53 protein-coding genes and 5 tRNA genes (1 of these 58 running past the window's edge) are annotated in these 57671 nt (G+C 54.8%); 42 read left to right on the forward strand and 16 right to left on the reverse strand.

Annotated elements, in window-relative coordinates; translation table 11 throughout:
* Window positions 1-171: 171 nt before the first annotated feature.
* The 5 genes from LVD11_RS02750 to LVD11_RS02770 form a co-directional block, all read right to left on the reverse strand.
* The gene (locus tag LVD11_RS02750; RefSeq protein WP_237055814.1) at window positions 172-1014 is read right to left on the reverse strand and encodes a DMP19 family protein; all 843 of its coding nucleotides are present in this window, start codon (window positions 1012-1014) and stop codon (window positions 172-174) included.
* An 87-nt stretch (window positions 1015-1101) separates the two neighbouring features.
* Window positions 1102-1416: a DUF6966 domain-containing protein gene (locus tag LVD11_RS02755; RefSeq protein ID WP_237055816.1), complete on the reverse strand. Its 315-nt coding sequence runs from the start codon at window positions 1414-1416 to the stop codon at window positions 1102-1104.
* Between the two features lie 82 nt (window positions 1417-1498).
* Window positions 1499-1774: a hypothetical protein gene (locus tag LVD11_RS02760; protein WP_237055818.1), complete on the reverse strand. Its 276-nt coding sequence runs from the start codon at window positions 1772-1774 to the stop codon at window positions 1499-1501.
* Between the two features lie 113 nt (window positions 1775-1887).
* Complete coding sequence (locus LVD11_RS02765) at window positions 1888-2367, reverse strand: GNAT family N-acetyltransferase (protein WP_237055820.1); 480 nt, start codon at window positions 2365-2367, stop codon at window positions 1888-1890.
* Between the two features lie 148 nt (window positions 2368-2515).
* Window positions 2516-2959, reverse strand: coding sequence for a hypothetical protein (locus tag LVD11_RS02770; RefSeq protein WP_237055822.1), 444 nt, complete (start codon window positions 2957-2959; stop codon window positions 2516-2518).
* Window positions 2960-3297: 338 nt separating this feature from the next.
* Here LVD11_RS02770 and LVD11_RS02775 point away from each other — a divergent pair, with 338 nt between their 5' ends.
* Entirely contained in the window at window positions 3298-4278 is a 981-nt protein-coding gene (locus LVD11_RS02775) for an integron integrase (RefSeq protein WP_237055824.1), read from the forward strand.
* Window positions 4279-4364: 86 nt separating this feature from the next.
* On the opposite strand, the gene acnB is transcribed toward LVD11_RS02775, so the two are convergent.
* Complete coding sequence (gene acnB / locus LVD11_RS02780) at window positions 4365-6980, reverse strand: bifunctional aconitate hydratase 2/2-methylisocitrate dehydratase (RefSeq protein ID WP_237055841.1); 2616 nt, start codon at window positions 6978-6980, stop codon at window positions 4365-4367.
* Window positions 6981-7289: 309 nt separating this feature from the next.
* Between acnB and LVD11_RS02785 the strand changes: the two genes are divergently transcribed.
* The 3 genes from LVD11_RS02785 to LVD11_RS02795 all read left to right on the forward strand — a co-directional run bounded on the left by LVD11_RS02785 (window position 7290) and on the right by LVD11_RS02795 (window position 9271).
* Window positions 7290-7745 (forward strand): DUF1289 domain-containing protein, encoded by a 456-nt coding sequence (locus LVD11_RS02785; protein WP_237055842.1) that lies wholly within the window; start codon window positions 7290-7292, stop codon window positions 7743-7745.
* An 83-nt stretch (window positions 7746-7828) separates the two neighbouring features.
* On the forward strand, window positions 7829-8779 hold the full coding sequence (locus LVD11_RS02790; RefSeq protein WP_237055844.1) for a lipid kinase: 951 nt from the start codon (window positions 7829-7831) through the stop codon (window positions 8777-8779).
* A gap of 57 nt (window positions 8780-8836) precedes the next feature.
* On the forward strand, window positions 8837-9271 hold the full coding sequence (locus LVD11_RS02795) for a hypothetical protein (RefSeq protein WP_237055846.1): 435 nt from the start codon (window positions 8837-8839) through the stop codon (window positions 9269-9271).
* A gap of 16 nt (window positions 9272-9287) precedes the next feature.
* On the opposite strand, the gene LVD11_RS02800 is transcribed toward LVD11_RS02795, so the two are convergent.
* Entirely contained in the window at window positions 9288-10271 is a 984-nt protein-coding gene (locus LVD11_RS02800) for a hypothetical protein (RefSeq protein WP_237055848.1), read from the reverse strand.
* Between the two features lie 172 nt (window positions 10272-10443).
* Between LVD11_RS02800 and LVD11_RS02805 the strand changes: the two genes are divergently transcribed.
* Window positions 10444-11187, forward strand: coding sequence for an iron-containing redox enzyme family protein (locus tag LVD11_RS02805; RefSeq protein ID WP_237055849.1), 744 nt, complete (start codon window positions 10444-10446; stop codon window positions 11185-11187).
* Between the two features lie 129 nt (window positions 11188-11316).
* Window positions 11317-11946, forward strand: a complete 630-nt coding sequence (locus tag LVD11_RS02810) for a MiaE family protein (protein WP_237055851.1) — start codon at window positions 11317-11319, stop codon at window positions 11944-11946.
* Here LVD11_RS02810 and LVD11_RS02815 read toward each other — a convergent pair.
* The gene (locus tag LVD11_RS02815; RefSeq protein WP_237055857.1) at window positions 11943-12203 is read right to left on the reverse strand and encodes a DUF3081 family protein; all 261 of its coding nucleotides are present in this window, start codon (window positions 12201-12203) and stop codon (window positions 11943-11945) included. The two genes, LVD11_RS02810 and LVD11_RS02815, sit on opposite strands and share 4 nt — an antisense overlap.
* Window positions 12204-12295: 92 nt before the next feature.
* Between LVD11_RS02815 and LVD11_RS02820 the strand changes: the two genes are divergently transcribed.
* A complete protein-coding gene (locus LVD11_RS02820) occupies window positions 12296-12781 on the forward strand; it encodes a DUF3429 domain-containing protein (protein WP_237055859.1) in 486 nt (161 codons plus the stop codon).
* 77 nt (window positions 12782-12858) lie between these two features.
* Window positions 12859-13491 carry a malonic semialdehyde reductase gene (locus LVD11_RS02825; protein ID WP_237055861.1) on the forward strand — a complete coding sequence of 211 codons (633 nt, stop codon included), beginning with the start codon at window positions 12859-12861 and terminating at the stop codon, window positions 13489-13491.
* A 21-nt stretch (window positions 13492-13512) separates the two neighbouring features.
* Here the strand turns inward: LVD11_RS02825 and LVD11_RS02830 are convergent, their stop codons facing one another.
* The 4 genes from LVD11_RS02830 to LVD11_RS02845 all read right to left on the reverse strand — a co-directional run bounded on the left by LVD11_RS02830 (window position 13513) and on the right by LVD11_RS02845 (window position 16478).
* The gene (locus LVD11_RS02830; protein ID WP_237055863.1) at window positions 13513-13986 is read right to left on the reverse strand and encodes a DUF2269 family protein; all 474 of its coding nucleotides are present in this window, start codon (window positions 13984-13986) and stop codon (window positions 13513-13515) included.
* On the reverse strand, window positions 13983-15143 hold the full coding sequence (locus LVD11_RS02835) for a saccharopine dehydrogenase family protein (RefSeq protein ID WP_237055865.1): 1161 nt from the start codon (window positions 15141-15143) through the stop codon (window positions 13983-13985). The genes LVD11_RS02830 and LVD11_RS02835 overlap by 4 nt, the downstream gene beginning before the upstream one ends.
* Window positions 15144-15221: 78 nt before the next feature.
* Window positions 15222-15947, reverse strand: coding sequence for a UDP-2,3-diacylglucosamine diphosphatase (locus tag LVD11_RS02840; RefSeq protein WP_237055867.1), 726 nt, complete (start codon window positions 15945-15947; stop codon window positions 15222-15224).
* 21 nt (window positions 15948-15968) lie between these two features.
* Complete coding sequence (locus tag LVD11_RS02845) at window positions 15969-16478, reverse strand: peptidylprolyl isomerase (RefSeq protein ID WP_237055870.1); 510 nt, start codon at window positions 16476-16478, stop codon at window positions 15969-15971.
* Between the two features lie 232 nt (window positions 16479-16710).
* Between LVD11_RS02845 and LVD11_RS02850 the strand changes: the two genes are divergently transcribed.
* The 10 genes from LVD11_RS02850 (at window position 16711) to LVD11_RS02895 (ending at window position 28677) form a co-directional block, all read left to right on the forward strand.
* Window positions 16711-18387: a glutamine--tRNA ligase/YqeY domain fusion protein gene (locus tag LVD11_RS02850; RefSeq protein WP_237055871.1), complete on the forward strand. Its 1677-nt coding sequence runs from the start codon at window positions 16711-16713 to the stop codon at window positions 18385-18387.
* A 124-nt stretch (window positions 18388-18511) separates the two neighbouring features.
* Complete coding sequence (gene cysS / locus LVD11_RS02855) at window positions 18512-19885, forward strand: cysteine--tRNA ligase (RefSeq protein WP_237057076.1); 1374 nt, start codon at window positions 18512-18514, stop codon at window positions 19883-19885.
* 122 nt (window positions 19886-20007) lie between these two features.
* On the forward strand, window positions 20008-20208 hold the full coding sequence (locus tag LVD11_RS02860; protein ID WP_237055873.1) for a DUF3012 domain-containing protein: 201 nt from the start codon (window positions 20008-20010) through the stop codon (window positions 20206-20208).
* A 15-nt stretch (window positions 20209-20223) separates the two neighbouring features.
* Window positions 20224-21684 (forward strand): Wadjet anti-phage system protein JetA family protein, encoded by a 1461-nt coding sequence (locus tag LVD11_RS02865; RefSeq protein WP_237055875.1) that lies wholly within the window; start codon window positions 20224-20226, stop codon window positions 21682-21684.
* Window positions 21677-22429, forward strand: a complete 753-nt coding sequence (locus LVD11_RS02870) for a DUF4194 domain-containing protein (protein ID WP_237055877.1) — start codon at window positions 21677-21679, stop codon at window positions 22427-22429. Before LVD11_RS02865 ends, LVD11_RS02870 begins: the two co-directional genes overlap by 8 nt.
* 72 nt (window positions 22430-22501) lie before the next feature.
* Window positions 22502-26128: an ATP-binding protein gene (locus tag LVD11_RS02875; RefSeq protein WP_237055878.1), complete on the forward strand. Its 3627-nt coding sequence runs from the start codon at window positions 22502-22504 to the stop codon at window positions 26126-26128.
* Between the two features lie 162 nt (window positions 26129-26290).
* Window positions 26291-26740: a hypothetical protein gene (locus LVD11_RS02880; RefSeq protein WP_237055880.1), complete on the forward strand. Its 450-nt coding sequence runs from the start codon at window positions 26291-26293 to the stop codon at window positions 26738-26740.
* A 158-nt stretch (window positions 26741-26898) separates the two neighbouring features.
* Window positions 26899-27369, forward strand: a complete 471-nt coding sequence (locus LVD11_RS02885) for a free L-methionine (R)-S-oxide reductase MsrC (protein ID WP_237055881.1) — start codon at window positions 26899-26901, stop codon at window positions 27367-27369.
* Window positions 27369-28106, forward strand: a complete 738-nt coding sequence (locus tag LVD11_RS02890) for a spermidine synthase (protein WP_237055883.1) — start codon at window positions 27369-27371, stop codon at window positions 28104-28106. Before LVD11_RS02885 ends, LVD11_RS02890 begins: the two co-directional genes overlap by 1 nt.
* A gap of 115 nt (window positions 28107-28221) precedes the next feature.
* A complete protein-coding gene (locus LVD11_RS02895) occupies window positions 28222-28677 on the forward strand; it encodes a hypothetical protein (RefSeq protein ID WP_237055885.1) in 456 nt (151 codons plus the stop codon).
* 47 nt (window positions 28678-28724) lie between these two features.
* Here LVD11_RS02895 and LVD11_RS02900 read toward each other — a convergent pair whose 3' ends face one another.
* The 3 genes from LVD11_RS02900 to folD form a co-directional block, all read right to left on the reverse strand.
* The gene (locus tag LVD11_RS02900; protein ID WP_237055887.1) at window positions 28725-29735 is read right to left on the reverse strand and encodes a class I SAM-dependent methyltransferase; all 1011 of its coding nucleotides are present in this window, start codon (window positions 29733-29735) and stop codon (window positions 28725-28727) included.
* 31 nt (window positions 29736-29766) lie between these two features.
* Entirely contained in the window at window positions 29767-30459 is a 693-nt protein-coding gene (gene rsuA, locus LVD11_RS02905) for a 16S rRNA pseudouridine(516) synthase RsuA (protein WP_237055889.1), read from the reverse strand.
* A gap of 106 nt (window positions 30460-30565) precedes the next feature.
* Window positions 30566-31414: a bifunctional methylenetetrahydrofolate dehydrogenase/methenyltetrahydrofolate cyclohydrolase FolD gene (folD, locus tag LVD11_RS02910; RefSeq protein WP_237055891.1), complete on the reverse strand. Its 849-nt coding sequence runs from the start codon at window positions 31412-31414 to the stop codon at window positions 30566-30568.
* A gap of 388 nt (window positions 31415-31802) precedes the next feature.
* Between folD and LVD11_RS02915 the strand changes: the two genes are divergently transcribed.
* The 7 genes from LVD11_RS02915 (at window position 31803) to LVD11_RS02945 (ending at window position 36124) form a co-directional block, all read left to right on the forward strand.
* Window positions 31803-31879 (forward strand) — tRNA-Pro (locus LVD11_RS02915).
* 20 nt (window positions 31880-31899) lie between these two features.
* Window positions 31900-31976: transfer RNA gene (locus tag LVD11_RS02920), tRNA-Arg, on the forward strand.
* A gap of 212 nt (window positions 31977-32188) precedes the next feature.
* Window positions 32189-32264 (forward strand) — tRNA-His (locus LVD11_RS02925).
* Between the two features lie 71 nt (window positions 32265-32335).
* Window positions 32336-33103 (forward strand): adenylyl-sulfate kinase, encoded by a 768-nt coding sequence (gene cysC, locus LVD11_RS02930; protein ID WP_237055900.1) that lies wholly within the window; start codon window positions 32336-32338, stop codon window positions 33101-33103.
* A 315-nt stretch (window positions 33104-33418) separates the two neighbouring features.
* A complete protein-coding gene (locus LVD11_RS02935) occupies window positions 33419-35791 on the forward strand; it encodes a DUF6351 family protein (protein WP_237055902.1) in 2373 nt (790 codons plus the stop codon).
* Between the two features lie 135 nt (window positions 35792-35926).
* Window positions 35927-36002 (forward strand) — tRNA-Val (locus LVD11_RS02940).
* Window positions 36003-36047: 45 nt separating this feature from the next.
* A tRNA-Asp gene (locus tag LVD11_RS02945) sits at window positions 36048-36124 on the forward strand.
* A 381-nt stretch (window positions 36125-36505) separates the two neighbouring features.
* Here the strand turns inward: LVD11_RS02945 and LVD11_RS02950 are convergent.
* Window positions 36506-37486: a zinc-dependent alcohol dehydrogenase family protein gene (locus LVD11_RS02950; protein WP_237055904.1), complete on the reverse strand. Its 981-nt coding sequence runs from the start codon at window positions 37484-37486 to the stop codon at window positions 36506-36508.
* Window positions 37487-37710: 224 nt separating this feature from the next.
* Here LVD11_RS02950 and LVD11_RS02955 point away from each other — a divergent pair, with 224 nt between their 5' ends.
* From LVD11_RS02955 to LVD11_RS03035, 17 genes are all read left to right on the forward strand, one after another.
* Window positions 37711-38076: an MbcA/ParS/Xre antitoxin family protein gene (locus LVD11_RS02955; protein ID WP_237055906.1), complete on the forward strand. Its 366-nt coding sequence runs from the start codon at window positions 37711-37713 to the stop codon at window positions 38074-38076.
* Window positions 38073-38858, forward strand: a complete 786-nt coding sequence (locus LVD11_RS02960) for an RES family NAD+ phosphorylase (RefSeq protein ID WP_237055908.1) — start codon at window positions 38073-38075, stop codon at window positions 38856-38858. The genes LVD11_RS02955 and LVD11_RS02960 overlap by 4 nt, the downstream gene beginning before the upstream one ends.
* 66 nt (window positions 38859-38924) lie before the next feature.
* Complete coding sequence (locus LVD11_RS02965; RefSeq protein ID WP_237055909.1) at window positions 38925-39866, forward strand: 1-aminocyclopropane-1-carboxylate deaminase/D-cysteine desulfhydrase; 942 nt, start codon at window positions 38925-38927, stop codon at window positions 39864-39866.
* Between the two features lie 195 nt (window positions 39867-40061).
* Window positions 40062-40937, forward strand: coding sequence for an NAD(+) kinase (locus LVD11_RS02970; protein WP_237055911.1), 876 nt, complete (start codon window positions 40062-40064; stop codon window positions 40935-40937).
* An 89-nt stretch (window positions 40938-41026) separates the two neighbouring features.
* Window positions 41027-41353: a hypothetical protein gene (locus LVD11_RS02975; RefSeq protein WP_237055913.1), complete on the forward strand. Its 327-nt coding sequence runs from the start codon at window positions 41027-41029 to the stop codon at window positions 41351-41353.
* 493 nt (window positions 41354-41846) lie between these two features.
* Complete coding sequence (locus LVD11_RS02980; RefSeq protein WP_237057077.1) at window positions 41847-43031, forward strand: UDP-N-acetylglucosamine 4,6-dehydratase; 1185 nt, start codon at window positions 41847-41849, stop codon at window positions 43029-43031.
* Window positions 43032-43039: 8 nt separating this feature from the next.
* A complete protein-coding gene (locus LVD11_RS02985) occupies window positions 43040-44191 on the forward strand; it encodes a LegC family aminotransferase (RefSeq protein WP_237055921.1) in 1152 nt (383 codons plus the stop codon).
* A complete protein-coding gene (locus tag LVD11_RS02990; RefSeq protein ID WP_237055923.1) occupies window positions 44192-44836 on the forward strand; it encodes a PglD-related sugar-binding protein in 645 nt (214 codons plus the stop codon).
* A gap of 4 nt (window positions 44837-44840) precedes the next feature.
* Complete coding sequence (locus LVD11_RS02995; RefSeq protein WP_237055925.1) at window positions 44841-45698, forward strand: glycosyltransferase; 858 nt, start codon at window positions 44841-44843, stop codon at window positions 45696-45698.
* Entirely contained in the window at window positions 45695-46750 is a 1056-nt protein-coding gene (locus LVD11_RS03000; protein ID WP_237055927.1) for an N-acetylneuraminate synthase family protein, read from the forward strand. The genes LVD11_RS02995 and LVD11_RS03000 overlap by 4 nt, the downstream gene beginning before the upstream one ends.
* Window positions 46751-47434: an acylneuraminate cytidylyltransferase family protein gene (locus tag LVD11_RS03005; RefSeq protein WP_237055929.1), complete on the forward strand. Its 684-nt coding sequence runs from the start codon at window positions 46751-46753 to the stop codon at window positions 47432-47434.
* The gene (locus LVD11_RS03010; protein WP_237055931.1) at window positions 47427-48470 is read left to right on the forward strand and encodes a nucleotidyltransferase family protein; all 1044 of its coding nucleotides are present in this window, start codon (window positions 47427-47429) and stop codon (window positions 48468-48470) included. The genes LVD11_RS03005 and LVD11_RS03010 overlap by 8 nt, the downstream gene beginning before the upstream one ends.
* Before the next feature lie 245 nt (window positions 48471-48715).
* The gene (locus tag LVD11_RS03015) at window positions 48716-51550 is read left to right on the forward strand and encodes a hypothetical protein (RefSeq protein ID WP_237055933.1); all 2835 of its coding nucleotides are present in this window, start codon (window positions 48716-48718) and stop codon (window positions 51548-51550) included.
* A 721-nt stretch (window positions 51551-52271) separates the two neighbouring features.
* Window positions 52272-52613, forward strand: a complete 342-nt coding sequence (locus LVD11_RS03020) for a MarR family EPS-associated transcriptional regulator (RefSeq protein WP_237055935.1) — start codon at window positions 52272-52274, stop codon at window positions 52611-52613.
* Between the two features lie 197 nt (window positions 52614-52810).
* Window positions 52811-56017: a glycosyltransferase gene (locus tag LVD11_RS03025; protein WP_237055937.1), complete on the forward strand. Its 3207-nt coding sequence runs from the start codon at window positions 52811-52813 to the stop codon at window positions 56015-56017.
* 30 nt (window positions 56018-56047) lie between these two features.
* A complete protein-coding gene (locus tag LVD11_RS03030) occupies window positions 56048-56887 on the forward strand; it encodes a hypothetical protein (protein WP_237055939.1) in 840 nt (279 codons plus the stop codon).
* A gap of 33 nt (window positions 56888-56920) precedes the next feature.
* Window positions 56921-57671 carry the 5' portion of a glycosyltransferase family 2 protein gene (locus LVD11_RS03035; protein ID WP_237057078.1) on the forward strand. The gene runs 113 nt beyond the window's last position, so the window shows 751 of its 864 coding nt (coding positions 1-751); the start codon lies at window positions 56921-56923; the stop codon falls past the right edge of the window.

Here is a 57671-nt window from a genome sequence, read left to right on the forward strand (position 1 = left end):
TTCTTACCCATGGTACACCTCCGTGTTAGGCCGAAACCTAACTATACAGGGTGTCTACTAAACGTGGGTAAGTCTTGCACATAACGCCCAGCACAGCCGCCGGAGGTGATTGGCGACTTTTTTGCGAAGCAAAAAAGGTGACAATTGTCGGAGGTCGGTTGCTGCTGCTTGTTAGGCGCTTTGCACATCAATCTCTAACACCAATTGCTCATCGATCCCGCTGAATAATCGTAACTTACCGTTGATAGCCATCATATAATGATGACCTTTGTTAGTCATAAAATGACGTGCCGTATTAATTTTACCCTCTAGCAATAGGCTGACGTTAGCTTCAATCTTCTTGCCATCCAGCCCTCTCATATCATCCTCAGTAACAAACTCAAGTGTTTGATTTGCAGCAATACAAAGAGCGCGAATATCGTTTATATACGCAGGTTCATCTTGCTTGGAATCCAAAACTCTTTCTTCAATGTCCGGAATTTCATCAATGAGTCGCTTTAGATATGTATTTCTTTCGTTCGATTCTATCAATATCAGGGATGGCAATGACTTTAACCAATCTGAATTCAGTTTGATTAGGCATTCGGTTTTCTGAAGATCGAAAAATCTATCATCAAATTTATTTAAGTGGCCTATTTGAAGGTAGCTACCAAAATACTCACCATCTAGGAATCTCTCAAAGTTCACGCCGGACATGCTCGAAACTATTTGTGCGGACTTTTTGAAAAGCTTAAGGTTCTTAAATGCTCCCATGTCGCTTAAGCCTTCGAGTATTAGATCAATCATGAGATTATCCCAGTTGGAGTTGTATACAAACTGAGAAAAGCCTCCATTATTGACCTGAGCTAAATAATAGTCAACATAGTAACTTTTTAATGACTCAAGACAGATTTCATCAAGGCGAACATGATTTCGAAGTAATGCATTAACAAAATCTATATTTGCGCCTATGACCGAATATGGATCCTGGTCTTCTAAACTCGATTTTGTAATTATTGGTCTCTCTAGGATCATTTCCCTAACCTATACGCCTAACGCTTTTGTTTAGCGGCGCCCCGACAGGGGCGTCCGGGGGAGGCCGCAGGCCGGAACAAACTACAACTACTTGTTAGCTGATCGGCGTATGCCGTGGGCAAAGGCATAGAGTGACGACAGCAAATCTTGGTAAGAGTTGTTCAATTCTTCATATCCGGGCTTCCACTGGAAGTTCCCATTCCGATCCGTGGTTTGGCCCAACACCAAATCATTGAGGCTGCCCATACCTCCGCTCCCCGACATAATGATCTCGCTGCACCGCTGGTATTCACTTTGATCAAAGGCTGCCAACGCTTTTTGGAAAAACTGTGACCATCTACTGCCATCGCTTTCTAGCAGCTCGATCATTGCCAGCAAGTCTTTGCGGGTTTTCTCGTACATGCTGGGTTCCTTCGACAGCTAACGCCCTGGGTAAGCTGCCGGTGCGGAGCGCAGCGTAGTACCGGTCAGCTTCACCCACTTGTTAAGCATCATTTTCGGCGTACCGAATAAGCCGCTCACACCACTGCTCTAGAGTAAATGAGGGCTCAATTTCCGCTAGATCTGGAACAACTTCTTTGGCCACAAAAACCTCAAGGAAATACTCAAAGCCCTCTTTTTCAAGAGGCCTGGGCACCAAAGACTCTTCTGGTTCAAATTGAACCTGAACTTCAGACTCACAGGTCCAAGGCTTTTTGGCGTATATGGTGAGATCTTCATCAAGCGAGTAAAGATCCCTAGTAACTTCCATTAATTTCATGAACTTAACGCCTTGCTCAGCGGCGGCTTATTTTATGCACATTTTGTGCGAAATTGGGAGCGCAGCGACCGCACAAAATGTGCATAAAGTAAGACGTCGGCTGCAGCAAATTGTTAGGGCTCGGAGCCGGAGTGCCAAACCATTTTCTTTAGCTCTGACCCAGAAGTACCGCTCGCTTCGGCTAAAGCTCTGAACCCAAGCTTTGTATACAACTCATACGCTTCTTTATTTTCTGAAGACACATTCAATATTACAGTGGTAAAACCTTGCGATTTAGCGTGTCCAAGTAACTCTTTGATGAGTTTTCCACCAATACCATTATTTCTTTTCTCAGGTCTTACCCACATGGAAACCAGCTCGTACTCTCCTGTGATGCGGACACCGCCGACCAATCCGACATTCTCTTTATCACTACGAGCAATGAAAAAGCTCAACCCACTTTTTCCCGAAGCGATTGACTTCCACTTATCTTTAGAAATTTCCTTTGCTTCCTGATACGTGATACCAAATGCACCGGGAGAATCAAGAAGCGACTCTAACCGAATATTCTTTAACGACTCCCAATCGGTTTCAGTAACTGGGACGATATTCATAGCTGTGGAGCCCTAACGCCCGCAGCAGGGGCGACCAATGCTATGCACATTTTGTGCGAAAGTGGGAGCGCAGCGACCCGCACAAAATGTGCATAGCGTTGGGCGTCCCGCGGAGGCCCGAAGGGCCGTAGCAAACTGCCTGCGATTGTTATGAGCAATTACGCTCGTAAGTGAAAACGTAGCCATCATAAAGCTCAAATATTTTCCCTGAGTTTACGACTTCAATGTATGTATATGGGTATTCTTCGCTTTCATTCTCATAAACTTCAATTTTCTTTATGATTTTACGATCTGGATAAACGCCATAAAATACAGAATCCTTTTGTCTTATATTTCCTTCTTCCTTCTCGTTAAAGCTTTCTATAACGAACTTATAGACTGGATTTTCAATTTCGTTTGACAAAGAGCCGAACTTGGATTCTGAAATTAATACAGCACTTTTCAGCCATTTTCTTGCCTCTTCCTCCGGAGTGATTCCGCCACGAAAGGTCTCTACTTCTACTACGCACCATTCGCCATAGAAATCTTCGATTGATTCTTCGGCTGATACAGTGAAAGAAACCAGTGATAATACAAGTAGCAGTAGCTTCATTCTTTACGACTCATAACATTTGTATCGTAGTCGTCGGGACGCATATCCCTCCGCCCGATATCTCGAAATAGAATACCCGCCAGAATGGCCCCAAACCCTGGTATCGTCAAGCTTCCGACGCTGTTGGTATATGCGTACCAGATGAGCAAAACGATCGTCACGACTGATATCCGAAGTCTGGTTGCTCTAAGTAACGTGTTGATTTCCTGACGTTTTCCACCTTCTGTGCAACCTGTGCAGAAATCACGCTCGTGACGATTGAAATGCAGAAGCTGGGCTGGTCACTTTATGGTTTGTGCTGTATAAACATCCAGATCTCGATGGGCAAGGGACTGCTTATGGATGACATTCCTGTACCTATTCCGGCACAGCCAGTTCGCTTTATGGATCGCCTGCGCGCATTCATGAGGGGGCGGCAATTGGCCTATCGCACCGAGAAAACCTATTGCGGGTGGATTCGGGACTACATTCGCTTCCACAAGATGCGCAGGCCTGAGGAGATGGGCAAGCCCGAGGTGGATGAATGGCTCGGCTACCTCGCCACACAGCGCAATGTCGCTGTAAATACACAGAAAACGGCCCTGAATGCCATCGTTTTCCTGTATCGACAGTTTCTTGGTATTGAGCTGGGGAAGCTTGATTTTGACAGGACCAGCAAGGGCCAGCGCCTGCCGGTGGTGTTAACCCATGAGGAGGCGATCGCGGTGATCGGGAAGCTAAGCGGCCATCACCGGTTGCTGGTTTCCCTCATGTATGGATCGGGCCTCAGGGTGATGGAGGCGGTACGGCTCAGGGTCCAGGATGTGGACTTCGGCCATCATTGTATTTTCGTGCGGGAAGCGAAAGGGGAGAAGTGGCGGCGCACGTTGCTGCCGAAAGCCCTTGTCGAGCCGTTGCGATCACAAATAGAAGTCGCTCTGGCGCTGCACAGGCGTGACCTGGAAGAGGGCTTTGGGGAAGTGTACTTGCCCCATGCGCTGGCTAAAAAGTACCCCGGGGCCGCGACCGCGCCGGGCTGGCAATATATATTTCCCGCGCCGGACCGATCCCTGGACCCTCGCAGCCAGGTGATGCGCAGGCATCATCTTGGTGAGCAACAAGTGCGCCGCGCGGTGGCAAAGGCGTTGGCGGAGGAGGGCATTCGCAAGAAGGCCAGTTGCCATACCTTCCGGCATTCATTCGCCACAAGGCTGCTCGCTTCCGGGGTGGATGTTCGCAATATCCAGGAGCTGCTGGGCCACAACGATATCAATACCACCATGATTTACACGCATGTCATCGGTATTCACGAGCGCGGGGTCGTGAGTCCCCTGGACTGAGCTCCGAATCTCGGGTGGCGGGCCAGGGCCAAAAAAAAGCCCCGCCGGTTAGGGCAGGGCTTTTTCGTTTCAGGCTACGCTAGCGCTTAAACACTCACTTCCTGAATCTCGGTCGCGGCGATCCGCTTGCCTTCCTCGGCAGACTTCTGGAACTCCTCGATCTGGTCGAAATTCATGTAGCTGTAGATTTCTGCCGCCATGGAATTGATGTTGTTGGCGTACTTCATGTACTCATCGGGCGTGGGCAGTTTGCCCAGGATGGCGCCCACTGAGGCCAGCTCCGCGCTTGTCAGGTACACATTGGCACCGTCGCCCAGGCGGTTGGGGAAGTTACGGGTGGAGGTGGACAGCACGGTGCTGTTGGCCGCCACACGTGCCTGGTTACCCATGCACAGGGAGCAGCCGGGCATCTCGGTGCGGGCACCGGAGGCGCCGTAGATGTTGTAGTAGCCTTCCTCCATCAGCTGGTGCTCGTCCATCTTGGTGGGCGGGGCGATCCACATGCGAGTGGGGATACTGCCCTTGTGCTGGGACAGCAGCTTGCCCGCGGCACGGAAGTGGCCGATGTTGGTCATGCAGGAACCCAGGAATACCTCGTCCACCTTGTCGCCGGCCACTTCGGACAGCAGGCGCGCGTCGTCCGGGTCGTTCGGGGCACAGACGATCGGCTCCTTGATCTCGGCCAGGTCGATCTCGATCACCTCGGCGTACTCGGCGTCCTTGTCGGCTTCCATCAGCTCCGGGTTTTCCAGCCACTCTTCCATGGCGCGCGCGCGGCGCTCCAGGGTGCGCTTGGAACCGTAGCCTTCCGCGATCATCCAGCGTAGCAGGGTGATGTTGGAGCGCAGGTACTCGGCGATGGTCTCTTCGGACAGCTTGATGGTACAGCCGGCGGCAGAACGCTCGGCGGAGGCGTCGGACAGCTCGAACGCCTGTTCCACAGTCAGGTTCTCCAGGCCCTCGATCTCCAGGATGCGGCCGGAGAAGGCGTTCTTCTTGCCTTTCTTCTCCACGGTCAGCAGGCCCTGCTGGATGCCGTAGTAGGGGATGGCGTGGACCAGGTCACGCAGGGTGATGCCCGGCTGCAGCTCGCCCTTGAAGCGCACCAGCACGGATTCCGGCATATCCAGCGGCATAACGCCGGTAGCCGCGGCAAAGGCCACCAGGCCGGAACCGGCCGGGAAGGAGATGCCCATCGGGAAGCGGGTGTGGGAGTCGCCACCGGTGCCCACGGTGTCGGGCAGCAGCATGCGGTTCAGCCAGCTGTGGATGATGCCGTCCGCCGGGCGCAGGGAGACCCCGCCGCGGTTCATGATGAAGTCCGGCAGCTTGTGCTGGGTGTCGATGTCCACCGGCTTCGGGTAGGCGGCGGTGTGGCAGAAGGACTGCATCACCAGGTCGGCCTGGAAGCCCAGGCAGGCCAGGTCTTTCAGTTCGTCGCGGGTCATGGGGCCAGTGGTGTCCTGGGAGCCCACGGTGGTCATCTTCGGCTCGCAGTAGGTGCCCGGGCGCACGCCCTCCATGCCACAGGCCTTGCCCACCATCTTCTGGGCCAGGGTGTAGCCCTTGCCGGTGTCGTTGGGTTGCTCGGGCTTGCGGAACAGGTCGGACGGCTCCATGCCCAGGGATTCGCGGGCCTTGGTGGTCAGGCCGCGCCCGACGATCAGGTTGATCCGTCCGCCGGCCTGGACTTCGTCCAGCAGCACTTCGGAGCGCAGTTCAAACTCGGACAGGACCTTGCCGTCCTCGGACAGGATCTTGCCGTCGTAGGGGCGGATCTCGATGATATCGCCCATGTTCAGGTCGTCTACCGGGGCCTCGAAAACCAGCGCGCCGGCATCTTCCATGGTGTTGTAGAAAATCGGGGCAACCTTGCCGCCGATGCAGATACCGCCGGACTTCTTGTTCGGCACGCCGGGCATCTCCTCACCGAAGTACCACAGCACGGAGTTGGTGGCGGACTTGCGCGAAGAGCCGGTACCGACCACGTCGCCCACGAAGGCAACCGGCAGGCCCTTGGCCTTCACTTCCTCGATCTGCTTCAGCGGGCCGGTGACGCCGGGCTCTTCCGGTTCCAGGCCGTCGCGCTTCATCTTGTACATGGCCAGCGCGTGCAGCGGGATGTCCGGGCGGGACCAGGCGTCCGGGGCAGGGGACAGGTCGTCGGTGTTGGTTTCACCGGTTACCTTGAACACGGCAACCTTGATGCTTTCCGGCACTTTGGCACGCTTGGTGAACCACTCGCCCTCGGCCCAGGACTGGATCACGGCCTTGGCGTGCTCGTTGCCGGCCTTGGCTTTCTCTTCCACATCGTGGAAGGCGTCAAACATCAGCAGGGTGCCCTTGAGCTGCTCGGCGGCCAGGTCGGCCAGCTCGCCGTCATCCAGCAGGTCCACCAGGGTGGCGATGTTGTAGCCGCCCAGCATCTGGCCCAGCAGCTTGGTGGCGTGTTCGCGATCGATCAGCGGTGATTCCGCCTCGCCCTTGACGATGGCAGACAGGAAGCCGGCTTTTACGTAAGCCGCCTCATCCACACCCGGCGGTACGCGGTGGGTGATCAGGTCTACCAGTTCCTGTTCTTCGCCGGCAGGCGGGTTTTTCAACAACTCAACCAGCCCGGCCACTTGTTCGGCGTCCAGGGGCTTGGGCGGAATACCCTGTTCGGCGCGTTCGGCGACGTGTTTGCGATAGGCTTCAAGCACGGATAAGTCCCTCTTTGTATGTGGGGTGGACCAACAGCTGGTGGAATTCACCGCGGTTATTTCAGTGCGGGTTTTCCCGGTTTCTTGGCCGCTGGGGATGGGCGCGGATTCTACAGGAAAGCCCCACAGCTGTTAAGTTTATTGAAAAATCAATAACTTAAGTAAATTGCCATTATTTGCCCGGTGAATTTTGGTCGTAATGTGTGCAGTAATCTGCGGGGATCTTCCCATCGGGATGCAAACAAAATAGTCTACGTGCTCAATTTTACCGCCGCCCTGCGCCCGGTTGGAGAAACTCCTGGTTAATTGATGTACAAGAAAGTCCGCACCCCCTGCATTGGTGTCTGTTCCACTGGTATCGGTGATGACGTGTGTCGTGGCTGCAAGCGTTTTGCCCACGAGGTGATCGACTGGAACGCCTACAGCGAGGAACAGCGCCGTATCATCGCCGAGCGCCGTGAGGGCTACCTGGCGAATGCGGTGCGCAGCCAGCTGGAGATTGTGGACCAGGGGCTGCTCGAGGCCCAGTTGCGCCACCAGCAGATCCGCTTTGACGAGCAGCAGAACCCCTACTGCTGGGTATTTGAGTTGCTCCGTGCCGGCGCCAGCCAGATCGGTAACCCGGCAGACTACGGCCTGCGTCCCACGGTCCAGGGCCGTAATGCTTCGCTGGTGGAGCTGCGCCGCCGTATCGATGAGGACTTTTACGCGCTGTCGGTGGCCTATTACCGGCGTTTCGTTGCCCCCGGCCTGCGAAGCGCGTGACCCGCATAGCGGGCGTCTACCCTAAAATCGGAAGAGGCGGGCGGCTGCCCGTGCAGTGAACAGGAGTTCTGTCCATCAGCCAGATGCCCTCGGCGCCGACCCATGCGCTGCTTGTTCTCAATCCCAAAAGCCGCAGTGGCTCCAGTGCCGACCTGGATGCGGGCCTGGAGCTCCTGCGCGATGCGGGTATGAAGGTCGAAGAGGTTGCATCAAGCAGCCCCGATGAAACCCGCGAGATAATCCGCTCGCGCTGTGGTGAATTTGACCTGGTCATCATTGGCGGTGGCGATGGCACCATCAGTTCCGCAGCCGGCGTCCTGCTGGAGTGCCGGCTGCCCCTGGCCATCCTCCCGCTGGGAACCGCGAATGACCTGGCGCGCTCCCTGGGCATTAATGAGCTGCAGCAGGCGTTCTCCACGATTGCGGCCAATAACCGGCGGGCAATCGACCTGGGTGAGGTAAACGGGCACTACTTTTTCAATGTCGCCAACGTCGGGCTCGGCGTGATGGTGACCAGGCAGCTGACCGATGAGGTCAAGAAGCGCTGGGGGGTATTCAGCTACCTGCGGGCGCTGGGCGTGGCCCTGGTTCGCAGCGGGCAGTTCCGGGCCCGCCTGCTGATTGACGGCAATAAGACCCACCTGCGCTCAATCCAGCTGGCAGTGGGCAATGGGCGTTTTTACGGGGGCGGCAATGTGGTGGATGATGACGCGACCATCGATGACGGCCTGCTGAATCTGTACAGTCTGCGCCCGCAGCGGTTCTGGGAGCTCTTGACCCTGGCGCCGCTGTTGCGGGGTGGCCGCCACGACCTGGCGCGCCGGGTATTTAACGCCACGGGGCGTCAGATCGAGCTGGAAACCGTGCCTGCGGGTATGGAGGTGCATGCCGACGGCGAACCCGTGGCGCAAACCCCGGCGACTTTCCGGGTATTGCCCGGTGCCCTTGAGGTGGTAGCTTCCACGGCGGCGCCCGGCCTCACGGTGCCCGCCGAAGCCGCGGCGGCGAAGGGCGGTGTCGGCTCAGGCGGATAGGCTGATTCACCCGGGCGGGTGGAAAATAAACGGCATACAGGAAAGGAGAAGGTGCACATGGCTCTGATTCGCGACGATGTACAGGTGGCCCTGAACGACCTCCATGTGGCCCTGAAACACAGCGCCGACCATTACCGCTACGCCGCCGAGTTCCTGTCTGATGAAAGCGCGGCGAGCCATTGCCAGGCCATTGCCGGCGAGCGGGACCAGCTCGCGGGCCTGGTTGCCGATGCGATCCGGGCGGCAGGGGACCTGCCCGCAGTCCCGGACAGCGAGCGCGAGGTTGGGGAGCAGCTCCTGCAGCGGCTCGAGTCGATGTTTTCGGCTGACCAGGCTCGCGAGGTAATGGCCCAGCGTCGCGATGCGGACCGGGACTTGCTTGCATGGCTGGAGGGGGATGCCCTGGCGGCGCTGGAGGCTGGCCATGGCGACCTCCTGCGGCGTTGCCGTGCAAGTGTGGCAGATACCCTGGCGGCCCTTCAGTCCGGGTGAGCGCCGGTGGCGGCGTTCAGTGCCCGCCGCGCAGGAACACCCGCAAAGCCGGCAGGTAGGGCTCACGGGGCAGTGCGAGGTCGCGCCGCTGTCGCCGCCGCCCGGCGCCGGGCTCGTGGTCCACGCGGCTGAAATCCGGCAGGCGCCCTGAGTCGTCCGAACGCACCAGTACCGGCATCGCCGCATAGCCCACCTGGCGATAGCTTTCCGCCGCAGCGTTTCCGTCACCCCTTTCACTGCCTGCGGCATCCTCATCGCGGAAAATCTCTGCCACCTGCAGGTTGGGACGGCTCTGCACCTGTACCTGGCGCAGGTCCTCGTGCCGGTTCCTGGCCAGGCCGGCCAGTAGCTGGCGCTGGTACTGGATGCCGGGGTCGGCACCCTGTGGGTCCATGGCCACCAGCTTTCGCTCGCACCAGTCCACCGTGACCTTGCGAATCGACTTGCGTGCCTTGATCCAGCTGAGGGCAATGGCATCGGGGTGGACGGGGCACAACAGCACCTGTCGGTAGCACTGGCGCAGGTGTGAGCGCGGGTGGCCGGCCTCGGCAAACAGGTCGCGCAGGCGCCGGTCGCGTTCGGGGGCAGGGCGATGGGCGATGGCGTGCCGGAAGGCGCTGACGGCTTCGGCAAATGCTTCCTTGGCCGCGTTCAGTTTGATGGCGGCGTCGATTGCACGGCCCGGTACGGCGAGCAGGCCGGGAATCTGCAGGGTGGCGCGGGCGTCCTCACCCGGGCTGTCGATATGATCCAGGCTGGCGTACAACGCGCCGGCGAGGGAGAAAGGCCGGTCAAAGCTGCCGCCCAGTTGCTGTGCCGCATCCCGTGCAAAGGGCGGCTGCAGCAGGTAGTGATCCCAGTGCCCGGGGGCGGCCTGCAGTTGCTCCAGTTCACCCTGCAGGCTGGCGGCACATCGGTGCAGTCCTTCCAGCTGCGGGCCTATCGCCCGGGCCAGCTCGGCAATTTCACGCTGCCTTTTCAGGCTGGTTTCGTCTGCCATGCGCACAATTCCTGTTCATCCCCATGTTACCTTTGGAATATTATCCACGTGTTAAGTCGTTATCAATGAATCAGTTACTGTTTTGCCAGATTTACCCCCGGTGCCAGCCGATCGGTGGTTACCAGTGGGGGCGATTACCTACCGGTGGCAGCGCGTCCTACTATTCGTGGCTATGAACCGTTACGAATTCAAGGATTCCCTGTTGCGCGTCATGGAGCGCAAGGTGCACTGGTCCCAGTCCGCCCTGGAAGGGGGGCAGGTCCCGGCGGGGCGCCTGCATATCCTGCTCGAGCAGGAGTATGGGGTCTGGGTGCGCGATTACCCGATCTTCCTGGGCCGGGCTTATGTCCAGTGTCCGCTGTGCAAGGTCCGGCGTGAGCTGGCGGAGAACCTGTACGAGGAGGAGACCGGTAAGATCAGCGGTTCGGCCCCCCATGCGGAACTGTTTCTCGAGTATCCGCGCGGCCTGGGAATGAGCCTGGAGCGTTTCCGTCACCCGCAGCTGCTGCCACAGGCGGCGGCGTTCCGGGCGCTGCTGGATGAGGCTACGTCCGGACATGGCTGGGCAGTGGCCACTGCGGTCACGACACTGTTCCTGGAGGGTACGCAGCATGAGCGCTGTGTGATCGAGCCCGGTCACCACAAGCCGCCCGTGCCGCGGGCACATCACCACCCGCTGGTGAAATACTACGGTCTTCCAGTGAGCTGCCTGGCACTCGAGCGCGCGCAGCGCGCGGTAGAGAGTGCCCATCGCAAGGGGGCCTGGCACCTGATGCTGGACTTTGTCGACGAGCGTGAGCGTCCCGCAGTGCTGCAATGGATGGGACACGTTCTCCACGGCTGGTTGCACTACCGGGATGAGCTCGCCGAGGCTTGCGGTCTGGTGTCGGCAGGGAGTGCACGGAGAGCCGGCTAGCAGTTGGCATACTGTGGGGGCACCGCCAGGGACCGTGGTTTCCAGGCCGGCAACAGCGGCATTCCCGAGGCGGAGTACCACCGTTATAATCACGCCCCTGATTCCGCGTTACCCGAATGAAGTTTGCCGATGACTGCCAAGACTGCCCAGGTGCCCGACCTGTCCGCCATTCACGAGTTCCTGCTCTGTCCCACACCTGATGCCTGGGTTGAGGCGGCACTGGCCGAACCCGAACTGATGCTGGTGGACCATGCAAACTGCGAGAAAAAAGCGGCGGGCACAGCGCTGAACCTGATGTTCCGCTACCTGGATAACTTCGACTTATTGCACAAGATGTCGCGGCTGGCGCGGGAGGAACTGCGGCATTTCGAGCAGGTGCTGTCCATCATGGAGAAGCGCGGCATCCCGTATCCCCACCTCAGTGCCTCGCGCTATGCCGCGGGGCTGAGGGAGCAGGTGCGTAGCGCGGAGCCCGGGCGCCTGGTGGATACATTGATCTGCGGCGCGATTATCGAGGCCCGTTCCTGCGAGCGCTTTGCCCGCATTGCCCCGCGCCTGGACGATGAGCTGCAGAAATTCTACCTGTCACTGCTGAAGTCCGAAGCCCGCCATTTCCGCGACTACCTGACGCTGGCCAGGGGGGCGGCGGGTGAGGACATTTCCGCACGTGTGCGCGAACTGCTGGAAATTGAAAGAGGCCTGGTGGAGGGCACCGATGGTGAGTTCCGCTTCCACAGCGGGGTGCCGGCAGGCGGCTAGCGCTGGTCCAGTTTCTTCAGCAGGTCAACAAACTCCCCCAGTTCGTGGGCATTGCGGTAATCCACCGTGTATTTGTTGTGGAAGAAAACGGTAAGCCTGACTTTGGGTGAGCTGATAAACACCGTGTAACCATCGAAGTCGGTTTCAGCGGTCAGGCCCCGGTAGTGCCAGCCATCGTCGCGTTTTTCGCCCTCACGGGTAATCCGGTCGAATACCCGCAGCGCCTGTTTTACGTCAATCTTGTGTTCCTGCTCCACTGGGACTCCCGGCCTCGTTTGGGCTAAGCTTGGGTTTCATCGCGCCACTCGCAGCGGGCGCCTACCTGCTACAGGTTGTCAGCTTAGACCACATGACTCAAGCCAGGGAAACAATAACAACACCCGCGCGTAGCAGCGGCATTTTCAATGTGCTGGCCTATGCCGGCATTGCCCCGTTTGTCATCGGCATCCTGCTGGAGCTGTCCAATATTCAATTCATGGGGGTTGCGGGGCGCTTCCTGTTTGCCGCCTACAGCGCCTGCATCCTGAGCTTTCTCTGTGGTATCTGGTGGGGTGGGGCCCTGAACCGCGGCGAGCACCCGCACCGGATATTACTGGCGATATTGAGCAACCTTGTGTGCCTGGGTGCCTGGCTGGGGCTGCTGATGTTCCGCACGCCCTGGGGGCTATTACTGCTGACGCTCGGGTTTGCATTTACCCGTTGGGCTGAGTCACGGCTCAATCCCAATGTCCCGGGGCTGTATACCTACTTCCGCACCCGCAGCCGTGTCAGCTATATCGTGATCGGTTGCCACCTGGTGATGCTGGTCGTGGTGTGGGTGCGCCAGGTGCCATAAAGAGGGGCCGGCTTAATGGAAGTGATCAGCCACCAGGCTGACAGCAAAGAATCGCTTATGACTGAAAGGAGACAGTGATGGGTCACTCGCTTTCCCGGCATGCGCTGGAACAGTTATTTACCGAGGCACGCACGCACAGCCACTGGCTCGACCGGCCGGTGACGGATGAGACGCTTACCAGGCTCTATGACCTGATGAAAATGGGGCCTACCAGTGCCAACTGTTGCCCGGCGCGGATCCTCTTCCTGCGCAGTAAAGAGGCGAAGGAACGGCTGAAGCCGGCCCTTAACGAGGGTAACGTGGAAAAAACCATGGCGGCTCCGGTCACCGCGATCATTGCGCACGACATGCGTTTTTACGATTACCTGCCAAAGCTGTTTCCGCATGCGCCGGCCCGGGAGTGGTTCGTGGACAACGCAGAGCTGGCCGCCGCCACCGCGTTTCGCAACGGCTCCCTGCAGGGGGGGTACTTTATTCTCGCGGCGCGCTCACTGGGGCTGGACTGTGGCCCCATGTCCGGCTTCGACAACGGCAAGGTGGACAGTGAGTTTTTCAGTGATGAGAGCGACGGTATTACTTTCCAGCAGGAACACGGGCCCGAGAGCCATATCAAGTCTAACTTCCTGTGCAACCTGGGATACGGTAAGCCGGAAATGTTGCACCCCCGCAGCCCGCGGTTTGACTTTGATGAGGTCTGCAAGATCCTCTGACCGCGGTGGCCTGCATAGAGATTAGAGCGCTGGCTTGGTCACCATCAGGAAAACGATGGCGATCATCAGTGGCAGGGCCAGCGCGCCCAACAGGTACCAGTAGTGCACCAGGCGGCGGATGCCCGGGTCTCCTTCCTGGCCAGCGTGGCCGGACCGGTTGCGCAGGCGCCTGCGGATCCCGTACTGGATGTAAACGACCGGCACCCAGAGGCAGAAGACCAGCAAGGTCAGGATTGCCGAGAGGCGCAACCAGGTGAACCCAAGCAGGGCGGGATTGCTGTACAGCATGCCACTGGCGCTGCCCAGCAAAAGGAGAATCGCTGCGGTGGTGAAGATCCAGTCTGCCGCCACCGTTTCGGCGCTGATCCATCGCATGATATGGGTATCACCGGTGCGCCAGCCGCGCATTGCATACCAGGCGATTCCGATTCCCGTGCCAAATACGATGATTGCACTCAGGACATGCAGCGCTTTGAACATAAGGTACGCGTTCACGTCTGGAATTCCGGCAGCACCGGTCGCCCGCAGGTCTCATCCAGCCGTTCACAGGCGCTGATGACGGAGAAGGGGTTCAGTTCCAGCAGGATGTCCCGCAGTTCCAGCAGCTGCCAGCAGGCCCTGGCACCGCTCTCGCAGTAGGTGCCGTCGAGAATCTTGCGGGCCATGGCCGCCGCCGGTGCTGCCGGGATCCATGTGCCGTCACCACCGAGGCCCAGCACCTGCCAGCGGTAGCCCAGTGGTGCCTGTCCCTGATCAATCCCGCCGATATGCACCACCATGCCGCCATGGGGAGATCCACCCGGCCAGCGGGCAGCGAGCCGGTGACCCTGGCGGGCGAGCCACGGTGTTGATACCGGCAGGTTCATCCTGGCCAGTCGGGCACACAGCGTCAGCCCCAGCTGCAGCGTGCGCGGCTGGACCCCGGTACCGAACCGGGCATCCCGCAGGTCGGGCAGGGCGCGGGGCCACAGCTCCAGGTCGGGGACATCGAAATTGCACAGCCAGCGCTGCCCCACCGGGTGGGCCAGCTGGATCTTACGGAGCTGGGCGCCGGTATATGTTTCATGCCATTCACCGCCCTGGAGAGCCGGGAAGCCGCGGCCGAGGGATTCAAAGCCTGCCCTTACCGTGGCTAGCCCGCGCTCGATCCGGTGGGCCGGGGCGATCGCGATATCGACAGAGTCGATACGGCTGAACTCACTGCGTAGCTCCGCCAGCACGGCGGAACTCAGGGCGGGGAGGGAGCTGGCTCCGGATATCAGGGGGATACCGGCACGCTCGGCCGCGGGCGAAAGGCGGTGGAAATCGCAGACAAAGCGGCGGGCATCGGCAATATCCAGGTAGGGGGTACGGGATTCGATGCATGCCCGGGCCACCCGGTAGTCCTGTTCCTGGAAGGGGCCGGCGCAATGAATCAGCAGGTCCAGGTGGAGTGTTTGCAGTTGCGCGGCGAGATTTACCGAATCACGCTCGAGGCGCAGGCCCTCGGCCAGGCCGGGCAGCTCCGACGCCAGCTGCTCCGCCCTTGAGCGGTTGTGCCCGGCGATAATGAGTTGAAGGTCGTCGCGGTCTGACAGCAGCCGGGCAATGCGGGAACCAAAGGTTCCGTACCCGCCAAGAATCAGCACGCGTTTTTTGAGGTTCCTGACCAAACTGCCACTCCATCTGGCCCCGGTAGGAGCCGGGGCCGGCCGTTCCGGTGAATCTGTTCCAGATTCGCTTTCAGGAAATCATGCTATGGGCCAGTGCAGCAAATCAAGGGAATTCTTGTCCGCGCGGATACACCAGCCATTTTCACCCCAGTCGCCCAGCACGATGCGCCGGGCAGGCTCGCCATCGATTTCCAGGGTGTGAGTAGCGGGGCGGTGTGTGTGGCCGTGGATCAGGGTGCGGACACCATGCTCGCGCATGACGGACTCAACTTCGGACGGCGTGACGTCCATGATGTCCTCGGCCTTGCGGCTGTTCATGCTCTTGGATACCGCGCGAATCTGTGCGGCGATCTGCCGGCGTTCAGCCAGCGGCTTGGCCAGCAGCGCTTCCTGCCAGTTGGGGTCGCGGGCCTGCTGGCGAAAAGCCATGTACTCCTCGTCCATGGTGCAGAGGCTATCCCCGTGCATTAGCAAGACTTTTTGCCCGGCCAGGGTGACCAGGGTCGGGTCCGGCAGCAGAATGCCGCCGGCCCGGTGGGCGAAGTCCTCGCCAAGGAGGAAGTCGCGGTTGCCGTGCATCAGGTACAGCTCGGCGCCGGTCCCGCTGTAGCGGCTGAGTTCGTCGACCACCTCGCGGGCCAGTGGGGCGTCGTCGTCGTCACCGATCCAGACCTCGAAAAAGTCCCCGAGGATGTACAGGGCCTCGGCGCCGGCTGCTCGTCCGCGCAGGAAGTCGAAAAAGGCCCGGGTGATCTCCGGGCGGTTTTCGTCGAGATGCAGGTCTGAAATCAGGTAGCTGGACAAGGAGTCGCCCTTCCTTCTGCTTTACTTATCGGCGTAGGCGTCGGAAATGGTCACGCCAGTGATCTCGATGGTCTCCAGCGGTACGTCCTGGTGGAAACCCTTGCTGCCGGTCTTGACGGTCTTGATCTTGTTAACGACGTCCATGCCCTCGACAACCTTGCCGAATACGCAGTAGCCCCAGCCCTGGGCGTCCTTGCTGCGGTGGTTGAGGAAGTCATTGTCATTGACGTTGATGAAGAACTGGGAGCTGGCCGAGTGGGGGTCCATGGTGCGGGCCATGGCCAGGGTGCCGGTATCGTTTTTCAGGCCGTTGTCCGCCTCGTTCTCGATCGGGTCGCGGGTCGGCTTCTGCTCCATGTCCGGCGTCATACCGCCGCCCTGGACCATGAAGTTGTCGATCACCCGGTGGAAGATGGTGCCAGTGAAGAAATCGTCGCGACAGTACTGCAGGAAGTTGGCCGCCGTCTTCGGCGCCTTGTCGAAATCGAGTTCAATGGCAATATCGCCGTGGGTTGTGTGCAGGGTGATCATAAAACATCCTAATCGGGGTGAACTTGGGGCGGCATGATACCTGTTCCCCGGTAGCTGTGAAACGGGATTTGGGCGAGCCTGCCGTAATGCCCAGGAGGTGTGGTCAAAAAGTGGACGGTGGGGCCGCTCGGGTGCTGCGGTGCGCAAAAATCGATCACTTGCGGGCCGGTATTCCCGGCGCCAACTAGGCTATAATCCGCCGCTTAAGTTTGCACAGCTGTAAGAGACGACTATGACATCCGAGAGCAAGCCCGCTCATTTTCTGCAGAATATCCTCCGCGAGGACCTGGCCGAGGGCCGGGTATCCCAGGTGGTCACGCGCTTCCCGCCGGAGCCCAACGGCTACCTGCACATCGGCCATGCCAAGTCCATCTGCCTGAATTTCGGCCTGGCGCGGGAATTCGGCGGCACGTGCAACCTCCGCTTCGATGACACCAACCCGGCCAAGGAGGAGGCGGAATACGTGGCCTCCATCAAGCGCGATGTGGAGTGGCTGGGCTTTGAGTGGGCCGACGGGGTGAAGTACACCTCCGATTACTTTGACCAGCTCCATGACTGGGCCCTGCACCTGATCCGGGAGGGCAAGGCCTACGTCTGCCACCTGACCCCGGAGCAGGCGCGCGAATACCGCGGCACCCTTACGGAGCCGGGCAAGAACAGCCCCTACCGCGACCGCACTGTGGAAGAGAACCTGGCGCTGTTCGAGCAGATGAAAAACGGTGATATGGAAGAGGGCGAATGCAGCCTGCGCGCCAAGATCGACATGGCTGCCCCGAACATCAACCTCCGGGACCCCGTCATCTACCGCATCAAGAAAATGGCGCATCACCAGACCGGGGACAAGTGGTGCATCTATCCCAGCTATGACTTTGCCCACGGGCAGTCGGATGCCATCGAGGGCGTCACCCATTCGATCTGCACCCTTGAATTCGAGGACCACAAGCCGCTGTACGACTGGTTTATCGAGAACCTCCCGGTGCCGGCTCGCCCGCGCCAGTATGAGTTTGCGCGGTTGAACCTGAATTACACCGTGGTCTCCAAGCGCAAGTTGAAGCAGCTGGTTGACGAGGGGCATGTGGACGGCTGGGACGACCCGCGCATGCCGACCCTGTCCGGCCAGCGCCGCCGTGGCATCACCCCGGCGGCAATCCGCAACTTCTGCGAGATGATCGGGGTAACCCGCTCCGACTCGGTGGTGGACGTGGGCATGCTGGAATACAGCATCCGGGATGACCTGGACAAGAATGCCCCCCGCGCCATGTGTGTCCTCGAGCCGCTGAAGGTGACCCTGACCAACTACCCGGAAGGGCAGGTGGAAACCCTGTCCGCCCCGGGGCACCCCGTGCGGGATGACCTGCCTGCGCGTGAGTTGCCGTTCAGCCGCACGGTGTATATCGAGAAAGAGGACTTCCGCGAAGAGGCCAACAAGAAATACAAGCGCCTGGTGTTGGGCAAGAAAGTGCGCCTGCGCAATGCCTACGTGATCCAGGCCGAGGAAGTGGTGAAGGACGCGGCCGGCGAGATTGTTGAAGTGCGTTGTTCTGTGGACCTGGACACCCTGGGCCAGGACCCGGCGGATGGGGTCAAGCCCAAGGGCGTGATTCACTGGGTGTCTGCCGAGCGGCATGTGGAATGCGAGGTCCGCCTGTACGACCGGCTGTTCGACGATCCGGCCCCGGATTCCGGGGGCAAGAACTTCCTCGAGCATGTGAACCCGGAAAACCTCAAAGTGCTTTCCGGCTGTAGGGCGGAAATTGGTCTCGCCAATGCCGAGCCGGAGCAGGGCTACCAGTTCGAGCGCCAGGGCTACTTCTGTCGCGACAACAAATACGGTAGCGCAGAAAAGCCGGTATTCAACCGGACAATCGGCCTGCGGGACAGTTGGGCGAAAGAGCAGAACAAGCAGTAGTCCCAGCTGGGCACCGGCCTGCGCTGGTATGACGATGATGCCGTCATTCCGGCGCAGGCCGCACCCCAGCGCCTACTGAGTGCACCAGGTGGTGCAAAACAAGATTCAGGCATTGAAGGAAGTCATGGCACTCCAGCTCTACAATACCTTTTCAGGACAGAAAGAACCCTTCCAGCCGCTGGTGGAGGACCGCGTACGCATGTACGTGTGTGGCCCCACGGTCTACAACCGGGTCCACATTGGCAATGCGCGCCCGGCAGTGGTATTTGACACCCTGTACCGGCTGCTGAAGGCACAGTTCAGCGATGTAGTCTATGCGCGTAACATCACCGACATTGACGACAAGATCATGAAAGCCGCCCGAGACCAGGGCGAGGAAATCGGTGCGTTGTCGGCGCGCTTTTCCCAGGCTTATTTCGAGGACATGGCTGCGCTCAATAATCTCGAGCCGGATATCATCCCCTATGCCACCCAGCACCTGCCGGAGATGATCGAAATGATCGAGGCTCTGCTGGAAAAGGGCCACGCCTACGCCGCGGATGGCCATGTCCTGTTCGCGGTGGAATCCATGCCTGACTATGGCAAGCTTTCCAAGCGTTCACTGGACGATATGCTCGCCGGGGCGCGGGTAGAGGTTGCGCCGTACAAGAAGTACGCCGGCGACTTCGTCTTGTGGAAGCCGTCAAAAGACGATGAGCCAGGCTGGGACAGCCCCTGGGGCCGCGGGCGCCCGGGCTGGCACCTGGAGTGCTCGGCGATGATCAAGAAGCATCTCGGCGATACTATCGATATCCACGGTGGTGGCCGTGACCTGACTTTCCCGCATCACGAAAATGAGCGGGCCCAGAGCTGCTGTGCCAATGGCGCCGACTTCGTGCGCTACTGGATGCACAACGGCTACGTCAATATCGAAGGCGAGAAAATGTCCAAGTCGCTGGGCAATTTCCGAATGGTCAACGACCTCCTGCAACAGTATCCCGGCGAGGTCTTGCGCTTCGCGCTGTTGTCGGCACACTATCGGTCTGAGCTGAATTTCAGCGCAGACCTGCTCGACCAGGCCTGGCGCAGCCTCGATACGCTCTACGGTTTCCTGCGGGATGTGGAGCAAATTGCCGTCGACGGCGATGCGTCTGCAGATACGGTATTCCTCGCGGCCCTGGACGATGACCTCAATACACCCGTGGCCATCGGCGAGCTGCACCGTATCGCCCGCGAGCTGAACAAGGCGGAAGAGGCGGGCAAACCACGTCTCAAGGCTGCCCTCCTTGCATCCGGGCAGCTGCTGGGTATCTTGCAGCAGGATCCGGAAACCTGGTTCAAGCAGGCGCGCGGTGGGGAATCAATTTCCGAGAAAGAGATCGAACAATTGATCGTCGAGCGCCAGCAGAGCAAGAAGGACAAGAACTATGCCCGCGCCGACGAGATTCGCGAAGAACTCAAGGCCCAGGGGGTAGTGCTCGAAGACAGCCGCGAAGGAACCAAGTGGCGGCGTGAATGATCGCCCGCCGGTTTCCCGTTGCCTGCCAGCGGCGGGAGCCGGCCAGGCCAACTCACATATTCGATAACAAGACCGCGTACAAAGGCCTTGATAAAAAGGCCCTGATAAAAAGGAACAGTCCCATGAAAAAACTCTTTACCCTCATTTTCGCTGCAAGTGCCCTGGTCACCCTGACTGCCTGTGAGCCCGAGCGTGGCTCCGATGCGTGGTGCAAGAAGATGGACAAAGTACCCAAGAGCGAGTGGACCCTGCAGGATGCCGGCGACTACACCAAGTACTGTGTCCTGAACCAGAAGCCGGAAGAAGGCAAGAGCGGCCAGTAACCGGACCTGACCGCATTGTTTTTCGATGATCCCTACCAGCACTTCTTCCGCCCGCTCACCGGTAAATACCGGGAGCAGGTGGTTGAGTGCCTGCGCCTCCTTTACGAGCGCCTTTACACCGCCAAGGCAGATTATGGTGAGTCCCTGGGGCGCGAGAAGATCCTGGAAATCTTCTCTGAGGCACTGACCCGGGCTCCCCAGCTCGACAGTGATGAACGGGGGGAGACCGAGCCCGCCTCCGGTCACGCGAGTTCCCCGGCCAGGGAGCATCGCTTTCGCAACCTGCGCGAGCAGGCCGCCTGGACCCTCAACAGTCTGCTGGAGGCCGGTTGGCTGGAAAAGCAGGTGGATAGCGCGACCCTGACCGCGACTTATCCTTTCAGCCGGCGTGGCCGACTTTTCACCCAGCCACTGGTTGAAGTGAACAGCGCCCGCGTGCGTACGCGGCACCGGAACACGCGCAATACCCTAAATGCCCTCGAGGCGTTCGCCGCCCGTGGAGAGATCCACGACCTGATTGACGCCTGGGAGTATTCAGAGCGTATCGTCGCGGACTTCACCGATATGATCGCTGAGCTGGAAGAGCGCAAGCGTGAACTGGTACGCGAAGTGGAGGCCCAGTTGCTGGTACAGCAGGCCACGGACGAATTCTTCTCGTTTATGGAAAGCCGTTTCCAGCCGGACCTGGCGATCCGTTTATCTGCCGACAGTGTGGAGAAACACCGGGATGCGATCGGCCGTGTGATTGCCCGTATCCGGCGCAAGGACCGGGAGCGCAAGGCCGAATGGGAGCAGCGCCTGCGACAGCTGCTGCCGGAGTTCGTGGAAGAGGGGCGCTCCCTGTTGTGGCTGATGCTGGACACCATCGAGGACCGCATGCGGCGGGCCTGCGAGGTGAAGCTCCCCGCGTTACGCCGGGCTCTGCAGGGCTTTACCAAGCGTGCCGACATCATCATCCGCCAGCTGAGCTATATCAACAGCCAGGCCGAGGGACAGTTTGCCGACCTGTGCCAGCAGCTGGGCGAGCGCCGGGATCGCGCGGAGTTGCTGGATGATCTCGGCGAACAGCTGGGCGGCTTCCAATTGCGCCTGTTTGATCCCAGGCAGGTACAACTCTGGCAGCGCCAGCGGCGGGAGCCGGTAAATACCCGTATGGAGGAGGAAGTGGAGCTGGGTGAGGACAATCGCCGCGATATCCTGCTGCAGCAGATGCTCGACCAGGCTTTCAACTTCAACAGCGCGGACCTGCGGGACTATCTCCGGCGGGCCCTGGGGAATGGCAGGCGGGTGCACAGCAGCGAATTGCCGCTGGAAAGCGCCCGGGACCTGCTGGCCATGAGCCATGCGCTGGAGGCGGCCGCCGTCAGCCAGGGGGGCGGTCCGGCTGTACAGGTGGAATTTACCGGTGAGACCGCCAGTAACGACTATTTCGCCGCATTCGATGAATATTATCTCGAGTTGAAAGAAAGTGATTGAACAGGCCCTGGAAGAAGCGCTGGCCCAATGCCGCGTGACACGAGCGGAATTTTCAGAGCTGCTGGTGCGGCTCATGGATTATGGTGTGATCTGCAGGGATGAAAGCCAGGTGGAGACGCAGCTTTACGACCGTTTCCTGCGCTGTGAGGCGCTGCTTCGCGAGTGGCTGTTACCCCTGGGGTTGCGCCTGCAGCATGACAGCCGTTTCCAGTTTATCCGTCTCTACCCGCCCGGTGCCGAAGTCCCGGGGATGCCCGACCAGGAGGAACCCCACCACGGCGGTTTCCGTGCCCGGCTGACCCAGCAGGAGGTGGCTGCAATCCTCGTGCTGCGGGTGGAGTATGACAAGGCATTGCGCGAGGGCCAGGTCGATGAGCACGGTTGTGTGGCCCTGTCCCTCGAGGCGTTGGAACTGGGGCTGCGGAATCTGTTGAAAATGTCCCTGCCTGACAGGCTGGCGGAACGTCGCAACCTGCTGCGCAAGCTGCGCCAGTTGCGGCTGGTGCAGCTGGCCGGCGCTGAGGAATCGGAATCACTGGCGGAAGTGTGGTTGCGGGTCCGGCCGACGATTGCGCAGTTCGTTACAGAGGCCGCGCTGCAGCAATTGCTGGAGCCCGGCAGTGCGCAAGGCACGGTGGCGGCCGATGACGGGGCAGCCACCGAGAATGCCGTCCCTGAGACAGGGGAAGGGCGCATTACGCCGGAAAACGCTGATCACAGCCTCTTTGTTGCCAATGAATCCTGAGGGTGCCCGCGTACCCGCTGGCGGCCATAATCCCACTGAACTACCGAACAGGCACGAGAACCTGCGACTGATATGTTTCTGAAAAAACTGATCCTGATCAACTGGGGCAACATTCCCCAGCTCGAGTACGAGTTCGGGCCGATCAATCTCTTTTCCGGGGGCAATGGTTCCGGCAAGACGACGGCCGCCGACGCCATCCAGACACTGATGACCGCTGCCCACGACACGCTGTTTACCTTCAACCCGGGGCAGGATGAAACCACGCAGCGCGGCCGAGGGGGCAAGCAGGTCCGGACTCTGGCGTCGTACGTGCTGGGGTGTGACGATGGCAGCTATGCGCGCCTGCAGCCCACCGACTGTTATATCGCCGGTATCTTCCATCCTACAGAGGGGGAAGACGGCGAGCCTTTCACCGCGGTCATGGCGATTCGCGCACATCTGGACAAGAGCAGCAGGCCGGCTCAGGCCCGGCAGGATGACCTGCGGTTTTTCCTGTTTCCGGGGGAGCAGCTGGCGATGAGGGATTTCGTCCGCGAATACAAGGACGGCAAGCACCTGGTGCCACTGGACAAATTCTACCCGGTACTGGGCAAGCAGTTTGGCAAGGTAGAGCAGTACGACAAGAAGAAGGCGTACCTGCGCCGGCTGTATGGCGCGCTCCGGGGGCGCCGGGACGCGGTACCGGACCGGGAGGCGATGCACGCCGCCCGCACCTTTGCCAATTTTATGGCCTACAAGCCGGTAAAGAGCATCAACGAGTTTGTCGCCCGCGAGGTGCTGGAAAAGCGCGACCTGGGCGAGGCCATCCGCTCGGTTTCCGAGCTCATGAAAACCATTCACTCGATGGAGCAGGAAGCGCGGCAGATTGTCGATCGCGTGGCCTCCCTGGAGCAACTGGCCCAGTGTGCCGGGCTTTACCGGGAGCAGTGGCTTGACCTGCGCCTGCAGGAATACCGGCGGGCCCGCCACCGTCATGAGCGCGTCCAGAAAACATACCTCGCAGGCAAGAACAGCCAGCAGCAGCTGCAGGCGCAGCAGCAGGATAACGAGCGTGAGACCCGGGTTGCCGCTGAGCGGGTCGAGCAGTTGGGCCAGCAACTGGTGGAACTGCAGGCGCAGCGTCTTGGTGTCAGTGCCCTGCGGGACAAGGACCAGCTGGAGCAGCGTATCGAGCGCGCTCACCAGCAGCTTTCCGGCCTGGGAGCCCCTCTCTCTGCACAGGAGTCCCGCTGGCAGGGCAACCGGGCCGCGGCCGGGGAGTTGCTGACTCTCTTGAACGGTTCCGCTGCAGAGCTCGAGGTGCCGGCACTGCGCGACCCGGTGCTGGTAAAAACCATCCGTCAGGTTGCCCGGGAAGAGGACATGCCTGACTTGCAGAAACTGCTGGGCAAGGACTGGATCGACCTGGCAGCGCTGGAGCCGTTGCGGGAGGGGGCCGCTTCCATCGAGGCACTGCACAATCGTTTGTGCTCGCTCCTGTCCGGGACCGGGGCCGGGGACGTATCCCTGCGGGAAGAGCTGAATCAGCAGGTATCTCGCTGGGAGTTGCGGGTCCAGCAGCTGCAGAAACAGTTGCACCAACAGGAAAGCCGTATCCAGCACCTGCAAGCCAACCGGGTTCGCTACCCGCAATCGGTTGAGTTGGCGCTGGCTGCGATTCGGGAGCAATGCCCACAGGCAGACCCACGGGTCCTGTGTGACTATGTGGAAATTATCGACGAGCGCTGGCAGATGGCGGTAGAAGGCTACCTCGGAGGTGCCCGCTTCGCGATCCTGGTTGAGCCCGAGCACGAGGCCGCTGCCATCCGCATTGTCCGTGGCCTGTCCGGACGCGGCAGTCGCGCGCGGGTAATCCAGGGGCATAAGGCTCGCCGGGACGCCGAGCGGGCTTCCCCAGCGCAGGGTTCGATCGTCGAGCTGATGGAATTCAGCCACCGCACCGCAGAGGATTACCTGCGCGCCTCCTACGGTTCCGTCCTGCAGGTCCGCGATGCGGAAGAGCTGCGCGGCACCCGCCGCGGACTGACTGCTGAGGGGCTTGCCAGCGGCAGCTACTCCATGTGGCGCTGTGATATCGACGAGGGCGAGCTGGTATTCGGTCAGGGTGCACGGGCGCGTGCGCTGGCAGCCCAGCAGCAGGCCCTGGAGCAACTCCTCCTTGAGGCGCAACAGGTGAATGACCAGCATGCCCTTTACCGGAGGGTGGCCCGCTCGGTGCGCGACCTGTCCGAACTCGACCTGGTATCCCTGGTGGATACTGCCCTGGCGGCACAGCGTGACTGGCGGGGGGCGGAAACGTCGCTGGAAAATCTTGACCTGGAGGACAGTGAACAGCTGGAGCAGCAGGTGGCGGACCTCCGGTCGCAACTGCAGGGCCAGCAACAGGCCCACTCAGCGCTGCTGCAGGGGGCCGGCAAGCTGGAGCGTGACCTGGAGAACACCGGCAAGCAGCTCAGGGCGCTGGCGACGGAACTGGATGGGCTCGATGACGAGCTGACAGGCAGTGAGGCTGCAGTGCGCCGCGTGGCCGGTATTTACCCCGACTTTGATGCGGAGACGGCCCTGCAGCGGGCCGATGACCAGGTGGCCCAGGCCGGCGACAGCTTCGACTTCGGCGCGGACATTGAGGAGTGGCAGGGGCGACTTGAAAAATATTGCCGCCAGCTGGACCGGGCGGTGATGGATTACAATGCCGCAACGTCCGCAGGCGACACCCTGGTATTCGAGCCGGACCCCGGGGCGGGCCACGGTGAGCCGACCTTCAAGCTGGTGTGCGGACTTCACGACCAGGTGGAAACGCTGCGCAATCGCCTCAAGAACAACATGCTGGTTGAGCGTCACGAGCAGCTGCAGGGATTGAAAAGATCCTTCAATACCACTTTCGTCACTCATCTGTGCCACGCGATCTACCAGTCCATTAATGATGGCAAGCGCGTGCTCGACGACCTGAACAACGAGCTGGAACACCACCGCTTTGGCGCGGACCGGGAGCGGTTCCGTTTCTCCTACAGTTGGGTACCGGAATTCCGCGAGTACTGGAATTTCTTTAAGGCCGTGATTGAATTGCCAAACCTGGGTGAGGAGCAGAGCCTGTTTGATGCAGACCTGCCGGCAAAGCACCAGCGGGTCCGTGACCGCCTGCTGAACATGTTGCTGAGTGAGGACGAGCAGGTGGCGCGCCGGGAACTGGAGCGGATCAGCGATTATCGCAACTATCGCTGTTACGAGATCTACAAGGAGCCGGAGGGCAAGGAGCCAATAGCCCTGAGCCAGTACGGCACTGGCTCCGGTGGCCAGCTCGAGACTCCGGCCTACATCATCCGTTCGGCGGCGGTGACTTCCGCCTTCCGGTTTAACGAAGGCAGCAGTCACCTGCAGATGGTGCTGGTGGACGAGGCTTTCTCGAAAATGGATGAGACCCGTTCGCGGGAGGTGATCCGCTACCTGACCGAAACCCTGGGATTACAGCTGTTGTTTATCATGCCCAGCAGCAAGTCCGGCCCCTTCATGGACCTGATATCGAACCAGTTCGTGTTCAGCAAGTGTCCCAGCAGCAAGCCGGTGGGTGAGCTGAATACCCGGGTTTTCGTTGATCGCAAGGTGTGTAACCGTGAACGGATTGCCGAGCTGTGGGCCAATCACCGGCGGACAATCCGCCAGCAGGCATCACTGGATTTCATGGAGCTGGTAGACCCCTGATGGGCGGCTGTCGCGAAGGACGCCTCTTCGACGGGGCGGGCGCTTCCGGTCACCGAAAGTGGGGTGCGAGACCTTGCAGGACTTGCACTGATTCGCAGAATATAAGCCCACGATAGTTACATAATCGGAATAGTTGTATTAAAAGGACTTTCTGGGGGTTACATGCGTTATTTTCCTATCCTGGTGTTTTTTGTGCTGGCATTTGGCGGTGCGGCGGTGTTTTACGAAAAGGAAAGCCGCAAGGTAAAAGGAGTGCTGAGCCAGATCACAGACCTGCAGGCTAAAGTCGGCGACTTGCAGGCGGAAGTGAATGAACTCCGTAGTGAGCTGGAGGCGTCCAAAGTGGCCGAGCGCCGCCGTCCGAGCCTCAAGACCATTTCCCGGGCCGGCAACCACCGGTCGCAGGCGACGCGCCCCGGGGAGGTCCGGGAGTCGCAATCCGGCCGCGGTGACCGCGGCCTGGTGGCTTCCGACGTAACCCCGGCCGGACCGGCCATCAGCCGGGAGAAGGAAGAGGAAGAGTGGAGTCGTCCCAGCGTCGATGCCGACCAGTATCAACCTGACGATGGTAAAACTGCTACCGGGGAGCCGGTCACAGACCCGTACCAGTAACCTGTTCGCCGGGGCGGTCACCATTTGCCTTGAAACGCTGGTATGTGCCCCCAGATAGGGACTCATTGAGAGGCGCAACACACCGGAGGCAGCCCAGAGAGTGCTACCGCAATGGTCTTTGGCGCCTCACGTAATCCCCATCCCGGCAGAGGTTTACCATGTCTTCCAGCAAATTTTATTCCGCCCTCGCTGCACAGCTCGAAGGGCTGCTTTCCAGCGAGCGTGACTGGCTCGCCAATACTGCCAATGCCAGTGCACTCCTGTTTATGGAGTTGCCGGATATCAACTGGGCAGGCTTCTACTTCCTGCATGACGATGAGCTGCGGGTCGGTCCGTTCCAGGGTAAACCGGCTTGCACCCGCATCCCGGTCGGTGCGGGGGTCTGCGGCACCGCAGTAGCCACCGGGCAAGCCCAGCTGGTGGATGACGTCCACGCTTTCCCCGGGCATATTGCCTGTGATGCAGTTTCGGCCTCGGAAGTGGTGATCCCACTGTATGTCGGTGATCGCTGCCTCGGTGTGCTGGATATCGACAGCCCCACTAAATCGCGTTTTAACGAGGAAGACCTGGCGGGGCTGCAGGAATTTGCCCGCGTGCTGCTGGCCCATTCGGACCTGCCCACCGGCTGATGGCACTGCTGTGGGAGCATCGCGAGGGGGATAATCACTACCAGGTCCGCACCCATGGGGCCAGCGTACGCCTGTATACCAACGGTGTCTTCCACAGCCAGTGGAATCCCCGCGATCCCCTCAGGGGCTCCCTGTGGGAGCTCTTGTTGCTACCTGTATTTTTCCGTGATCGCCGGCAGATCCGCTCGGTACTTGTCCTGGGGGTCGGGGGCGGGGCGGTCATCAGGTTGCTACAGCGCTTTGTCGGGCCGGAGCTTATCGTCGGTGTGGACCTGGATCCGGTGCACCTGGAGGTGGCCCGCAATTATTTCGGTGCCGGGGACGCAGAGCTGGTTTGCGGGGACGCCCGTTCCCATGTCGCGGGCCGGGCAGGGGATCAATACGACCTGATTATCGATGACCTGTTCGGCCACGTGGATGGCGAAGCGCGGCGAACAGTGCGCGCCGACGGCGATTGGTGTCGCCGCTTACTGGGGCTGCTCAGTCCCGCCGGAATTATGGTCGGCAACTTCGGTAGCCGGCGCGAGATGCTCGATAGCGGGTGGCGCGCCACTGACCAGCGGGCCAGTCTGCAGGGAAACTGGAGTGCTGAGCTGCCCGGCTATGAGAACTGTGTACTGGCGGTCAGTCGGGCCCCACTGTCACGTGCCGAGCTGCTCGCCCGCGCGCCCGCGGCCATCAACCCCTCCAGCCACTCCAATCGCCTGAGTAGCCATTTGCGTCGACTGCGCCGGTGACTCGCCACTGCCAGGCAGCGACGTCGGTGTGATTTCATACTCGCCGGACTTGGCGTCTTTTACGACTGCATGTCTATACTCTGGGAGAATACGGTCATTTTTCCGGGGTCGGTGCATGCGCTACAAAACCGTCGAGGATGTCATCCAGGAGGGAAAGGAGTTCCACAAGAAGTTGGCCAGGCAGTATGGGGAGTACGAACAGCTGGCGGGAGATAGCCGCGTGGTGCTGCTGCTGGACCAGCTGAAACGGCGCGAGGACGCCATGACCCATACTCTGGAGGAGTTCCTGACCGACGTTTCTCCCGGCGCGCTACGGACCTGGGTTCAGTTTGCGCCAGAGGGCAAGGAGCCGGAATTCCTGCAGCGGCTGCGGCAGATTGACCTGCACGATGCCGATGGCATCGCCAAGCTGGCGTTGGATATCGACATGTACCTGGCGGACCAGTATCGCGATCTCCTCGACGATGCGGATACGCCGTCTGCAAAAGACGCCTTCCAGCGGCTCCTTGAGCTGGAGGAGCTGGATGAGCACCACCTGTCGATGAACCTGTACAACCTGCGTGACTATTGAGCTGGCCAGGACCCTGTCCGGGCTGTCCCGGCCTGGTGCCAGTCCGGCTAGCGCCGCAGGCGGAAAGTGCAGAATCCCTCTTTGCGTTCAAGCGGTTCGATAGCGCTGAAATGGGGCTGTGCCTTCTTTGGTAAGGGAATAAACTCATTCACCACGAATAGGGCGGTTCCCCCGGGACCCAGCAGGCGCGCTGCGTTGCTGAGAAAGCGCTCGGTGAGATCGCCCTCCACCTGGAACCCCTGGTGGAAAGGGGGGTTGCATATCACCAGCTCGGCAATGCCGGACTGTAGGTCCCCGCCCGCGTCAGACGGTGTCACCACCCCGGCTATGCCCCCTTCGTGAAAGTTGCGTTCACACGCGAGCAGCGCGGCGGCATTATTGTCGGTCGCGGTAAAGTGGAAGTTGCCAAGTTTTGCCAGTTCTGTACTCAGGAAGCCGTAGCCGCAACCCAGGTCGACGACATTGGCACCGGGCGCCGGCAGGTGAGAAGGAAAGTGGCCTGCCAGCAGGGCGCTGCCGCGATCAATCTTGTTCCAGCCAAACAGTCCCGGTTTGCTGTAAAGGCCGGCGAGGGCTTCCAGTTGGCGCAACCTGGGGTAATCCTGGTCGTCGAGCCGCTCGCCGCCGTCGCTGTGCAGCACCAGCCGGCTGGTATAGTCGAGGCCGCTTTTTTCCAGGCTTTTACGGCAGCCAAATCGGGTGGCCGCCCTGGTGGCGTAGGTCTTGATCCCGCTCTGTTTGCCACCCAGCAACACCAGTTCGCCACCCTCGCCAATGACATGCGGGGCGCTGTTGATGACATGGTGCACCACGGCTTTTTCCTTGGAGACCGGGAAGACGATGCGGCGATAGCGCCGCTCCAGTTCCGTAAAGTGGAAGTCGCTGAAAAAACTGCGGTTACAACGCCCTTCGGCGAGATGCGCGATGTCCCAGCGGTTTGTCAGGAGATCCCCGGTAAAGCCGAACCCGGCCTGTAACAAGGCCTTGCTGTTTTCATCAGCGATCCACAGGGTTTCGCGGGGGTTCTCTTGTAAGAGCTCTTGGAGCAGGTATGCCATGGGGTTGAATGCTAATCCATGTGGGTGGCGGTTACTTTACCGACGCGATCTCTTCCGCTGTTAAGGGGCGGTAGTCCCCCTCGACCAGCTCCTCGTCCAGGACAATATCGCCAATGCGTTCACGGTGCAGCTCCAGTACCCGGTTGCCCAGTGCGGCAAACATGCGTTTCACCTGATGGTAACGCCCCTCGTTCAGCGTGACCCTTGCCTCGTTGGCAAACAGCACCTCGAGGGTTGCGGGACGGGTGCGTTTCTTCTCACTGTCCAGCCACAGGCCCCTGGCAAATTTCTCAATCGCACTTTCCTCGATACGGTCGGCGAGGTGGGCATAGTAGGTCTTGTCGCAGTGGTGGCGTGGGGAAGTAATCCGGTGAGACCACTGACCGTCATCGGTCAGCAGTACCAGGCCGGTAGTGTCGATATCGAGTCGCCCGGCAATATGTAGCTGGTGCTTGTTGGGCTCGTCGATCAGGTCGAGCACAGTGGGGTGCTCGCTGTCCTTGGTGGCGCAGACGTACCCCAGGGGTTTATTGAGCATAAAGTATCGCGGGCCCGGCTCCCCAAGCGGGTCGCCGTCGAGACAAATCTCGTCGGTGTCCGCGACCTTGGTACTGGTGTCGGTAACGGGTTCACCGTTAACCGTGATACGGCCGGCCCGGGCAGCGCGTTTGACGTCGGCGCGGGACAGGTCGGTTACCTGGCTGACGGCTTTGTCGAGTCGCATGCGATTGGTTTCTCCCCGGCCCTCCCGCGGACGGGAGGGGTATAGTCGGTTGTGGGTGAGGTGCCCCCGCGCTTCCAGGGGAAGGACAGGGGCTGGAATGCGGGGGTCAGCGCCCGATCTTGCGCTCGCCGGAGTCAACGGACTGGTAGATCAGGGTATTGATCGTCATGGGGCCGACCCCGCCGGGAACGGGGGTGTAGGCGGCGACCCGGTCCACCAGGGGGGCCAACTCGATATCTCCAAGGCCGCCGGGGTGATAACCGGCATCCACCACCACGGCGCCGTCCTTGATCCACTCCGCCTTAATGAACTCGGGCCGGCCTACGGCACCAACGACGATATCGGCGCGGCTGATATGCTGGGCCAGGTCTGTGGTCCGCGAGTGGCAGATGGTCACGGTGGCGTTGGCGTTCAGGAGCATCGCAGCCATGGGCTTGCCCAGGATGGGACTGCGTCCCACCACTACGGCATGCTTGCCGCTGATCTCAATATTGTAGGCTTCCAGCAGGCGCATGATGCCTTTGGGCGTGGCGCAGCCATAGGCCTCTTCACCCATGGCCATCCGGCCAAATCCCAGGCAGGTGACGCCGTCCACATCCTTGTCCAGGCTGATGGCATCAAAGCAGGCCCGCTCGTCGATCTGCTCCGGTACTGGATGCTGCAGCAGGATGCCATGAACATTCTCGTTGGCATTCAGGTCCTCAATCTTCGCCAGCAGCTGCTCGGTGGTGGTGGATGAGGGTAGCTCCACTTGCATGGAATCCATACCGATACGTCGACAGGCGTTGCCCTTCATCTTTACATAGGTGGCGGAGGCGGGATCATCGCCCACCAGGATGGTGGCCAGGATGGGAGTCTGGCCCCCACTCTTTTCCTTCAGGGCCGCCACGCGGGCTGATAGCTCTTCCTCGGTTTTTTTTGCCAGGGCTTTACCATCCAGAACCAGTGCAGACATACAGTATTCTCAACTTAACCGTCATTGGGGATTCGCCCCGGGGAGCGAATCCGCTTGGGAAATCATCCGGGCGCCATGGGCGGCCAGGTAGTGCAAAACCTGCCGGGCGCACCGGGCCAGGGGCGCGGTATTTTCGCACAGGCCGCGAATAATTTCCCCATGTGGTCACCGTTGCCGGCTCCGAACCGCAATGGCCAGGTAAACTTCTGCAAAAAGAATAGCTTAGCGGCGTTGACTCCCCCGGGGGGTGTCAGTATTATGCGCGCTCTCGCAGGGGAGGCGGCAGCTGACCGGTGAGATTTCGGGGCAGTTGTCGGGCCCGAACAGCCTGCGAGTCGGGCTGGCGCAGGCCCGGGTTGTTGCTCCGTGATACAGTTACAAAGTGTATCGGGGCATAGCGCAGTCTGGTAGCGCGCCTGCTTTGGGAGCAGGATGTCGGGGGTTCGAATCCCTCTGCCCCGACCAGACATAGACCGGGTTTCCTTGCGCCCGTAGCTCAGCTGGATAGAGCATCCGCCTTCTAAGCGGATGGTCGCAGGTTCGAGTCCTGCCGGGTGCGCCAACCTTTAAAAGGTGGTCATAGTCAGGCAGTCTCGACTTGGTCCACTGCCGGATTGTAGTCGCAGGACTATTCCGGCCGATCAGCACAGCTGATCGGCGCCGAAGCAAACGCGAAGCAGTGCTTCGCAGGCGTTTGCAGCGGCCCTGCCGGGTGATTTGCCCATAGGCAGGATTGACGTTGCCACAAAGCGTCAAGATATAGCACTTTCAATGGTGGCCGTAGCTCAGTTGGTAGAGCACAGGATTGTGGCTCCTGAGGTCGCGGGTTCGATCCCCGTCGGCCACCCCATACAAATGCCTCCCCTGGAGGTGCAAAAAGCCCGGCTTATAAGCCGGGCTTTTTTGTATATGCCGAAATCGATGGCGGGATCTTTTGCGCGTCCGCGCGGGATACAGGATAATGACGTCCAGACGGAGGCGGCTGTGACTGCTTGTCCGCGAAATGCAATTGTTCACCCCCGCAACAGGCGGGGGTGTCGTTTAACGGGAATAGGGGACATTTTGGTGACGGTATCGGCAGAGCCTAAGGCAACCAACGTACATTGGCATCACGGTGAGGTAAACCGACAGGATCGTGCAAGCATCCTTGGGCACAAGGGTGTGACCCTGTGGTTCACGGGACTGTCCGGTTCCGGCAAGAGCACCGTTGCTGTGGCGCTGGAGAAAGCCCTGGCTGCTCGCGGCGTGCTGAGTTATCGACTGGACGGTGACAACATCCGGTTGGGCATTAACTCCAACCTGGGCTTTTCCGCCGAGGACCGTGCCGAGAATATCCGCCGTGTGGGCGAGATCTCCCGCCTGTTCGCCGATAGTGGCGTGGTGGTCCTGAGCAGCTTCATCAGCCCCTACCGCCAGGATCGCGACATGGTGCGCCGCATCCATGAGGAAAATGACCTGGAGTATCTCGAGGTATTCGTGGATTGCCCCCTGGAAGAGGCGGAGTCCCGCGATCCCAAGGGCCTGTACAAGAAGGCGCGGGCGGGTGAGATCAAGGGCTTTACCGGTATCGACGACCCCTACGAGGCCCCTGAGGCTCCCGAGCTGCACCTGCGCACTGCCGAGATGACGCTGGAGCAGGAGGTGGATGCCATCATCAAGAACCTGCAGGAACGCGGCATCATCGTCTGAAGATGAGCGCTTTCCAGGCTGGCCCTGCAAGGGCCAGCCTTAATCTCAGCAATGGCAGCGCACCCGGCTGGTCTTTGATGCTTCCGCATATCCCTTCCATTTCCTCCTCCTTCTGCGCAATAACACAGTTGTATCTTTCACCGCCATTAGTTCAGTGACCGTGTCAGGTTGCCCCACGGTGGTAATTCCTGCTGCGCCTGTTGTTCGTCTCCCGTCACACTGCCGTTGATGAGGGCGCCATCTGTCCGGATGGCCTGGCTTTCCCTTCATATACTCAAGCTGTACCAACAGGGTGTTCGCTGAGCGGAGGCGATTATGCAGGGACGGAGAGTGAGGATTCTCTCTGGGGTAGGGCTTGTGCTGCTGGTTGCAGTGGCGGTTGGCGGATGGATGTTTATCGACCGTCTCCCGCATATTCCCGATACGCCCCCGGCCCCGGTAGTGGGAGTGCCGGATGGCGCACTCGAGCATGCCCCCACGCCCGCATATTCCGGACCGCATCCCCGCACCACCGAGCGCCCGCCCGAGTACTTTCCCTTCCCGATCAGTATTGGTGAGATCGGGCCTGTGGAGAGCCTGTTTTCCGGCCCGTCCACGTACCCCTTTTATTGCGGTGTGAATAATGTGACCGGTAACCAGCCATTGGTAGACAATCATGACCGGGAGGGGGTCCCTGTATTCGCCGTGGACGAGGAGGGCAAGTGGACCGATGAAGTGATTGGCTACAGCAGGGACTGTAGCCATCCCACACAGGTCGCCTATTATTATCGCAGCACGGAGGACGGCGATTTCCACCCGCTTGAGGCGGCGAACGGGGACATCGACCAGGTGACGGTCAACGGGCGCTCGGTCGATTTTGTCGTGCGGCTCGAAACCGGGACCATCAATCGATTCTTTTACGCCATTGCGGCATTAAAGGGGGACGGGGAAACCGCAGCCAGGCCAAGCCCCGTCAACTGGAACCGACGTCTGATCTACCAGTTTCGCGGTGGTGTAGGGGTTGGCCGGCGCCAGGGGGATATCACCAAGGGTGATATCGTCGGCCGTCGAGCAGACCAGCTGGCACGAGGGTATGCCATCGTTTACTCGACCGGGAACCAGACCAGCAATCACTACAATATCTGGCTGGCCGAGGATGTGGCCCGACGCCTCAAGCGACAGTTTGTCGAGCTTTATGGAAAGCCGCTCTATACGGTTGGTGTGGGGGGGTCCGGGGGAGCCATCCAACAATATCTCTTTGCCCAGAACGCCCCGGGGCTGATCGATGCAGCGCTTCCCCTTTACTCCTACCCGGATATGGTGAGCCAGACAATCTACGTATTCGATTGCGAGCCGCTGGAGTATTTTTTTGATGTGGTCGATGCAGAGAATCCCCGCTGGAAGGAGGTCGCGGAGCGTTCACTGGTGCAGGGGTTGCCGGCCAGCCGGGAGGTCACCAGTCGTTTTCGCGTGCTGGAGACAGCGGCCGCATTATTCGATGGGAGATACCGCACCGGACGGGATGGCACCACCGAATGCACCCAGGGCTGGCGGGGGCTGGTGCCCCTGGTTAACAACCCCAATTTCGTACATTTCATCAAGAATTACGCAGATGATGTTGCGGAGCAAACACACTGGTCCCACTGGGAGGACCTGCGGGCATTCTATGGGGCCGATGAGACGGGCTATGCCAACAGCGCCTGGGACAACGAGGGCGTTCAATACGGGTTGCAGGCATTGCGGTCCGGCGACCTGTCGATGGACACCTTCCTGCGGATGAATGCCACTGTGGGGGGCTGGAAGGCCCCCGAAAACCAGGGCGGGGAGAAGCTCTGGTTCCTGAACGGGCGGGTGTTCCCGATGGAGCTCTCTGTCTGGAGCGAACACAACATGAACCTGGGGAACCTGGACAATCCGGCTCCGCGATCCCGCGCCAGCACAGCGGCAATCGAGGGCATTTACCGGTCCGGTCATGTTTTCCTGGGCGATGTGGAAATCCCTATTATCGACCTGCGCCACTACCTGGATAACGACCTGGATATGCATCACAGTGTGGCTTCCTTTTCCGCGCGGGAGCGCATCCGGCGGGCCCGCGGCCATGCGGAAAACCAGCTGATCTGGACCAGCCACAAGGACTATACGCCGCTGGATGAAGCCCTGGATACCATTGACCGCTGGATGCAGAACATCATCGATAGTCCGCAACTTGGGGTCGCTGCAAACCGCCCGGTGGATGCCAGCGACCAGTGTTTCGATAGCCAGGGCAATGTGATTGCGGCAGGAGAGGGTGTCTGGGACGGGGAATGGAACGGTCGCCCGGCGGGTCCCTGCATGCGGGAGTACCCGATTCATAGCACTCCGCGCCAGATGGCCGGTGGCCCGATGACAGATGACGTATTCAAGTGTCGCCTGCAGCCCGTTGCGGCGGCAGTTGAGCGGGGAATATACGGTGCGGCAACGGATTCTGTCGTCGAGCGGATGCAGGACCTGGAGCGGGTGTTCCCATCCGGGGTGTGTGACTACAGTGCGCCGGATCTGGCCCGTCCTGAAGAGCAGTTGATACCCGGTCGGGCCCCGGTTTCGATCGCAGGCCACATGATCCTGCCGGACTACCGGCAGCCAATCCAGCGTTTTGCCGGGGACAAAGAAGACGCCCCGGACCCTGTCAGCCCCGAGCCGGTGGCCCTGCCGGCCACTGAAAGCGATTGAGCTCGGCACTGGTGTGCCCCAAGTGCCGGATATGAAAGGAAAAAGATGCAATTAGTGGCGCGGAATTTGTTGACAGGGCAGGCCAATCGGGTATGATGCGCGTCGCTCGAGGGGCACAGCCCAGAGCAAAAAAACGGGTGGTTAGCTCAGTTGGGAGAGCGACGGCCTTACAAGCCGTAGGTCACAGGTTCGACCCCTGTACCACCCACCATCTCTCTGGCAGCAGCCTGCAGAAATTGAGAGATGCGCCTACCGCGGACCGGTAGTTCAGTTGGTTAGAATGCCGGCCTGTCACGCCGGAGGTCGCGGGTTCGAGTCCCGTCCGGTCCGCCATATACAAAAAAGCCCCGCTCGAAAGAGCGGGGCTTTTTTGTATATGCTGGATCGGCGTACGAGAACCCTCGTTCGACAAAATTGCCGGGAGCAATTTTGGACGCCAGAGCGAAGCGACGGCGCCCGAAGGGTGAGCGGCATAGCCGCGAATCAGTCCCGCCACAGGTGTTCCAGCTGGCACGGAGCGATCTACCCAAGAGCGGGGCTTTTTTGTATATGCTGGATCGGCGTACGAGAACCCTCGTTCGACAAATCGGCAGGGCCGGGGACGCCGCGAATACATGCAGCGGCCGGACCAGCCGATTTGGACGCCGCAGCGAAGCGGAAGCGCCCACAGTCGCTGCTCTGGCCTGCCTCGCAGTCCTGAGCGGCGTACCCCGGTTACGGCGTTACCAGCACCTTGCCTTCACGCCCGCCCTGGGCGGCCGTTGCCACGGCATCCTTGATATCTTTCACGCTGAACGTACTGTCGATGGGCGCCTTCAGTTTTCCCGCAATCACCAGCTTCGTCAGCTCACCGTAGACCCTCTCCTGGTCCTGTGGTGATGCCTCCTCGAACCACCGGGCCAGCCAGAAGCCCCTGAGCGAAACCCCCTTGAAGATCAGTGCCGTAGGGGAAATCTTGCATGGCTTGCCGCTCATCATGCCGTAGTTCACCAGTGTGCCCCCGGCAGCGAGGCAATCGGCGATACGGCCCGTGGCTGTATCCCCCACGGCGTCAATCCCCAGTTTTATTTCTGCGCCGCCTGTGGCCTCCTTGACCCGCGCGGGTAGGTCTTCGCCGTCCACCAGGACGACATCCGCGCCCTGTGCCTTGAGCGGCTCTATCAGGGATTCGCGACGGACAACGTTGACGGTCTTGAAGCCGCGGAAGTGTGCCAGCTGGATCAGGTAGTTACCCACGCCGGAATTGGCCGCATTCTGGATCACCCAGTCGCCTTTCTCCAGATTTACGAACTCGCTCAACATCAGCGAGGCCGTGGGCGGATTGATGGAAATCATCGACAGCTGCAGCGGGTCTGCCTCATTGGGAAGGGGAAGCAACTTGTCTGCCGGAACAACGAAATGGGTGCGCCAGGTCCCGATGCCTACCGGCAGCAGTACCGTCTGCCCAATCTCTGGCGCGGTGACGCCTGGCCCGTGTTCGACCACCCGGGCAACCCCCTCATTGCCGCCGATAGCGGGGAGGGGCGGCAGCATGCCGTAATCACCGGTGAGGGTGAGGACGTCGGAGGGGTTGATGGGGGAAGCCAGCAGCTCCAGGAGCACTTCGCCTTCCTTCAGTTCGGGTGTTTCACATTCAACTGCTTCGATGACTTCCTGCGGTACCGGGCCGCGGGACTGGTATTCTGCTTTGAGCATTTGTTGCTCCTCCTTTTGTTGAATCTCTAGCTCCTGTGAGAACCATGGACCGCAATTTAGTCGATCTCGTTTTACAGTGACCACTTTTAATCATTGATGGCGCCTTATCACGCAGCTTGATATGGGCCGGATAGGGCATAGCACAATCCAGTAACTGCATGTTGCCAGGTGACCGTAAAAGGTATAAATTCGGTCATATATCCGGATCATTTGGAGGGGTGAACATGGCGTCAATGCCTTCGCTGGAGCCACAGCCGTCAGAGGACGAAGTACTGCTGGAGGCCCTGCTGAATACCGCATCCTACCTGGGCCTGCGCAAGCGCGAGCTGGCCGACATCATCCATATGGACGAGCGCACCCTGAGGCGTAAGTCTGGCCTGACCCCGGACAGTGCCCCGGGCCAGCTCGCCCTGTTGCTGGTGCGGGCCTATCGCGCGGCCTTTGTATTGATGGGCGGTGCAGAAGGGGCCCGGCACTGGTTCGATACGCCCAACAGATCACTCAATGGCAGCCCCCGGGAACTTGTAGCCCAGATTGAAGGCCTGGTGCGGGTGGTCAATTACCTCGATGCCATGCGGGGCAAGGTATGAGTGACGGGCTCGACCAGCTGATCGATAACAGCCGCCAGCGGCTGATGGGCAGGCTGTTCCGGATTGTGGAGTCCCAGGAGGATGTTGCCACCCGCAGCCTGGTGGACAGCCTCCAGAAGCAGGAGGCCCTGGAGAACCTGCTCGAGCGCAGCAAACCGAAGCGCCTGCCCGGCACAGAACAGCTCCATTACCTGCTGGCCACGCCTTTCCGCTATCCACCGCTGCCCTGGGGATCCCGTTTCGGCAGCACCGCGGAAAACGGCATTTTCTATGGCAGCAAGACCATTCCCACCGTGCTGGCAGAATCCGCCTACTATCGCCAGCTGTTCTTCAATGACATGGAGTTGTCCCCGCGGGCGCCAATCACCAGTTACCACAGCATCTTCTCGGCCCGATATGCCGCGGATCCCGGCGTGCGCCTGCAGGCTCCAGCCTGGAAGTCGTACTGGGACAGGATTGCCGACCCGGTGAATTACCACTTCTGCCAGCAGCTGGGGGCACGGATGCGGGCAGCGGGTATCGTGGGGATAGAAGCTCCATCGGCGCGGGCCCGGCAGGCTGAGATTGCCCCCTTTCCCCCCACTGACAGCGAGGGCGTCAATGTGGCGCTGTTCTCCCCGGAGGTCCTGTTGCGGCGGGCGCCGATGCAGGAGGCGGAGGTCACAGCCGAAACCGGTGCGGATGGAGTCGCCTTCCTGCTCAAACTGGGTGACGGCACCGTTACCCATCGCTTTCCCGCCTCCGCCTTCCGGGTCGGGGGCCAATTGCCACTGCCCGCCTGATTCGGCATGCGGCGGGCAAGCCGCTTTCCTCGCATTAGGTTACGACGAATACCCTGAGAATCAGCCATGACCCCTCGCTACCTGACCCGTTTTGATCCCGGCTCTGTCCGCGAGGCTACCTTGAACGTCCCATACCAGCGGCTCCACAGCAGTCTCTTTCCGGAGGTTGAGGTATGGATGCGGCGTGATGACCTGCTGGATCCGCTGATCTCTGGTAACAAGGCCTACAAGCTGGTCTACAACGTTCAGCGCATGCGGGAACAGGGGTTGGATGCCATCATCACTTGCGGCGGTGCCTGGTCAAATCATATCCATGCGACTGCGGCAGCTGGCCGACGTTTTGGGTTCAGGACTCTTGGCGTTATCCGCGGCGCACGGCCGAAAGAACTGAGTGCCACGCTCCAGGATGCCGAGCGCTTGGGCATGAAACTGCATTTTGTGACCAGGGCTGAATACAGGCGGCGTTACAGCGATGAGTTTTTGTCCTTGGCAGGCCTTGAGCAGTATCGGGCCCACTTTATTCCCGAAGGTGGTTCGAACCGGGAGGGACTTGACGGTCTGCGTATGCTGGGAGAGGCCATAGAGGCTACTGCGCCCGTCGTATTTGACCAGGTATGGCTGCCTTGCGGTACCGGCGTGTCCCTCGCGGGCCTGCAGGTGGGTCTGGGTAAGGGGGGCACAGTTGGGGTTCCGGTACTCAAGGCCGAGGGGGGAATCCAGGAAGAAGCGCTCCGGTGGCTACGGGAGCTCGACTGCCCTCGCATTCCAGCGGTTCTTGGCGGGTATCACTGCGGTGGCTATGCCCGCCAGACCACCGCCCTGAGGGCCTTGCAGCGGTACTTTGAGGCGGACACGGGAATACCCCTTGAACCTGTTTATATGGCGAAGCTTGTCTATGCCTTGAGCCAACACTGCTCCGCGGGCAAGTTGCAGCCGGGCAGTCGCGTCCTGCTCATCCATACAGGCGGGCTGCAGGGCAGGCGAGGCTTTGCGCCGGCTATAAAATGATCATGGATTTGGGCTGGTCGGCTCGTGTTCTGCTCTCCTGACTGCCGGGTCCCGGTTCGACTCGGATTCAAAGCTCAGGCATAATCTCCGATCGGTTTTCGGGTGCCCGGTGGGCACCTTTTGCTTAAAAAACAAACAGTTCAGGCAGGCAAGAACTGAATCGCTGGGCCCGGGTTAGGGCACCATGGGGGAGCGGTGTCAGAATTCAAAAATATCGGGCTGATCGGCCGGACAGAAAGTGACAGTGCAGTTCTTTCGCTCAAGCGCCTGATGGCGTTCCTGCAGCGTGAGGGTTATGCCGTGGTACTCGAGCAGGAGACCGCGAAGGCGGTGGCTGCCCAAGGTGCGCGTATTTCCTCCAAGGACAAGCTCGGCGAACTCTGCGATCTGGTGATCGTGGTGGGCGGCGACGGTAGTCTACTGGCAGCAGCCCGCGCACTGGCCAAATTCAGTGTGCCCCTCTTAGGTATCAATCGCGGTCGCCTGGGCTTTCTCACAGATATTACTCCCGACGAAATCGAATCCAAGGTTGGCGAAGTCCTGTCAGGAAAATATATGGCGGAAAGTCGCTTCCTGCTGGATATGTCTGTGACTCGCAATGGTAAGCCTGTTGGGAAAGGTTCCGCTCTCAATGATGTGGTCATCCATCCGGGAGAATTTATCCGGATGATCGAGTTTGACCTTTTTATTGACGGCCAGTTCGTATACACCCAGCGGTCCGATGGCCTCATCGTCTCTACCCCTACCGGATCTACAGCCTACGCATTATCCGGGGGAGGCCCAATAATGCATCCAAAATTGGATGCAATAGTGGTTGTTCCACTAAATCCCCATACACTAAGCAGCAGGCCGATCGTTGTTGAAGGTAGCAGCGAGTTCAAGATTATTATTGGTGAGCACAATATTGCCCGTCCACATGTAACCTGTGATGGACATGATCAGTTGATTACCAAGCCAGGTGATGTAGTTCGCATTCACAAAAAACCTCATCGTCTGACACTAATCCATCCGATTGAACATAATTTTTATGAGACATGTCGCTCTAAACTTAGCTGGCAACTAGGTGGATAGTGAAGGGGGTCAGCGAGATTTTTAATTCACGATAAAAACCAGATGTAGAGATTTATAAACCTTATTCACGACACCTAACAGAGAATAAAATGCAACCACAATCTGATGAACTACTAAGTGACTTAAAGTGCGAGAGCGCTATGCTGTTGGAGCACTTGTATTGGGTGCAGGGAGAGATGGAGGAGAACAAGGATCTCTATTTGGAGGTAAAGGAACGCTCGTTAACGATTAGTGAAATTGAAAAAAAGATTAGTGAAATTAAAAAAGAAAATATGCAGCTAAAAAAAACATTGTCTCAAGCCAATCGCGAACTGAGTCGTGCAAAAGCTAAAATCGAACAAATAAGGAAAAGTACTTCTTGGAGGTTGACCGGGCCGATAAGGGTCATAAAGCGTTTTTTGTCAAGACAGCAATGAGCGGAGAAATAACCTCTTTTGCTTTGGGCTAAATGGACCGCTTGAAGTCAACTTGAAGTACCTATGCTAATGAGAGACTTACTAAAGTCCGGCAAAAATGTAAGAATCAAAGCAGACATTAAGCAGATCACTGCATGATTTTTTAAATATAGCGAAAAGACTGAAGTTGGTAGGCTTTATGGATCATTGGGGTGATTGTCGAGTGCAAAAACATACAAATTATTCGAGGCGAGTATTTAATCTTGAAAGCTTGACGCTAAATTAGCGGATAAGCCGTCCGTTGACCAGGGAGCCATTTTGGGTCTTGTACTTAAAAACTGTTAATTCCCTATACCGAAAACTATGGATTATTTGCCGTGAATGGCTCGCTCAAAGCCTCCTCTCCCTGCCTGAATGAATTTCACGATAAAGTGATTCTGGGTTGCCGAATTGTGGTGTTGATTTTCTTGGCCGTTTTTTAATTTATTGTGGATCGAGGATTGCAGTGTTAGATATGACTTTGTCTCTTATTGGAAGAGAAAACAATTTATTCCAGAAAGATATCAAGACACACGAAGAATATTTGTCTGGGACCGTGGAGGCTAGTAGCTTTTTAGTGATTGGCGGCGCTGGATCAATAGGCCAGGCGGTAGTTAAAGAACTCTTCAAGAGAAGCCCCAAGAAACTTCACGTGGTCGACATAAGTGAAAACAATCTGACTGAATTGGTTAGAGACGTTAGAAGTTCTCTGGGTTATATAAAAGGTGATTTCAGAACATTTTGCCTGGACTTAGGCTCCATTGAATATGATGCCTTCATGAAGGCTGATGGTAGCTATGATTATGTGTTTAACCTCTCCGCTTTAAAGCATGTTCGCAGTGAAAAAGACCCGTATACATTAATGCGAATGATTGATGTGAATATTCTTAATACAGATAAATCGGTTTTGCAGGCAGCCGAATCTGGGGCTGAAAAATATTTTTGTGTTTCTACTGATAAGGCTACGAACCCGGTAAATATGATGGGAGCCTCTAAGCGCATTATGGAGTTATTTTTAATGCGCAGAAGTAAGGATATTAGGATATCAACCGCACGCTTTGCGAACGTCGCATTCTCTGACGGATCACTTTTGCATGGATTTAATCAAAGGCTGCTCAAAGCTCAACCGATAGTCGCGCCAAATGATATTAAAAGATATTTCATCACTCCTGAAGAATCTGGGCAGTTGTGCCTGCTATCGTGTCTCTTGGGAGAAAATAGAGATGTCTTTTTTCCAAAGCTAAGTGATGACCTGGACCTGATATCATTTTCTTCCATCGCAGAAAAATACCTCAAGCTTAGGGGGTACAAACCTTACATTTGCTCTTCTGAAGAGGAAGCAAGAAGTCTAGTTCATGAACTTGCTGGTAAAAAGGAATGGCCCTGTCTCTTCACTAGAAGTGATACTACAGGGGAAAAAGACTTTGAAGAGTTCTTTAGTGATGAGGATTCCGTTAACCTGGATCGGTTTAACGGCGTAGGTATCATTAAGAATGACGCTCTCTTTGATCCGGAAAAGTTAGAAAAATTTGAGGCTGAAATTAGCCGGTATAAAAATTTGAGAAAGTGGGATAAGAGCGACTTGCTTTCTTTATTTGTAAAGCTGGTACCTGAATTTTCCCACCAAGAGACTGGGAAATATCTAGACGGCAAAATGTAGGAATTTATATGCATCAAGAACTAGTGAAATTCGTGCGTGAAATCTACAGTAGTAATGAAGTGATTCCTCTTCACGCACCGATCTTTGCTGGGAATGAGAGCAAATATGTCACTGAAACAATTGATAGTACGTTTGTTTCAAGTGTCGGAAAATTTGTTGATGAATTCGAAAGCCAGATAGAAAACTATACAAAATGTAAAAAGGCTGTAGCGACGGTTAACGGTACATCCGCCCTGCACACGGCGCTATATATGTCTGACGTACAGCGCGGGGACATGGTGATTACGCAAGCGCTGACCTTTGTTGCCACGTGCAATGTGTTATATCACATGGGAGTTGAGCCAGTATTTGTTGATGTTTCAATGGAGAGCATGGGGCTGTGTCCGATGAAAACCGGGAAGTGGCTTGATGAAAATGCATTTATTGACAGCGCAGGGGAATGCAGGCATAAGTTCACAAATAGGAAGATTAGCGCCATCCTCCCTATGCATACCTTTGGCCATCCTGTTCAACTGGACGGCTTTTTAGATCTATGCAGTGAATGGAATTTAAAGTTGATTGAGGACGCTGCAGAAAGCCTAGGATCCTTTTACAGGGGGCAGCATACCGGTACGTTCGGAAAGTTTTCTGCGTTGAGCTTTAATGGTAATAAGGTCATTACTACCGGAGGCGGAGGAATGGTCCTATGCCAAAGCGACCTTGAAGGAGCACGAACAAAGCACATAACTACAACTGCTAAGGTCTCACACCCCTTCGAGTTTTTCCATGATGAGCCCGGATTTAACTATAGACTACCTAACATAAATGCAGCACTAGGATGTGCTCAGTTGGAAAATATAGGTACTCTGCTAGATAAGAAAAGGCAAATAGCTAACAACTACATGAGCTTTTTCAATAGATCAGATTATGTATTTTTCAAGGAGCCTGAGTATGCAAAGTCAAATTATTGGCTTAACTGCGTAATTTGCCCGACCAAAAAAAGTAGGGACCAACTATTGCTCGAGACAAACCGGGCTGGCGTTATGACCCGGCCAATATGGAAGCTTATGAGTAATTTGCCAGCATTTAAGCATTGTCTCTCTGATGACTTATCTAATTCGAAATATCTAGAAGAGCACGCGGTTAATATCCCTAGTGGTATTAGCAAGGAGCTCATGTAAATGATTTCTAAAGTAGCGATATTTGGTTCGGCTGGATTTGCATCTGAAATTGTTGATCTTTGTGATGATTTAAACATTAGAGAAATTGTATTCATTGAAAAAACCGGTGAAGTCCCTGAAAAACATGGCATACCAATATTTTCCGAAGAAGAAATACCACGACTAACCAGAGACAATTTCAATTTTGCAATAGGTGTATCAGATCCCGGGAAAAGACAGGCGATTTCAAACTTATATCCAAATTTACCATATGCTAATTTGATCCACTCTAGTGCGACATTTGGACGAGCTCAATATAAGAAACTTGTGAGTGCAAGGGGAATAGTCATCGCTGCTGGTGCGAGGCTGATGAGCAATATTAGCTTGGGCAACTTTGTTGTAATAGGCGTAAACGCAACGGTTGGCCATGACTGCGAAATTGGCGACTACTCAACTATATTGCCTGGCGCCAATGTTTCTGGAAATGTCTGTTTAAAAAGACGCGTATATATAGGCACCAATGCTACAGTCCTCCAGGGCGCCGAGGGAAGTCCACTGGTTTTAGGTGGGGATATTATGGTTGGCGCAGGGGCAGTTGTAACCAAAAGCTTTAAAGAAAGTGGAGTTTTAATTGGAGTTCCAGCGAAGTATAAACCTCAGAGCTAGCGAAGTGAAGAATACCGTTGTGATTATGTCTACGGCATATCCGGTAGATAGTTACATTGCACGGGATTTTTTTACATCTCTCTTAAATCAATCAAATAAAAAATTTGACATCCTAGTCGTGAACGATGGTTATGAGGGGTTTCACGAATTAAAGGAAGAGTATAAAGCTCTTAATATTATAGAGCTCCCTGGGATTTCAAATATTGCAAAGAATAGAGAGCTATTAATTAACACTGCTCGTTTACATTATGAGCTTGGCATCTTTTGCGACTTTGATGATGTCGCAGACTGCAATAGGGTTGAAGCTGCAGTCTCGGAATCTGATAACGCGGACATTATTGTTAACGATCTGGACATCTATTCCGGTGAGAGAGTGATATACCCGGGTTTTTTTCAGGGAGAATTAAAGCACGGGCAAAAACTCAGTTACCAAGATATAAAAGAGAAAAACTATTTTGGGCTTTCTAATACCTCTGTGAATTTAAAAAAGCTCTTCCCGGTAAACTTTCCGGAAGAGCTAAAGATTGTCGACTGGTATTTCTACTCAATACTTTTACATAAAGGCTTGACTGCACAATTCACCAATAGCACTAAGACATTATATCGACAAGACGGTGAACACCTTGCAAATCTCCTGGAGAACTCCAGAGAGCAATTTCAAAATGAACTTGAGGTGAAGAAAAAGCACTATAGCTTACTTTCTTCAGCTTTACCGAATCTCAAAAATGAATTTGAAAATTTTCTGAGTAGACTGAATGAAATAGATCTAAAGCAGTTCGATATGCTTAGTAGAGAAGTAATGTGCTCCGAACGTGAGAGCCATGCTTGGTGGTCTATGATACAAACCGGGGAAATAATATGATGCTAACAACAAACTTTAAGCTTGAAAATTACGGTCTTCCATATGTGATTGCTGAGCTCGGATCGAACCACAATGGGGACATGGGCTTGGCGCGTAAATTAATCTTACAAGCGAAGCAAGCTGGAGCAAATTGTGTAAAGTTCCAGAGCTGGACTAAAGATAGCATTTTTTCCAGGAAAAAATATAAAGATAACTATTTTATCGCTGATGACTACAGAAACCGGACAGATTACTCTCTTGAAGAAATTGTTGAGGAGTATTCAATATCCGAAGAGCAGCTGCTTGAAATGAAGAAGTTTTGTGACGAGGTGGGAATAGATTGCACGTCGACACCGTTCTCGCAGAAAGAGGCTGACTTTTTAGTTGAGAAATTGAACACACCTTTCATTAAGGTGGCATCAATGGATCTGAATAACATTCCCTTTCTCCAGTATTTGGCAGGGAAGATGCGCCCAATTATCCTCTCAACTGGACTCAGCGAGCTTCACGAAATTGACAAGGCAGTCAGGGCTGTCGAAGAAGCGGGGAATACTAGTATTTGTTTGTTGCACTGTGTATCTACATATCCACCTGTAGATTCAGATGTGCACTTGAATAATATGATTACACTTAGACAAGCTTTTCCAAACTATCCGATTGGTTTTTCTGATCATACAATTGGGGTAGAGATTCCACTAGCTTCAGTGGCACTAGGTGCATGCTTAATAGAGAAGCACTTTACTTTAGATAAAAATATGGAGGGTTGGGACCATAAGGTGTCTGCGACACAAGATGAGCTGGCGTCGATTGTATCTGGAGCAAAGAGAGTTAATGATTCCTTAGGCAGTTTCCGGATCAGGGCCACAGAATCAGATGAAAAAAAGAAAGAGTTTCGGCGTAGTATTGTCTTAAAAAAGAGTATGCGTGCTGGCGAAATTATCACCATGGAAGATATTGACTATAAGAGACCTGGTGGTGGATTGGACCCAGAAATGTCTGACTTTGTCGTTGGGTTTCGAGTTAATCAAGACTTGCCATATGACCACATTCTCACCAAGGATGATATTAAATAAATGCTGGCTCTAATACCCGCCAGGGGGGGCTCAAAAGGTCTCCCCAAGAAAAACATCCTGCCGATTGGTGGAAAGCCGCTAATCGGACATTCGATAGCTGCAGCTAAACTGGTTGAGCAAATTTCGGAAGTATACGTATCTACAGATTGTGAAGAGATAGCCGATGTTGCAAGGGGCTATGGTGCAATAGTTCCTTTCATGAGAAGTGAAGCTCTGGCTAGCGATACCGCAGTAGCCATTGACGTATATTTAGATTTTATTCAGCGAATGGAATCCCGGTTGGGTAAAGAGCTTAACGAAATCGTTGTTTTGCTCCCAACGTGTCCTCTGAGAACATCACTGGATATCGAATCAGCAATCACGTTATTTCGAGAAAAAAATGCTGATTCGGTGATCAGTTATACGCAGGAGTCGCACCCTATTAGGTGGCATAAATACGTTAATGACGAGGGAAAATTCGAGAATATTTTTAATGAAGTAATGGATAACCGTCAAACAGAAAAGGTGTCCTACTATCCAAATGGAGCCATTTATATTTTTAAGACGGACCTGTTAAAAAATAGAAAATATTATTCAGAAAATAGCTACGCATATTTAATGCCACGATCAAGATCAGTGGACATTGATTACCAGGATGATCTGGATTACGCGAGATATTTGATGGAGGCGGCACCAGATGCATAGATGTGTATACGTACTGAAGGAAGATAGTTCGTTTCATTCAGCGATAAAAGCTCTGGATAAGGGAGGGCAGGGTGTGCTTGTCTTCATTGATGAGCAAGGTCGACTCCTTGGGATAATAACGGATGGCGACGTAAGAAGAGCAGTTTTACGAAAAGAAAATAATCTGCGTAATATAATAAATTACCAGCCGGAGTTCATGAGTATAAACTCACACAAAAGTGATGTTATCTCTCGCCTTAGAAGGATTCATCGACGGCATATGCCTCTAGTTGATGGCGCCGGCAAACTTGTTACTCTATTCTCGCTAGATGAAATTGAGTTTATCAGCAAGAAAAATAAAGTTGTTGTTATGGCTGGTGGATTGGGGTCTCGACTAGGGGAACTGACAAGACATACCCCTAAGCCTATGCTAAATGTTGGTGACAGGCCTATGTTACATCATCTCGTAGAGATGTTTAGCGAGCATGGCTTCAGCGATTTTATATTTTGTGTGAATTATAAAAAAGAAGTAATCAAAGAATACTTTGATGACGGCACTAAATTCGGGGCAAGAATTCAGTACGTTGAAGAACGTGATAGATTAGGTACGGCAGGGGCGTTAAGCCTTATTGAAAAATCCGATTTAGATCAGGATTTCTTTGTGATCAACGCTGATGTTCTCACGAGTGTCAATTTTACTGAGCTTCGGGACTGTCATGTTCAATCAAATTCCAAGGCTACAATGTGCGTACGTAAACATACAGTGCAAATTCCCTATGGAGTCGTAAACTCAATAGACAACCATGAAATCTCGTCAATTGAAGAGAAGCCAGTACTAGAGTTTAAGGTCAATGCAGGGATTTACATGCTTAATCCTGGCGTACTGGACCTGTTAGATCATCATGTCTACCTGGATATGCCAAGTTTGTTTGAACGGCTGAAGTTAGAGAAGTTTAAGACCACGATTTTTAATGTAGATGAATACTGGTTGGATATAGGAAGAAAGGAAGATCTAAGTCGCGCAAACGCTGATATTCAATATTTGCCTAGTGACTGACAGTCGATACGATTGATGCCGGCAATGCGGGAACAAAATTACGGGCTGATAGATTATATATTAACTATTCACAAGTGAGCTTATCTATAAAAGTTGACTCGAAAATTACTACAGAAATGAATTAAAAAGCATGAAAATTTATCTTTATCCGGAATGAATACTTGCTAAGCGATATTTGCAGTCGTATATGAGGCCGCGTAAATACTATATAACTCATTCATGATTACTTATTAAAGATTAACTAAATGAAGCTGATTGAATTAATGCAGGAAGGTTGGGATCGTGTGAGCAAGATCACGAACGATCGCGCTAAAAGAATAGACAGTTTACCGGATCATATTGCCAAATTCTTTAATAGTTCTGAAGTGGAAGTTATTGATGGTGAGATCGCTGTCAAAAACGCCAATATTTTCTTTTGTGATGAGATAGACAAAGGGTTACAGCTTCGCCGCTTTGTTCCTGGTTTCATTAACCTTTGTGGATCGACAAGAAATAATTTACGTGAGTTTGAGTTCTTTAAAAATGTCTTGAGGAGAAACGGCATTACTGAACAAGTAGTGAACGTTGCCGAATTAACAGTTAAGCCAGCTTTTTCTCCTGTGGAAGATTTAGTCGACAGAGCCGCAATTGGGGATTGCTTCTATAATTGGACCCGAGACACTGGTAGTGTTCCTGCGCTTACACTTCACTCTCTTATTTGGTTTACAAAGGCATTTTTATCTTGGGTAGCTGCAAATCCTGACTCGCTTTGCAGGCTGGTCCCACTGATAGTTGTTTCAAATGACCACTCTCCGATTTCCGTGGCAATTGTCCAGGCCGCAAGATTCAAAAGTATTCCAACGGTTTATTTACAGCATGCTGAGGTTACCGATCATTTTCCACCTCTAGTGTTTGATATTAATATTTTGCATAATCAAAGATCACTTAATGTCTATTCTGAGATTGGTCCAATAAGAGGTGATAGCTTTATACTGTCGCGTTGGATTGGTTCTTTCCGATTGGAGAGGTTGCGAAAAAAAGAGACGCAGAAAGTTAATGTTGCACTATATCTCACTGCCAATTTCCACTTAGATAAACTGAATGAAATAATCGATCCGTTGAAATTAAATCCGGCGATTGAGTCGATCGCAGTAAAGCCTCATCCTAGAACTGATCCTCGGATCCTCGACCAGCTCCAGTTAATATATGGAGACTTGATTCAGCTCAATCCCATTGATATACCCGACGTTGCTGTGGTTCAGAACTCATCTGTGGTAACAGAGCTACTTCACATAGGTGTAAAGGTATTCCATATTCCTGGGTATGATTGGTTACCTGGTGACTATTATGGCTTTGTCCATGATGGAATATGTGACGCAGTTTCTGATTCTGACTTGTCGGGGAGATTCTGGGAAGATTTTAATTATGATGAAGATTGGCTGAGAAGTTACTCAACAATAAATCCGTCGGCTACGAGTAGTTATGATAATGATGAAAAGCTACTGTGCGAAAAAGTCGAACACATAATTCGTACGCGAAGATCTAACCTTGAATCAGATAATCTTGAACAGAGAAATCTATTAGGAAGCTGGATAGATATAGCAGGAAGAGAGGTTAAACTGAAACCACGACTGAGAATGGAATTGAAATTATTGGTGTTGGCGCCAATCACATACCTCTCCCATTGCCGAAATCTCCCTTCGAGAAATGCTAATTCACTTTTAAGCCTGATCGAAGCTGTTGACTTCTTGCATCATGCCAGAATTCCTGAGCTTGTCCGTATTTATAATGCATCTTTGAAAATTCCTGCAGAGGGACCGTTTCAGGCACTGATAAAATTGAAAGCACTTGAGTGGACTTTTGAAGAGTTGAATCAAGATGTTTACGAGGAAATAAGTAGCATTATTGACAGGGAAGATGAACCACAAGTAGTCAGCAGGCTGGAAGATAGTTTTTTGACAGCCATTTTACGTTCAACAAACTCAAAGTGGCTAATGGAGTTCTTTGCGAAAGCAAGGGCTCTATCTGTAGATAGATTACACATTAGCCGTCGTATACACCTTAAGCGTTTGATTGATTCATCAAAACAAGAACTGGAGCCTATTAGTCGTTTAGAGAGAAGTATTTACAGTTCTTTGTCTAGTCTGGATAGAGCGAAGTTGGACGTTCTTGGCAATAGTCGCGATATTGGATCTACGCAGTTACATCCGACTGTTCTCGATGTTTTCATTTCCAATGCGCCAAATGGAGTTGTTTGGCAGTTTAGAAATTACGTCCTTCCCGTTTATAAAAAATTTGAAAGCCAAATGTGCTACATGGATGTGCGTTGGTCAAGTAAGCAGAGAAATAAGATACTTGACACGATTAGCGATAAAATACTCGCACGTGAAGCATTTTCATTTATTAGACTTAGTGAAGGAGAAGGGTACATATATAGAGATCTAAGTGAACACTTTACTCTTGATGATGTTGAAAATAGAGAGAGGCATTGGTGGGGAGCGAATCTGGATGAAGAGACCAGAGCGGGATTAGTTGCTCGAAACAGAGCAGCAATTCAGGGTGCAGACTTACTGGGTATTCCATCTGTTTATCGTTTCTTAAGAGATATAAGCTCTAATAGCTGCCAATTAAGTGCAACTCTTACTGGTAGGGGGCTACTGGCAGTGCTCAATGGTGTCGGTCATGATTGCTCTTCAGAGGTATTGTTTACAGAGGAAAAGGCTAACATCCCCCTATTCGGTGATCCAGAAACAATCAGAACCCTGATTTCACGAGCAGAGAAGACTATAGTCGTATCCAGTATTAAGGAGACCCTGATCAAAGGTGTGCTTGGAGAGGAAGTAACGGTGATACCTATACCAACTCATTATCGTACACATAATAATAAGAAGTATGTAACCTCCGATCGCATTTTACCTTTGCTCATTGATGAGCTGAGTTCAGCAGTCCGTGGTCTCTTGGGGCCCGGAACTTTATTGCTTGTCTCAAGCGGTGTCGCGGGAAAGGCAATTCTAGATGTGGGCAAGCATTGCGGTGCTGTTGCCGTAGATCTAGGAGGCGCCATCGACCAATGGTTTAAAAAAGATGGTCTAGCCTACTAAGCCGTTTTTTCAGCTAGCTTAAAGTTCGCAAAAGATCTAACGGACGTAAGTATAGTTTGGCTAGTTATTCTGATGTGCCGGCGCAGAAGTTAGGTGACCTACCTGCAGAAGGAGGATGAACTGCGGTTATCCACTGCGTTTCAACCGGAGTCTTGATTCTCTGCCGCTATGTACGCTCAACAAGATAAGGGCGACAACTGTCCATAGGGCTCCAGCGTGTCCACACCTGGTCACGCTCAGCGGTATTGCATTTTTACCCGGAGTATATTTCCTGTTTAATCGCACAGGGGAGAAGCATTACACAACGCATCCTGAGAGTACGCTCAAATCGAAGTTCAGTCACTCCTGTTAGCACCAGAATAGGCAAGAGGGCAGCCGCGAGCGGTGCAACTGTTAAGCTCCGGCCTGAAGAACACGTGCAAGTAGAATGCGACAGACTGCGATTCAGCCTATTTTAGACTTACCGAATGGTGTTGCGGTAGTTACTCCTCACGTTCCTCGCTAGGACGTAAAGACCAGGATTGTCACCAACTGCGCCTAACTGGCTAAAATTTGAACAGCTCTGCGCCTGTTCGTGAAAGTAAATCAAGCCTACGCGATTGAGTCTAGACCCCAAATCAAGTATGATCCCGTTCATCGAGTGAACGCCAGAGGCATCGGATGTATTCCGCTCCCTTCACAATCTAATACCTGGCCTTCTTGCGAGATAGGAAGTTCTTTGATGCCTAGTGACGAATACAGCTACCGCGTACTGAAGTTGCTCTCACAAAACCCACACCTCAGTCAGAGAGACCTGGCCAAAGAGCTCGGGATTAGCCTCGGCAAAGTCAATTATTGCTTAAAAGCCTTAATTGAGGTGGGGCTTGTCAAGGCGAAAAATTTTAAGAATAGTCGAAATAAGCAAGCCTATGCTTATCTCCTCACGCCCCAGGGGATTGAAGAGAAAACCAAAATCACCGTTAGGTTTCTAAACTCCAAGTTGGCTGAGTTCCAAGCCCTAAAATCGGAAATCGAAACCTTACGAAAAGAAGTTGGAAGTCACGTTGACACAGTTTCCGAGTAGAAAATTTCACTCCGCAGATACCGTTATCGCTGATGCTGATTACGTCTTACGCGCCTTCCATGAACCGTTTACCTTATGCTGGCTTGGCTTTATTAGTGTGCTTGTGGGATGTGTAAGACTGCGCGCATCTCTATTGTGTCAGAATAGTTTTTTTCAAAAAGTGATGGCTAAAATCCAATGGATGTTTGGAGTAAATAATGACTAGTAAAGAGCCGAATCTGCGCAAGGCACTTAGAGAGGTCAAGATATTTACTTATCGTGCAGCAAGATTTACATATAGAAAACTGAACGAGAAGTATGGGATTGATGCGCTGAGTCTGAAAGTTCCGTTCACCAATAAAACTTTAAAGGCAATAGTGTACCCAATTATTAGGGGGAATACTGTTCGCTATTCTGACGTTGGCCCCAGTGTCGCCAAGATATGTAAGCGTAAACCTGGTGAGTCTATCCTACTCGCAAGAATTATAGGTAATGATATTCCTGGAATTCAGGATGAAAATGAAGGCCTGAATAGCCTGGAGTACATTCTTAAAAATGAGGGTGAACTTCCTGGTGTCAGGAAGTTGTTTGTCATTAATAGAGTCGTTTCACGGCATAAGCGGGAGAAGCTAGTACATCTGCTGCGACAATATAATGCGTCATACCTTGAAATTACGTTCAAGCCGCAGGAATATAAAAAAATTCCCCTTACAGGGAGCTCAGCTCCACCCCAAAAAGATCATTCGCTCACGGCTGCTTCAGCTATAAATGGCATAGTTCGAAATGTCGCTGTTAGAGCGGACCGCGCCTCTTACCTTTTGAATAATCTTGGTGCTGCTAAGTTTGTATTTAACTGCGCAATAAAATGTGGTTATAAATGGGTTCTGCCCTGGGATGGTAACTGTATCCTATCAAGTGAGCAGTATACCCAGGTTAAGAGAAATATAGATTCGTGCGACAAAAAGGCTCGATACTTCCTGGTTCCGGTAGCAAGTTTGTCGAAAACCTCATCAATGGTTCAACCCTCATTATCAAGTGACAACCCGGGTAAAGATCAGCTTGTTGTCAAGGTGTCTTCCAGCTACACGATTGACCCCAGAGAGTTGTTCAAGGGCCAGCTACGGTCTCAAGGACTTTTGTGTAAAACTAGTTCTGGGCTATATGACTCTTGGACTTACGAGCAAATCTGGGAGCGTGAAGATTTTCCGTCACACGACGAGTCGGATGGTAAGTGCAACGGCTCAGAAGGCTCTTCGTCTTGCGGCAAGGCATTGTTTGTCCCGGAAGCAGGTATGCCTTTAAAACCGAGAGCAGTTGTTGATTTTATTGATGATGTATTCAACTACAGCTCAAAGTCGGTCGCTGCTAAGAGTGAGATTGATTATTTATACTACCGTCAAGTTGAGAAAGATAGAGGGCTGATTTTCGATGACCCAAAGGCGGTTAATTCAGTCTTTGATAAAGTCTATTTGGTGAGCTTATCCCATGATCTAGAAAAAAGGCTAAAAGTGGGCTTCCAGCTGAGGTCTCTTGGTATTGATTTTGAGTGGTTTCCCGCCGTTAACGGTTATGAAGGGCAGCCTTTGCTTGATTACCAAGAATACGTAAAGAGGCCGCTTGGCAAGATGGCTTTTTTTTCGGATTGTGCCGATTATGAAAGAATTAGGGGGTCGAAGATGATCGAATCCCCAGGAGCCGTTGGATATATCTATACATACATATCCATAATCGAAGACGCAAAAGTACGAGGCTTCAAGAATATCCTTATAGTTGAGGATGACATAATTTTATGTCGGGACTTTAAGCAGAGGTTTCATCGGTTTATAAGCTCAACAAGCGAAGACTGGAAGATTTTACTACTGGGTGCATCGCAATACGATTGGAGCGGGGTTGATATTCCTGAAGCTTTGAAAAGGGGATTTTATAATCCGGAATTACATAAAACAAAAGGTTCTTTTGCGATCGCTCTTAATGAATCTATATTTGATGAGCTGATCGACAATCTCCGTCACTTAGATGCACCGTTCGATAACTTTCCCGTCGGTTTTCTATATGAAAAGTATAACGGCGCATGTTCTGTCGCTTACCCGTACCTAGTCATGCCTGATGTGGGGGATAGTGCAATTCGAGGTGGCAGGTCTCAGTACTCCCATTCCAATCGTGTTGGCTGGTGGGTTCCAGATTTCAACTATCCAGCCCAAAAACCATGTATAGGCATTGTGCTCAAGTCTTATAGGAACCTTGAGTCTCTTGAGTGTAGGTGGGATCGCGGCTCTCCGTATAATGTTAATTACTTTTTTATAAATGAAAATGGAATATCTCCGCTTCATAATAAGGAATTTCTGCCCCGGAATTACTTTGTAGAGAGCGTCGATAACGGGCTATATGAAACCTCGTCTTTGTCTTTGGACTTGTTACTAGAAGTGAATGAGCATGCTCCTTTTAGTGAAGAAGACATTCATAAGTCTGTACTCGCACGCTTCGCGGGCGCCCCTATAGGTGGCACTTTTAAAGAGGTCAAGACGTCGCGCGCTTGCCGTCAGGCTGGCCGAGTATCGGTGATCATTCCAACGTACAAGCGCTCACGGCATCTTATGCGAGCAATGGAGAGTGTGTTAGGTCAAGACTACGAAGATATTGAGCTTATAGTCGTGGACGATAATGGAAAGGGCTCCAGCTTCTCTGTAGAGTCGATGGAGGTAGTTAAAGAGTGTGCCAAACGATACCCTGATAGGCGTATCAAGCTTATTCAGCACGAAAAAAACGCCAATGGTGCTGCGGCAAGAAACACCGGCATTTTCTCCAGCTCAGGAGAGTATATCAGCTTCCTGGATGATGATGACATTTACTTGCCTGGCCGGATATCCAGGAGCGTGCTGGAGTTAGATGGATCCAGCGAGTCGATTGGTGCGGTTTATTGTGGGTTCTTGGGTTGGAACTCTCCATCCTTAAACCTCGATAGATTTAAGGATGGTGATCTAACTAAAGAGATCTTTATGCTTGATTACTTCAAGCACTACCTGCATACAAATACAGCAACTTATAGAGCCAGCGCAATAATGGTGGCCAATGGGTTTGATGAGTCATATCGGAGGCACCAGGACCTGGAATTCAATCTTCGTTTTTTTGAGCGTTTCAAAATTGGTGCTGTAAAGGAGGCGCTGGTAAGGCTGGCGCCAGAGAAATCGACTGTCGACAATAAACTTTATGGTGTCGATATGCTTAACTTAAAAAGAAAATTTCTGACAGAGTTTGAATATTTAATCTCTTCATTTGACGAGGAGGATCAGCGCAAGATTTATGATGTTCACTGCCGCGAGATTTCTCGTTATACCGAAGAGGATGTCCATATAATGGATATCTATAATTTTGTTCGTGGTCATACTATAAACGAAGGCGTGCAGTCTAAATTGCTCGCGGAATGATCGACAATTAATTTGTGAATATAGATTGGTTTGGAAGCATTGATGAGAAGTTTAGGGATCGTTTCACCAAATTTCGGTGGTAGTACTGTTTTTGGGCATATGCTAGGGGGGTATGAAGGACTTTCTCATGTTGGTGAGATACATAAGGTTTACTCTGGCAGGGAGAGTACATGCAGAGAGTGCGGGGATTCGTGTCCTTCATTTACGCCGGAAAATGTAGCTAAAATCCGCAAGCTTGAGAGTCCAATTTACAACAAGTGCGCTGATATACTTGGGCACGACGTACTGGTCACAGGGGATAAAAACCCATATTTTTATGATAAGACTACGGGAATACCAGATTCTCTTGTGGTTTTGTTAAAGAATCCAATGGCCCACACATACAGTTTCTATACTCGCGCCTTGAAGCAGAGCTTTCATTCGTATAGTGATGAGTTTAAATGGCTGAAATTTAAGGAATCCGCGCTTACATATTATACAACTCTTGTTGACAGGGTTGCTTGGGCCTCTGAAATAAAAGCTCAGCGTGGAGTGCCTGTCCATGTCATATCTTTTGAGGAGTTCATTGATTTAGATGACGCCGGGAAGACGAAACTTGCTGAGTCATGGTTGGGCGGTCGAAAATATGACTCTTCTCGCTTGAAATCTCAATCGCACTATATCGCAGGGAATCACAAGATCAGCAATGGCGGTAATGCAAAGGGAATTCGCTTCTTTAAGGGTGCTTTTAAGCGTGATGATCGGTACACCTCAGAGTTCAGTGAAGAGAAATTTGGCGATCTTAAGCGTGACTTAAACGAATTTTTAGAATTGAAGAAATATTTAGAGAGGCTAGATATTTTGACTGGAGTTAAGTGGCTTGGTGTGTAGCGTTAACACTTATTGTCCCAGGGTCTGTTCGTGATGATCTCAGTTATTGTGCCTGTATTTGATCAATGGGATCTGATACCGCACCTGCTTGACCGTCTAGCTAAGCAGAGTATTGGCCTAGAGGCTTTCGAGGTCATCCTTATTGATAATGGAACTCCAGGCTTTGTTGAGCCGGCTCTGGATTTTCCTGGGAAATTAGTCGTTCTTGATTGCGATAAGCCCGGCGCGTATGCGGCCAGAAATGCCGGTATTAACCAGTCGAAAGGCGAGTGGCTGGCGTTTACAGACGCTGACTGCCTGCCTCTGCCGTCGTGGTTGGAGAACCTCTTTGAGGTGGCATCTCTCGACGGGACGGAGAACATAATGCTTGCGGGACGGGTCGATGTTGTTCCAAATTCCAATAAGCCCGGCCCCTACGAGATATATGATGTGGTGAAGGGTATACCGCAAGATCTTTATGTCAAAGGTGGATATGCTGCGACAGCAAATCTTTTCGTTCCTCGCTCATTGGTTGATTCGTTGGGCGGTTTCAAAGAGCGGCTTTATTCTGGTGCGGACAAGGATTTTTGCCTCAGGGCAGTGAGGAAGGGAGCGAGTCTTGCCTATGTTGATGGTGCGAAAGTAGGGCATCGAGCACGGTTCGATTGGGCTGGGGTCGCTACTAAAGCCCGCAGGTTGAAGGGCGGCCAGTTCTATTCGTCTTCAGGCCTTAAGCGACTGCTGGCGGTGTTAAGGACATTTATGCCTCCTATTACGGCGGTCCAAAAAGTTTTTCGCGCAAAAG

The sequence above is a fragment of the Microbulbifer sediminum genome, assembly GCF_021729035.1.
Taxonomy (GTDB): Bacteria; Pseudomonadota; Gammaproteobacteria; order Pseudomonadales; family Cellvibrionaceae; genus Microbulbifer; species Microbulbifer sediminum.

Excerpts from the sequence above, each read along its gene's own strand:
- cysS (WP_237057076.1), top strand. The coding sequence starts at position 18,512 with ATGGCACTCCAGCTCTACAATACCTTTTCAGGACAGAAAGAACCCTTC.
- LVD11_RS02875 (WP_237055878.1), top strand. The coding sequence starts at position 22,502 with ATGTTTCTGAAAAAACTGATCCTGATCAACTGGGGCAACATTCCCCAG.
- LVD11_RS03015 (WP_237055933.1), top strand. The coding sequence starts at position 48,716 with ATGAAGCTGATTGAATTAATGCAGGAAGGTTGGGATCGTGTGAGCAAG.
- LVD11_RS02895 (WP_237055885.1), top strand. The coding sequence starts at position 28,222 with ATGCGCTACAAAACCGTCGAGGATGTCATCCAGGAGGGAAAGGAGTTC.
- LVD11_RS02990 (WP_237055923.1), top strand. The coding sequence starts at position 44,192 with ATGATTTCTAAAGTAGCGATATTTGGTTCGGCTGGATTTGCATCTGAA.
- LVD11_RS03020 (WP_237055935.1), top strand. The coding sequence starts at position 52,272 with ATGCCTAGTGACGAATACAGCTACCGCGTACTGAAGTTGCTCTCACAA.
- LVD11_RS02885 (WP_237055881.1), top strand. The coding sequence starts at position 26,899 with ATGTCTTCCAGCAAATTTTATTCCGCCCTCGCTGCACAGCTCGAAGGG.
- LVD11_RS02750 (WP_237055814.1), bottom strand. The coding sequence starts at position 1,014 with ATGATCCTAGAGAGACCAATAATTACAAAATCGAGTTTAGAAGACCAG.
- LVD11_RS02955 (WP_237055906.1), top strand. The coding sequence starts at position 37,711 with ATGGCGTCAATGCCTTCGCTGGAGCCACAGCCGTCAGAGGACGAAGTA.
- LVD11_RS02775 (WP_237055824.1), top strand. The coding sequence starts at position 3,298 with ATGGATGACATTCCTGTACCTATTCCGGCACAGCCAGTTCGCTTTATG.
- LVD11_RS02760 (WP_237055818.1), bottom strand. The coding sequence starts at position 1,774 with ATGAAATTAATGGAAGTTACTAGGGATCTTTACTCGCTTGATGAAGAT.
- LVD11_RS02800 (WP_237055848.1), bottom strand. The coding sequence starts at position 10,271 with ATGGCAGACGAAACCAGCCTGAAAAGGCAGCGTGAAATTGCCGAGCTG.
- LVD11_RS02805 (WP_237055849.1), top strand. The coding sequence starts at position 10,444 with ATGAACCGTTACGAATTCAAGGATTCCCTGTTGCGCGTCATGGAGCGC.
- LVD11_RS02975 (WP_237055913.1), top strand. The coding sequence starts at position 41,027 with ATGCAACCACAATCTGATGAACTACTAAGTGACTTAAAGTGCGAGAGC.
- LVD11_RS02965 (WP_237055909.1), top strand. The coding sequence starts at position 38,925 with ATGACCCCTCGCTACCTGACCCGTTTTGATCCCGGCTCTGTCCGCGAG.
- LVD11_RS02890 (WP_237055883.1), top strand. The coding sequence starts at position 27,369 with ATGGCACTGCTGTGGGAGCATCGCGAGGGGGATAATCACTACCAGGTC.
- LVD11_RS02820 (WP_237055859.1), top strand. The coding sequence starts at position 12,296 with ATGACTCAAGCCAGGGAAACAATAACAACACCCGCGCGTAGCAGCGGC.
- LVD11_RS02825 (WP_237055861.1), top strand. The coding sequence starts at position 12,859 with ATGGGTCACTCGCTTTCCCGGCATGCGCTGGAACAGTTATTTACCGAG.
- LVD11_RS03005 (WP_237055929.1), top strand. The coding sequence starts at position 46,751 with ATGCTGGCTCTAATACCCGCCAGGGGGGGCTCAAAAGGTCTCCCCAAG.
- LVD11_RS02900 (WP_237055887.1), bottom strand. The coding sequence starts at position 29,735 with ATGGCATACCTGCTCCAAGAGCTCTTACAAGAGAACCCCCGCGAAACC.
- cysC (WP_237055900.1), top strand. The coding sequence starts at position 32,336 with ATGGCGGGATCTTTTGCGCGTCCGCGCGGGATACAGGATAATGACGTC.
- LVD11_RS02960 (WP_237055908.1), top strand. The coding sequence starts at position 38,073 with ATGAGTGACGGGCTCGACCAGCTGATCGATAACAGCCGCCAGCGGCTG.
- LVD11_RS02785 (WP_237055842.1), top strand. The coding sequence starts at position 7,290 with ATGTACAAGAAAGTCCGCACCCCCTGCATTGGTGTCTGTTCCACTGGT.
- folD (WP_237055891.1), bottom strand. The coding sequence starts at position 31,414 with ATGTCTGCACTGGTTCTGGATGGTAAAGCCCTGGCAAAAAAAACCGAG.
- LVD11_RS02980 (WP_237057077.1), top strand. The coding sequence starts at position 41,847 with ATGACTTTGTCTCTTATTGGAAGAGAAAACAATTTATTCCAGAAAGAT.
- LVD11_RS03000 (WP_237055927.1), top strand. The coding sequence starts at position 45,695 with ATGATGCTAACAACAAACTTTAAGCTTGAAAATTACGGTCTTCCATAT.
- LVD11_RS02860 (WP_237055873.1), top strand. The coding sequence starts at position 20,008 with ATGAAAAAACTCTTTACCCTCATTTTCGCTGCAAGTGCCCTGGTCACC.
- LVD11_RS02790 (WP_237055844.1), top strand. The coding sequence starts at position 7,829 with ATGCCCTCGGCGCCGACCCATGCGCTGCTTGTTCTCAATCCCAAAAGC.
- rsuA (WP_237055889.1), bottom strand. The coding sequence starts at position 30,459 with ATGCGACTCGACAAAGCCGTCAGCCAGGTAACCGACCTGTCCCGCGCC.
- LVD11_RS02810 (WP_237055851.1), top strand. The coding sequence starts at position 11,317 with ATGACTGCCAAGACTGCCCAGGTGCCCGACCTGTCCGCCATTCACGAG.
- LVD11_RS02765 (WP_237055820.1), bottom strand. The coding sequence starts at position 2,367 with ATGAATATCGTCCCAGTTACTGAAACCGATTGGGAGTCGTTAAAGAAT.
- LVD11_RS02845 (WP_237055870.1), bottom strand. The coding sequence starts at position 16,478 with ATGATCACCCTGCACACAACCCACGGCGATATTGCCATTGAACTCGAT.
- LVD11_RS03010 (WP_237055931.1), top strand. The coding sequence starts at position 47,427 with ATGCATAGATGTGTATACGTACTGAAGGAAGATAGTTCGTTTCATTCA.
- LVD11_RS02935 (WP_237055902.1), top strand. The coding sequence starts at position 33,419 with ATGCAGGGACGGAGAGTGAGGATTCTCTCTGGGGTAGGGCTTGTGCTG.
- LVD11_RS02755 (WP_237055816.1), bottom strand. The coding sequence starts at position 1,416 with ATGTACGAGAAAACCCGCAAAGACTTGCTGGCAATGATCGAGCTGCTA.
- LVD11_RS02770 (WP_237055822.1), bottom strand. The coding sequence starts at position 2,959 with ATGAAGCTACTGCTACTTGTATTATCACTGGTTTCTTTCACTGTATCA.
- LVD11_RS02880 (WP_237055880.1), top strand. The coding sequence starts at position 26,291 with ATGCGTTATTTTCCTATCCTGGTGTTTTTTGTGCTGGCATTTGGCGGT.
- LVD11_RS02985 (WP_237055921.1), top strand. The coding sequence starts at position 43,040 with ATGCATCAAGAACTAGTGAAATTCGTGCGTGAAATCTACAGTAGTAAT.
- LVD11_RS02950 (WP_237055904.1), bottom strand. The coding sequence starts at position 37,486 with ATGCTCAAAGCAGAATACCAGTCCCGCGGCCCGGTACCGCAGGAAGTC.
- LVD11_RS02795 (WP_237055846.1), top strand. The coding sequence starts at position 8,837 with ATGGCTCTGATTCGCGACGATGTACAGGTGGCCCTGAACGACCTCCAT.
- LVD11_RS02850 (WP_237055871.1), top strand. The coding sequence starts at position 16,711 with ATGACATCCGAGAGCAAGCCCGCTCATTTTCTGCAGAATATCCTCCGC.
- LVD11_RS03025 (WP_237055937.1), top strand. The coding sequence starts at position 52,811 with ATGACTAGTAAAGAGCCGAATCTGCGCAAGGCACTTAGAGAGGTCAAG.